This window comes from Corynebacterium lubricantis DSM 45231, assembly GCF_000379425.1.
Taxonomy (GTDB): domain Bacteria; phylum Actinomycetota; class Actinomycetes; order Mycobacteriales; family Mycobacteriaceae; genus Corynebacterium; species Corynebacterium lubricantis.
In genome coordinates, this window is record NZ_KB902191.1 from 1 (window position 1) to 42,282 (window position 42,282).

Annotated in this window: 59 protein-coding genes and 1 tRNA gene; 13 read left to right on the forward strand and 47 right to left on the reverse strand. The window is 55.6% G+C overall.

The genetic code is table 11. The features are described 5' to 3' along the window. Window positions 1-52: 52 nt before the first annotated feature. The 31 genes from A37O_RS0105410 to A37O_RS14785 all read right to left on the reverse strand — a co-directional run bounded on the left by A37O_RS0105410 (window position 53) and on the right by A37O_RS14785 (window position 16,099). On the reverse strand, window positions 53-1,045 hold the full coding sequence (locus A37O_RS0105410; protein ID WP_083912601.1) for a phage portal protein: 993 nt from the start codon (window positions 1,043-1,045) through the stop codon (window positions 53-55). A 54-nt stretch (window positions 1,046-1,099) separates the two neighbouring features. Continuing rightward, entirely contained in the window at window positions 1,100-2,605 is a 1,506-nt protein-coding gene (locus tag A37O_RS0105415) for a terminase large subunit domain-containing protein (RefSeq protein WP_018296480.1), read from the reverse strand. Continuing rightward, on the reverse strand, window positions 2,605-3,255 hold the full coding sequence (locus A37O_RS15810) for a hypothetical protein (protein ID WP_156802511.1): 651 nt from the start codon (window positions 3,253-3,255) through the stop codon (window positions 2,605-2,607). The genes A37O_RS0105415 and A37O_RS15810 overlap by 1 nt, the downstream gene beginning before the upstream one ends. Before the next feature lie 251 nt (window positions 3,256-3,506). After that, on the reverse strand, window positions 3,507-4,391 hold the full coding sequence (locus A37O_RS15815; protein ID WP_018296482.1) for an HNH endonuclease: 885 nt from the start codon (window positions 4,389-4,391) through the stop codon (window positions 3,507-3,509). Between the two features lie 1,088 nt (window positions 4,392-5,479). Beyond that, on the reverse strand, window positions 5,480-5,677 hold the full coding sequence (locus A37O_RS0105430; protein ID WP_018296483.1) for a hypothetical protein: 198 nt from the start codon (window positions 5,675-5,677) through the stop codon (window positions 5,480-5,482). 10 nt (window positions 5,678-5,687) lie between these two features. Beyond that, window positions 5,688-6,038, reverse strand: a complete 351-nt coding sequence (locus A37O_RS0105435) for a putative PDDEXK endonuclease (protein WP_018296484.1) — start codon at window positions 6,036-6,038, stop codon at window positions 5,688-5,690. Next, a complete protein-coding gene (locus A37O_RS0105440) occupies window positions 6,013-6,198 on the reverse strand; it encodes a hypothetical protein (RefSeq protein WP_018296485.1) in 186 nt (61 codons plus the stop codon). Before A37O_RS0105440 ends, A37O_RS0105435 begins: the two co-directional genes overlap by 26 nt. Continuing rightward, window positions 6,195-6,443: a hypothetical protein gene (locus tag A37O_RS0105445; RefSeq protein ID WP_018296486.1), complete on the reverse strand. Its 249-nt coding sequence runs from the start codon at window positions 6,441-6,443 to the stop codon at window positions 6,195-6,197. Before A37O_RS0105445 ends, A37O_RS0105440 begins: the two co-directional genes overlap by 4 nt. Before the next feature lie 110 nt (window positions 6,444-6,553). Further along, entirely contained in the window at window positions 6,554-6,724 is a 171-nt protein-coding gene (locus A37O_RS16415) for a hypothetical protein (protein ID WP_018296487.1), read from the reverse strand. Further along, on the reverse strand, window positions 6,724-7,536 hold the full coding sequence (locus tag A37O_RS0105455; RefSeq protein WP_018296488.1) for a hypothetical protein: 813 nt from the start codon (window positions 7,534-7,536) through the stop codon (window positions 6,724-6,726). Before A37O_RS0105455 ends, A37O_RS16415 begins: the two co-directional genes overlap by 1 nt. A 109-nt stretch (window positions 7,537-7,645) precedes the next feature. Next, window positions 7,646-7,810, reverse strand: a complete 165-nt coding sequence (locus A37O_RS16645; protein WP_018296489.1) for a hypothetical protein — start codon at window positions 7,808-7,810, stop codon at window positions 7,646-7,648. Next, on the reverse strand, window positions 7,807-8,292 hold the full coding sequence (locus A37O_RS0105465) for a hypothetical protein (protein WP_018296490.1): 486 nt from the start codon (window positions 8,290-8,292) through the stop codon (window positions 7,807-7,809). Before A37O_RS0105465 ends, A37O_RS16645 begins: the two co-directional genes overlap by 4 nt. Next, window positions 8,289-8,552 (reverse strand): hypothetical protein, encoded by a 264-nt coding sequence (locus tag A37O_RS0105470; protein ID WP_018296491.1) that lies wholly within the window; start codon window positions 8,550-8,552, stop codon window positions 8,289-8,291. Before A37O_RS0105470 ends, A37O_RS0105465 begins: the two co-directional genes overlap by 4 nt. Window positions 8,553-8,697: 145 nt before the next feature. Next, window positions 8,698-9,120, reverse strand: a complete 423-nt coding sequence (locus A37O_RS14775) for a single-stranded DNA-binding protein (RefSeq protein WP_018296492.1) — start codon at window positions 9,118-9,120, stop codon at window positions 8,698-8,700. Further along, complete coding sequence (locus A37O_RS0105480; protein ID WP_018296493.1) at window positions 9,121-10,026, reverse strand: recombinase RecT; 906 nt, start codon at window positions 10,024-10,026, stop codon at window positions 9,121-9,123. 12 nt (window positions 10,027-10,038) lie between these two features. Further along, window positions 10,039-10,323, reverse strand: a complete 285-nt coding sequence (locus tag A37O_RS0105485; RefSeq protein WP_018296494.1) for a hypothetical protein — start codon at window positions 10,321-10,323, stop codon at window positions 10,039-10,041. Beyond that, the gene (locus A37O_RS0105490; RefSeq protein ID WP_018296495.1) at window positions 10,320-10,535 is read right to left on the reverse strand and encodes a hypothetical protein; all 216 of its coding nucleotides are present in this window, start codon (window positions 10,533-10,535) and stop codon (window positions 10,320-10,322) included. Before A37O_RS0105490 ends, A37O_RS0105485 begins: the two co-directional genes overlap by 4 nt. Then, window positions 10,528-10,785, reverse strand: a complete 258-nt coding sequence (locus A37O_RS0105495; RefSeq protein ID WP_018296496.1) for a hypothetical protein — start codon at window positions 10,783-10,785, stop codon at window positions 10,528-10,530. Before A37O_RS0105495 ends, A37O_RS0105490 begins: the two co-directional genes overlap by 8 nt. Beyond that, window positions 10,775-11,044: a hypothetical protein gene (locus tag A37O_RS0105500; RefSeq protein WP_018296497.1), complete on the reverse strand. Its 270-nt coding sequence runs from the start codon at window positions 11,042-11,044 to the stop codon at window positions 10,775-10,777. The genes A37O_RS0105495 and A37O_RS0105500 overlap by 11 nt, the downstream gene beginning before the upstream one ends. Window positions 11,045-11,053: 9 nt before the next feature. Further along, window positions 11,054-12,031: a YqaJ viral recombinase family protein gene (locus A37O_RS15820; protein WP_018296498.1), complete on the reverse strand. Its 978-nt coding sequence runs from the start codon at window positions 12,029-12,031 to the stop codon at window positions 11,054-11,056. Further along, a complete protein-coding gene (locus A37O_RS0105510; protein ID WP_018296499.1) occupies window positions 12,024-12,206 on the reverse strand; it encodes a hypothetical protein in 183 nt (60 codons plus the stop codon). Before A37O_RS0105510 ends, A37O_RS15820 begins: the two co-directional genes overlap by 8 nt. After that, window positions 12,196-12,387: a hypothetical protein gene (locus A37O_RS0105515; RefSeq protein ID WP_018296500.1), complete on the reverse strand. Its 192-nt coding sequence runs from the start codon at window positions 12,385-12,387 to the stop codon at window positions 12,196-12,198. Before A37O_RS0105515 ends, A37O_RS0105510 begins: the two co-directional genes overlap by 11 nt. Further along, window positions 12,384-12,530, reverse strand: coding sequence for a hypothetical protein (locus tag A37O_RS16420; protein WP_018296501.1), 147 nt, complete (start codon window positions 12,528-12,530; stop codon window positions 12,384-12,386). The genes A37O_RS0105515 and A37O_RS16420 overlap by 4 nt, the downstream gene beginning before the upstream one ends. Further along, window positions 12,511-12,699 (reverse strand): hypothetical protein, encoded by a 189-nt coding sequence (locus A37O_RS0105525; RefSeq protein ID WP_018296502.1) that lies wholly within the window; start codon window positions 12,697-12,699, stop codon window positions 12,511-12,513. The genes A37O_RS16420 and A37O_RS0105525 overlap by 20 nt, the downstream gene beginning before the upstream one ends. Next, a complete protein-coding gene (locus tag A37O_RS0105530; RefSeq protein WP_018296503.1) occupies window positions 12,683-13,063 on the reverse strand; it encodes a hypothetical protein in 381 nt (126 codons plus the stop codon). The genes A37O_RS0105525 and A37O_RS0105530 overlap by 17 nt, the downstream gene beginning before the upstream one ends. Then, complete coding sequence (locus A37O_RS16425) at window positions 13,060-13,233, reverse strand: hypothetical protein (protein WP_018296504.1); 174 nt, start codon at window positions 13,231-13,233, stop codon at window positions 13,060-13,062. The genes A37O_RS0105530 and A37O_RS16425 overlap by 4 nt, the downstream gene beginning before the upstream one ends. Continuing rightward, window positions 13,230-13,412 (reverse strand): helix-turn-helix domain-containing protein, encoded by a 183-nt coding sequence (locus tag A37O_RS0105540; RefSeq protein WP_018296505.1) that lies wholly within the window; start codon window positions 13,410-13,412, stop codon window positions 13,230-13,232. Before A37O_RS0105540 ends, A37O_RS16425 begins: the two co-directional genes overlap by 4 nt. Then, on the reverse strand, window positions 13,409-13,585 hold the full coding sequence (locus A37O_RS16430) for a hypothetical protein (RefSeq protein ID WP_018296506.1): 177 nt from the start codon (window positions 13,583-13,585) through the stop codon (window positions 13,409-13,411). The genes A37O_RS0105540 and A37O_RS16430 overlap by 4 nt, the downstream gene beginning before the upstream one ends. A 603-nt stretch (window positions 13,586-14,188) precedes the next feature. After that, window positions 14,189-15,019, reverse strand: a complete 831-nt coding sequence (locus tag A37O_RS0105550; RefSeq protein ID WP_018296507.1) for a hypothetical protein — start codon at window positions 15,017-15,019, stop codon at window positions 14,189-14,191. A 13-nt stretch (window positions 15,020-15,032) separates the two neighbouring features. After that, window positions 15,033-15,893 (reverse strand): ParB N-terminal domain-containing protein, encoded by an 861-nt coding sequence (locus A37O_RS0105555; RefSeq protein ID WP_018296508.1) that lies wholly within the window; start codon window positions 15,891-15,893, stop codon window positions 15,033-15,035. A 2-nt stretch (window positions 15,894-15,895) separates the two neighbouring features. Next, the gene (locus A37O_RS14785) at window positions 15,896-16,099 is read right to left on the reverse strand and encodes a helix-turn-helix domain-containing protein (protein WP_156802513.1); all 204 of its coding nucleotides are present in this window, start codon (window positions 16,097-16,099) and stop codon (window positions 15,896-15,898) included. 195 nt (window positions 16,100-16,294) lie between these two features. Here A37O_RS14785 and A37O_RS16435 point away from each other — a divergent pair, with 195 nt between their 5' ends. From A37O_RS16435 to A37O_RS0105580, 4 genes are all read left to right on the forward strand, one after another. Then, a complete protein-coding gene (locus A37O_RS16435) occupies window positions 16,295-16,786 on the forward strand; it encodes a hypothetical protein (RefSeq protein WP_018296510.1) in 492 nt (163 codons plus the stop codon). After that, window positions 16,728-17,180 carry an ImmA/IrrE family metallo-endopeptidase gene (locus tag A37O_RS16885; RefSeq protein ID WP_156802515.1) on the forward strand — a complete coding sequence of 151 codons (453 nt, stop codon included), beginning with the start codon at window positions 16,728-16,730 and terminating at the stop codon, window positions 17,178-17,180. Before A37O_RS16435 ends, A37O_RS16885 begins: the two co-directional genes overlap by 59 nt. Continuing rightward, entirely contained in the window at window positions 17,158-17,640 is a 483-nt protein-coding gene (locus A37O_RS0105575) for a hypothetical protein (RefSeq protein WP_018296512.1), read from the forward strand. The genes A37O_RS16885 and A37O_RS0105575 overlap by 23 nt, the downstream gene beginning before the upstream one ends. Window positions 17,641-17,713: 73 nt before the next feature. Continuing rightward, window positions 17,714-18,862 carry a site-specific integrase gene (locus A37O_RS0105580; RefSeq protein ID WP_018296513.1) on the forward strand — a complete coding sequence of 383 codons (1,149 nt, stop codon included), beginning with the start codon at window positions 17,714-17,716 and terminating at the stop codon, window positions 18,860-18,862. 40 nt (window positions 18,863-18,902) lie between these two features. Here A37O_RS0105580 and A37O_RS0105585 read toward each other — a convergent pair. Continuing rightward, window positions 18,903-18,975: transfer RNA gene (locus A37O_RS0105585), tRNA-Val, on the reverse strand. A gap of 60 nt (window positions 18,976-19,035) precedes the next feature. After that, window positions 19,036-19,440: a DUF3052 domain-containing protein gene (locus A37O_RS0105590; protein WP_018296514.1), complete on the reverse strand. Its 405-nt coding sequence runs from the start codon at window positions 19,438-19,440 to the stop codon at window positions 19,036-19,038. 278 nt (window positions 19,441-19,718) lie between these two features. On the opposite strand from A37O_RS0105590, the gene aceE reads away from it, so the two are divergent. After that, window positions 19,719-22,448, forward strand: a complete 2,730-nt coding sequence (gene aceE / locus A37O_RS0105595) for a pyruvate dehydrogenase (acetyl-transferring), homodimeric type (RefSeq protein WP_018296515.1) — start codon at window positions 19,719-19,721, stop codon at window positions 22,446-22,448. Between the two features lie 159 nt (window positions 22,449-22,607). On the opposite strand, the gene A37O_RS16440 is transcribed toward aceE, so the two are convergent. Further along, the gene (locus tag A37O_RS16440; protein WP_018296516.1) at window positions 22,608-22,754 is read right to left on the reverse strand and encodes a hypothetical protein; all 147 of its coding nucleotides are present in this window, start codon (window positions 22,752-22,754) and stop codon (window positions 22,608-22,610) included. Between the two features lie 209 nt (window positions 22,755-22,963). On the opposite strand from A37O_RS16440, the gene A37O_RS0105605 reads away from it, so the two are divergent. Beyond that, complete coding sequence (locus A37O_RS0105605; protein WP_018296517.1) at window positions 22,964-23,575, forward strand: YdhK family protein; 612 nt, start codon at window positions 22,964-22,966, stop codon at window positions 23,573-23,575. Here A37O_RS0105605 and A37O_RS0105610 read toward each other — a convergent pair. Together A37O_RS0105610 and A37O_RS0105615 are read right to left on the reverse strand one after the other, a co-directional pair. Further along, the gene (locus A37O_RS0105610; RefSeq protein WP_018296518.1) at window positions 23,559-24,209 is read right to left on the reverse strand and encodes a M23 family metallopeptidase; all 651 of its coding nucleotides are present in this window, start codon (window positions 24,207-24,209) and stop codon (window positions 23,559-23,561) included. The two genes, A37O_RS0105605 and A37O_RS0105610, sit on opposite strands and share 17 nt — an antisense overlap. 2 nt (window positions 24,210-24,211) lie before the next feature. Beyond that, on the reverse strand, window positions 24,212-25,195 hold the full coding sequence (locus tag A37O_RS0105615; RefSeq protein WP_018296519.1) for an alpha/beta fold hydrolase: 984 nt from the start codon (window positions 25,193-25,195) through the stop codon (window positions 24,212-24,214). Between the two features lie 148 nt (window positions 25,196-25,343). Here A37O_RS0105615 and A37O_RS0105620 point away from each other — a divergent pair, with 148 nt between their 5' ends. The 3 genes from A37O_RS0105620 to A37O_RS0105630 are packed head-to-tail and all read left to right on the forward strand — an operon-like array spanning window position 25,344 to window position 28,011. Further along, entirely contained in the window at window positions 25,344-26,846 is a 1,503-nt protein-coding gene (locus tag A37O_RS0105620; protein ID WP_018296520.1) for a DASS family sodium-coupled anion symporter, read from the forward strand. A 33-nt stretch (window positions 26,847-26,879) separates the two neighbouring features. Then, entirely contained in the window at window positions 26,880-27,191 is a 312-nt protein-coding gene (locus A37O_RS15830; protein WP_018296521.1) for an acyl carrier protein, read from the forward strand. A gap of 49 nt (window positions 27,192-27,240) precedes the next feature. Beyond that, window positions 27,241-28,011 carry an HAD-IIA family hydrolase gene (locus A37O_RS0105630; RefSeq protein WP_018296522.1) on the forward strand — a complete coding sequence of 257 codons (771 nt, stop codon included), beginning with the start codon at window positions 27,241-27,243 and terminating at the stop codon, window positions 28,009-28,011. On the opposite strand, the gene A37O_RS0105635 is transcribed toward A37O_RS0105630, so the two are convergent. After that, window positions 28,012-29,007 carry a PLP-dependent cysteine synthase family protein gene (locus tag A37O_RS0105635; protein ID WP_018296523.1) on the reverse strand — a complete coding sequence of 332 codons (996 nt, stop codon included), beginning with the start codon at window positions 29,005-29,007 and terminating at the stop codon, window positions 28,012-28,014. 99 nt (window positions 29,008-29,106) lie between these two features. Between A37O_RS0105635 and A37O_RS0105640 the strand changes: the two genes are divergently transcribed. Beyond that, the gene (locus tag A37O_RS0105640) at window positions 29,107-29,706 is read left to right on the forward strand and encodes a GNAT family N-acetyltransferase (RefSeq protein ID WP_018296524.1); all 600 of its coding nucleotides are present in this window, start codon (window positions 29,107-29,109) and stop codon (window positions 29,704-29,706) included. Here A37O_RS0105640 and A37O_RS0105645 read toward each other — a convergent pair. From A37O_RS0105645 to A37O_RS0105680, 8 genes are all read right to left on the reverse strand, one after another. Further along, entirely contained in the window at window positions 29,703-30,050 is a 348-nt protein-coding gene (locus A37O_RS0105645) for a hypothetical protein (protein ID WP_018296525.1), read from the reverse strand. The genes A37O_RS0105640 and A37O_RS0105645 overlap by 4 nt on opposite strands. A 205-nt stretch (window positions 30,051-30,255) precedes the next feature. Next, window positions 30,256-31,218 (reverse strand): uridine-preferring nucleoside hydrolase UriH, encoded by a 963-nt coding sequence (gene uriH, locus A37O_RS0105650; protein WP_018296526.1) that lies wholly within the window; start codon window positions 31,216-31,218, stop codon window positions 30,256-30,258. Continuing rightward, window positions 31,211-32,674 carry a uridine transporter UriT gene (gene uriT / locus A37O_RS0105655; protein WP_018296527.1) on the reverse strand — a complete coding sequence of 488 codons (1,464 nt, stop codon included), beginning with the start codon at window positions 32,672-32,674 and terminating at the stop codon, window positions 31,211-31,213. The genes uriH and uriT overlap by 8 nt, the downstream gene beginning before the upstream one ends. An 88-nt stretch (window positions 32,675-32,762) precedes the next feature. Continuing rightward, window positions 32,763-33,590, reverse strand: a complete 828-nt coding sequence (locus tag A37O_RS0105660) for a serine hydrolase domain-containing protein (RefSeq protein WP_018296528.1) — start codon at window positions 33,588-33,590, stop codon at window positions 32,763-32,765. A gap of 11 nt (window positions 33,591-33,601) precedes the next feature. After that, entirely contained in the window at window positions 33,602-34,549 is a 948-nt protein-coding gene (locus A37O_RS0105665) for a trimeric intracellular cation channel family protein (protein WP_018296529.1), read from the reverse strand. 22 nt (window positions 34,550-34,571) lie between these two features. After that, entirely contained in the window at window positions 34,572-34,706 is a 135-nt protein-coding gene (locus A37O_RS16890; protein WP_281167719.1) for a hypothetical protein, read from the reverse strand. A 132-nt stretch (window positions 34,707-34,838) separates the two neighbouring features. Then, window positions 34,839-35,603, reverse strand: coding sequence for a CPBP family intramembrane glutamic endopeptidase (locus A37O_RS0105675; RefSeq protein ID WP_018296530.1), 765 nt, complete (start codon window positions 35,601-35,603; stop codon window positions 34,839-34,841). A gap of 86 nt (window positions 35,604-35,689) precedes the next feature. Further along, window positions 35,690-37,174, reverse strand: a complete 1,485-nt coding sequence (locus A37O_RS0105680; RefSeq protein ID WP_018296531.1) for a peptide MFS transporter — start codon at window positions 37,172-37,174, stop codon at window positions 35,690-35,692. A 66-nt stretch (window positions 37,175-37,240) separates the two neighbouring features. Between A37O_RS0105680 and A37O_RS0105685 the strand changes: the two genes are divergently transcribed. Then, entirely contained in the window at window positions 37,241-37,891 is a 651-nt protein-coding gene (locus A37O_RS0105685; protein WP_018296532.1) for a GNAT family N-acetyltransferase, read from the forward strand. Between the two features lie 6 nt (window positions 37,892-37,897). Here the strand turns inward: A37O_RS0105685 and A37O_RS0105690 are convergent, their stop codons facing one another. Next, complete coding sequence (locus A37O_RS0105690) at window positions 37,898-38,248, reverse strand: hypothetical protein (RefSeq protein ID WP_018296533.1); 351 nt, start codon at window positions 38,246-38,248, stop codon at window positions 37,898-37,900. Between the two features lie 891 nt (window positions 38,249-39,139). Here A37O_RS0105690 and A37O_RS16445 point away from each other — a divergent pair. Together A37O_RS16445 and A37O_RS0105705 are read left to right on the forward strand one after the other, a co-directional pair. Further along, window positions 39,140-39,538, forward strand: a complete 399-nt coding sequence (locus tag A37O_RS16445) for a hypothetical protein (RefSeq protein WP_156802514.1) — start codon at window positions 39,140-39,142, stop codon at window positions 39,536-39,538. A gap of 147 nt (window positions 39,539-39,685) precedes the next feature. Further along, on the forward strand, window positions 39,686-41,929 hold the full coding sequence (locus A37O_RS0105705; RefSeq protein ID WP_018296536.1) for a hypothetical protein: 2,244 nt from the start codon (window positions 39,686-39,688) through the stop codon (window positions 41,927-41,929). Between the two features lie 152 nt (window positions 41,930-42,081). Here A37O_RS0105705 and A37O_RS14795 read toward each other — a convergent pair. Continuing rightward, a partial coding sequence (locus A37O_RS14795; RefSeq protein WP_211208352.1) for a transposase occupies window positions 42,082-42,282 on the reverse strand: 201 nt, incomplete at its 5' end.

A 42,282-nucleotide genomic window follows, 5' to 3' on the forward strand; every position in this document is an offset into this window, starting at 1 on the left:
AGCTGAGTCGAAAGGTACCGCGGTGGTCTCCTTGCTGGTCGGCAGGGGGGGTTCACCAGGCGGTAGCTGTACACCACACTATTGGACGCAACCCCTCAATATCCGAACGCCAAGAATTAACAAACGGATCTAGCGCAGTCGCATCGAGAGTCCCAAACTTAGTATCCGGCGATTCACCCACCAGAATGTCATCCTGGCCCAGCTTCATCTTCAACCGTTCCGTAGCCTCACGGTCCAACTCGCCGGTAGGATCACCATCCTCGTCAAGTTCCTCAGGCATATCGAGTCCCGTTACAGTTTTGACCTTCCACGAGTTGTAGTGCTGGGCCAGCAGTCGGTCATACGAGGTCTTGTTGATCCGCTTCGCCGCAGGAATCAACGGAAGCACCTCACCGGAAACGTTGCCATCCAGGTCACGCTGATTGGCGAACTGAACCACGGGAACATAAGCCAGGCCAGTCTGGAAAGGCTCACCTACAGCCAAGCCTTCCATCTCCGTATCGCCATCCTGTTCCACCTTTGATAGTCGGTACTCCAAGCCTGGCACACGCAGAATGAAATACTGCTTCTTCCCCTGAGTCTTAACCACCTCCAGCGCAGCAGAAGGGTACGGGTCCTCAAGGTCCGCGAACTCCACAGCCATACGCCGCGGTGAAAGGAAACGCAGGCGAGTCTCACCACGATCCGCAGCAGACACCACACCATACGAATGCCCATACGACACCATCGAACGGTGATTAGCCACCTGGCGCGACTGCAAACCGTTCCGCATCCACAACCGCCACGCATCCTTAGATGGGCCATCGCTACCGGTAATCGAATCGACGTACATCGCTTGCACAACGTTGTCCACGACGAGTTTCAGCCACGGGGTACGGGATAATTTAGCCAACTGCCTGTGCTCCATAGTCGCCTTACGCGGCAACTGGAAACCAACATCAAGTTCGGGCTTGGTCCACGAATCCACCGCATCACAGTCACGGCCCTGGCGGTCTAGTTTTGCCTTTAACCGGTCAAATAGTTCTTTAATTTCGCTTGGATTCATGCTGGTAATTGTCACGCAACGTGGAACGGGACTAAACGGTTAAAGACAGAATCGCTATGCGACACGCCCCTTCCTCTTCTTCTGCTTCCCAACCGGTTCCATCGACAACCCAGCCAACGCCAAAGTCATCGCCCGCAAAGGCTCCACACGAACCTCCCCAAACTGCTTCCACGTCCACGCAGACTGCGACGTCCCCACCAAACGACGGCGAGCAGTATGCGCAGCATCATCAAGCAACGGATGCGACGAATGCAAAAACTGAGGGTCAGACACACCTTCATCCTCAAACACCAACCGGTCGAACAACTCCTCAGTCGCCCTCGTCAAATCCTTCGTAGAAGCCAACGACACCTCGATCCCAGCATTCGCCAATTGCATCGCCACCGACGCTGCACCAGAAAACGCATCCACAACAATCCCAGCCACAGGCTTATGCTTCTTCGCCACACGCTTAGCCTCATCCTGAATCCACGCAACACCATCGCGCGCCGCAACAATGTCACCAACAACCCTGCCATCCTTCAACAAAGCCACACCAGCCAAAAACGCCATATCACGATCAGGAGTCACCTCCAACGCCAACGAACGCTTCACAACCTTCGCCCCCACCAAAGCCTCAGGCGTAGCCAAACCACGAGCCCAACGATCAACCCCAATCGCAGCATCCGAAGAATTATCAGCCCACACACCCAAACGCTCACGCTGATAAGCCTCCTCAGGCATCACCCCAAGCTCAACTTCATTGATCCAATCCCACGACTGCGTATAGCCCAACGACGGATTAGAAGCCTGAACAGCCTCCACCGAATCCCACGACACCTGCTTCAAATCAGCAGACCACTCGAAATAAGCCAAATGCTTCTTATCACCCTGCATCGCCTGGTCCCGCACATTCTTCAACACCGTCGAGTAATCAAAACCAGTCGAAGAGGTATACCAAACCTGCGCATTCGGTCGCGCAGACAACACAGGAAGAAGATCCGCCACAAGCGTCTCAGACAAAGCAAAAGCCTCGTCCAAGATCACCAAATCACCCTGCAAACCACGACCAGAAGCATTAGCACGAGCCAAGAAATCAATCCTGCGCCCATCCTTCAAAATGATTGCCGTTTCCTTAGAATCAGGCATCGAACGCACCTGATCCATCAACTCAGGCACCCGCTCAATGATCTTCTTCAATTCCAAGTACTCGTTGTGCGCCGTCTTAAACAAGTGCGCAGTATGCACAATCTTCTCGGTGCCAAACACAAACAGATGCGCCAACTCGACAATCCGAGTAATGAAGTTCTTACCATTCTGGCGAGGAACCACCAGGCCAACCTGAAAGTTATTCCACTTCCCCGTCAACGGATTCTCGGAGCAAGCATTACGAGTAACAAGCTTCTGCCACGGAATCGGGTTCTCCCCAATTGCTTCCGCCAAGTCGATGACATCATCACCAGCGGTCCACTCCCACTCAGGAACATGCATGATGGGTGGAACCTGCTCACCCACAAACTCCGATTGGACCTCAAACTGCGAATCCGGCACCTGGTACCGGTTATCAACCTGAACCGCCACTAGGCTTCACCAGCCTGCTTACGCGCAGCCTCCAAACGCTCCTCACGCTTACGAGCCAACTGATCCATCACAGACTCCCCACCAGAACGCGCCGTAGCCTTCTCAATCACACCAATCTTGTTCAACAACGTTGCCAACGCAGCCTGAGTCTGCCTAGCCTCCGACAACATGTTGTTCACCACGACCTGGACCTGAACATCACCATCCTTGGACTCCTCAGGCTCCCCAAGCTCAAACCACAACGTCGAGTTCGCAGACAACGCAGCAGCCATCCGCTCTAAACGATCAGCTAAACGACAAGCCTCAGTCACCAACTCCCGCAACTGAGGAGTCAGCTCAAACTGCGAAGTCAATTCATCCCACAACCGCTTCCCACGAGAACGCAAATACGCAGGATAAGCAGAATCCCCCTTGTACTCCTCCTGCTTCGCCTCAACACGAGCACCACGCGCCTCGTCAGCCTTCGCCCGCTCCCCCCGAGACACACGAGTCTTTTCCCCCGAAGCCTTACGCTCCCGATACTCGCGCATGTACTCACGATTCGCATCGTTACAAGCCTCACAAGCACGCTCACCATGGCGCACATGCTGACGATAACCAGACATAGTGCCGCACTTCTGACGATCACGAGGAAGCTTCTTCATTGCCATGAAGGGCATCATCACACCAACCACCCACATGTAAACCAATGCGCGACATGGCCTATTTTCGCAGCAAAACGAGTGATTACAGGCGACTGTAAAACATTTCCCGGTTGGTAAACCGCTTAGCGGAAATCCGGTCGTGCGTGAACGTGGCTATACCGGGAGGTCCCCCGGAGAATCGGTCGACCGAGTCCCCCGCCACCCCTGGGGGCTACGCAATCATTGGCCATGCCAACTAATAGGATTGCGCAGGCTACCTAGCTCACCTTCTCTTCTTCAATCAAATTGTTTTTATGTTTTCTTATTTCTTCGAGAAACTCTTTTGTTAGTGGCCAAACATCACGCTTGAATGAATTGCATTCAGCACAAGCTGGTCGAAGATTGGAAGCAAGCAAACTTCCTCCTCGACTGATTGGCTTCACATGATCCCAAGTCAACGAACCTTCATCGACATGGCAACTACATATCCAACACGAATGCTTGAAGTAGATCAGTCGTTGCTTTAACTCCCATCCAGTAGCAGCACGACCGGCAGACCGTTGACCACGTTCAACGATGCGCCGCTTGGCGCGCTGGTACAGCGCACGTCCGTATTCAGGCGATCCAAGAACCTTAGAACGTTCGTAACGAAGCATGGCTTTCTTACGCCATCGGGATCGCTCTCTTTCGAGGTGGGCCTGTTCATGGGCAATTCCCTCTGGTGTTTGTAGCCACGCCTCCCTTTCTTTTCTGCGGGTGGCTAGTTGTTGTTCGCGCCGGGTTTTGTTCTCCTGGTCCCGTTGCTTGCGCCATGCTTGGCCTTCGGGTGTTTTCAGCCATGCTTTATGCTCTCGTTTGCGCTCTTCTTCTCGTTGGCGGTTGCGTTCTTCCCATTCTGGTTTCACTTCCCTCGTGCGGTTCTTCTTCTGCCAATTACGTTTTAGGCGTTCGTGTTGTTCCGGGTTTGCTTTGTATTCCTGGTAACGCTCGTTGTTCCTGGTGCGCTCGCGCTCGCGTTGCTTCTTGTTTTGCTCGGGGTTGTTCTTCCTCTTCTCGCGCATGTACGCCGCTTGCGCATCCTTGCACGGCTGGCAAGTTGGGGTTTTTTCTCGGATGTGTTTGTCATATCCTTGGCGCGTTCCGTGGTTGATGGTTTTTGGCATGAAAAATGCCCCTTACCTTTTCAGTAAGGGGGTCTCCTGTTCTTAGTTTTACCACTCTAGGAGTGTGGGTTTCTGATCTTTCTTCCTGCGCCCGTCGCCTCGTGAGCTGTTGCATTCTCGGTGCGCTGGCCTGGTTTCTCCGTACATGTCGCCACCTGCTGCGAGTGGTACGACGTGATCAAGGGTGAAGGCACGCGGGTGTGTGTATGGCAATTCCATCTCGATGTCGCCACCGCAAAGCCAACAGACTGCGAGAGAAGGGTCCCGTTCTAGTCGTTTGCGTTCGCGGGCTACTCGGTTCCACCAGCGGCGCTTATGTTCTCTTTTGGTTGGTTCCGCCATTATCCTGGCCCCACTGGGTTGGTTCCCTTCCTTTCGCCTGGCCATATTCCGAATACTGCTTTGAAGTAGTTGGAGGCGAGTCCTTTTGCTCGCGCCGGGCCTACGTGCTTTGTTAGGAGGGCAACGAGTGTTGTCCAGGGGTGTGCGTTGTTGGCCCATCGGGCTAGTCCTGGTCCACGAGTCCAGTACTCTTTCAACCTCCATGCGTTGCCGTCGCCTGGGTTTAAATCAGCCATAATCGCATCTTCTCCCTCTTAGGCTGCTGGTATGTCGAATAGCGACAGTTGCTTGGGTCGGCGCTGTTCGTCCAAATACAGTTGGTCTGCGCATGCTTCGGCGAGGGCTTCCCATGTTGCGGATCTGAGTACTGGCCAGGTTTCTTTCATGACGTGGTGGATGGTGTCTTTTGGGATGCCTAGTCGGCGGGCTAGGGCTCGGTCTTTTTCGCCTGGGTGTCGTGTTTTGTCGATTAGTTCGCGGGCGATGGTGATGGGGGTTTCTTTGGAGCGGGGGTTGTGGCCTTGTCCGAGGGTGCCGTTTTTGAATTGGTGGTTGTGGGTGTCGCAGAATCCTAGCCCTAATTGGTCTGGGTGGGATTGTGGGTTGGGGCATCCGAGTCTGGCGCAGCGTGGCACATTGTTCTCCGTGGTGTGGGGTGTATAGTGTGTGCTGGCAGTTCTCGGTCTGCTTCTTGTTTCCCCTTCGGTGTTTTCATGTGGCATCGGAGGGGATTTCTCTTTGCCTGTTTAGTTTAATGGTCTACCTGTTGTTGAGCGAGTCATCTCATTGAGTTTTTGTATTTGTTGGTGTAGCTGTTCCATCTCGGAGAAGTGTTTCTTTGCTCGTTCTGCCAGTTCGTCAATTGGTGCTGTGAAGGCATCTTCGTCTTTGCGGAACGTCCTTGCGTAGCGGATACGGAAGAGTTGTTCTACGTCGTTGTTCATTGTGGTTGCCTTATCGGAGTAGTTTTACGAGGTCTTGGAGTGTGAGGGTGACCCATTGTTGGGCTGGGTCTGCGCTGCCGTGGCGCTTGTGGATGATGATTCCGAGGTGAGCGCCGTAGTTGTCGGCTTCGGCCTGGGCTTCGCGTACCCATTGTGGGAGTGCCATCTTCGAGGTGTTTTTGCACTCGACGGCAATCAGGCGGTTCTTGGAGTCCCTTAGTGGCCCAATGTCTCCGCGGTCTTTCGCCCCGGTTTTCACTAGTCGGTCGATGGGCTGGTTGAGTTCGTCGCGGAGGTAGTCGGCTATTTGTCGCTCGAAGGTGGCCCCTGCTTTTTTAGCGCTTGATCTGCTGCGTGGCATTGGTTGTTTCCTGTAGTTCGTTGAGTTGGGTTGTCCATTTTGTGCGTGCATCTACGAGGGTTATGAGGTCGTCGGTGTTGGTGTCGCCTTGGGCGATGCGGTCGCAGATGTATTGCTCGATGGTGTGGATGGCTCCTAGTAGTTCGAGTTCGCGGTTCATAGGCCCATTGCCTCGTCTAGTTGGTAGTCGAGTTGTTTTTCTGTGATGTGCTCTTGGATGGCTAGTTTTGTGTCGGCGGGGAGGTAGTCGAGGGATTCGAGGTGGAAGTCGTCGGCTGGTTCGCCTGCGTCGTTGATGGCTTGGTTGATTTCTTGTTGGTTGTTGGGGTTGTTGAGCCAGGCGGTTGTGGTGATGGGGATGCGGATGGTTCCTGTGATTTCGTAGATGCCTGCTTCGTTGTCCATGGGGTTCCTTTCTGTGCCGTTTTGGGCGGTTGGGTTGTTGGTTGTGGGTGTTTGGTTGTTTTTGGGGTGAACTTCGGTCTGTGGCGATTCTGGTCGGCGTGTTGCCGTGGTTATGGATCGTTTACTGATTCCCATTCGCTGAGTGGGTAGCTGTTGGTGTGTTCGACGCTGCCGTGGTTGTTTCTGGCGGTCGCTTCTGCATGTGCTCGGTTGGTCGTTGGCGCGCGATACCAGGTGGTGCCGTGGTTCACCCAGGCAGCGCGGTAGTAGTTGGTGATCATTAGAAGTAGTTCTCTTGGTGGTTGCAGCGGGTGGCGATGGTGTTGCCGTGGTTGTCTTTGGTGGTTCGCATGCCTCGTTCGTCGCATTGGTTGCAGTTGGCGATGGCTTGTTTTCGTGCGGTGGCTTTCGCGGCCTGGTCTGCTTGTGCGTTGTCGTGGAACCATTCGCGTGCTCGTGCGCATCGGCGGCAGTTGGGTACTGCTTCGGGTTTGAGTCCGTCGTGGTCTGGGCAGCGGGGATCGTCGGGGGTTCCTCGCACCCATTCGGGTTGGGCCCGCGCGTCAGCGCCAGGGCCGGAATCGTTGGAGGATTCAGGGGTGGGGTCGTTGCGTTGTTTAGAGGTTTCTTCCTCCTGTACGACTACTGGATACGTCTCCCCCCTCCCCTGTTCCTCTGTTCCCCTATTCCCCTGTTCCAGTAGAGGAATTTCCGCGACCTGTGCCGGAGTTTCCGCACCCATGCGCGGAATTTCCGCGACTGGTTGGTTGTCCATAATTGGAACAAACCCGTTATCAATGGTCAGGGTAACTATTTTCCCCTGATCTTCCTTGGGATACTTAGACGTTTCGCGGAAGTCTTTCGACTGGTGTGAGCGAAAATTGTCGAGGGCGTAGTAATAACGTCCGTGAACCTCGTAGAAGGTGATTCCGTAGGCTTCCGCAGTGTTCCGCAACACTTCCGCAAAGTTCCGGAAAGTTCCGGCGGTATGCGCGGAATTTCCGCGACTGTCGCCGGAAGGTCCGCCACTGCCCATTTTTGGGAGCTTTGAAACGTCATCATTCGGGAAGCAAAAGGCTTCTAATTCCTTCAAATTTGCGGTTCCATGCCCGCTATCATCGGCCCAATTCCACAACGCGATATAGGTCAGCCTGGATGCTAATTCTGCTCTTGCGGTAGATGGTGAATCCCAAAACTCAGGCTTAATCGACCTGATCCTTGGCATCTTCTTTACCTCCTTCCAGTTCTAGGTTTCTGAGTAGTTGTATGAGCGCGTCCACTGTCTCTGTGGTGACGTGGGTGATTCCGTTGTCCCCCAGGTAGTTGCGCATCGCTTGGTGGGCCACGTCTAGTTGTTGTTTGGTCATGCTTGCTGTTCGGCCTGCTCTGGCTCTCCCCACCCGATTTCACGTTCTAGTCCCCGCTTCAGTTCGAGTAGTTCTCCCACTCGTTTCACGTTGGAATCCGAGAACTGGGCTTCCTGCTTTCTGCGAATCGAGGGGTGAACGTTTCCCCCGTAAGCGGCACGATCATTGCTGGGTGATCCGGTGCGCCGTTCAAGTTCTGCATCGACTCTTTTGAGCTGTTCCCGCCATTTATCAATGTGGCGGTTGTACCGTTCCTGACGCTTCTGCTTGATTGCTTCCCGCTTAGCTTTGGTTGTTGCGGTGGCCCGCTCTAGCCTGCGAGTCGCCACGGTGTTGTGAAGCTTGCACAAGTAGCCCTGGGCGCGCAATCTCCCGCACATGCGATTCTTTGACTCGATCCAGGCGGGGCAACGGTCGCCCCAGCGGTCTGGACCACCGATGGCTACCTGAGCAGCGAGGGCAATATCGTTGGCGTTACTCATTTGAAGATTGGCCCCCAACCTCCGAGAAGGTCCACAGCTTGCTTAACCTTCGACTGTGGTGACTTCACCCCGTTGTGGCTATGGAAGTTCAGTTCGGCATGGGCTTCTTTCAGGATTTTTGACACCGCGTTTGCGGTGTCTATCTGTTCGGAGGTGACGCTTTTCATGATTTCGAGTAGGTGGTGATCTAGTTGGTGAATCTGGTTGAGTTTGTGGATTTCTTGTTCGTATCCGAGCAGTCGGCCTAAGAGTTTTTTCATGGTGTTGTTCCTTTTCGTATGGTGTGGCAGTGCGCCTCGCGGCCAGTGCCACATAGAAAAAACGACCTAGACTTTTGCGCTTAGGTCGTTGTGTTCGGGGCAGTTACACTGCCTGGGATCGTGCTGGCACACCCAGCACCCAGGGTCAGAATGGGACATCTTCTTGTGCCCCGAATCCACCTGTGGATGGTGCGGTGCCCCATGCGTTGTTGTTTGGTTGCTGCTGGTGTTGCTGTGCTCGCGGTAGCGGCCTAGTCACTCTGTCCGCAAAGATTGTCCACGAGTCACGAGGCCCGTTATCTGACTGCCAGGTGAAGTGCTCAATCGTCCCGGTGATGTCTAGGTAGTCATTGGCGGTGACGCTTGCGGCCAGGTCTTGCGCCTCGAATCCGAACACGTTCACGGTCACGTACTTGGTGGGCCCGTATTCTCGTTGTCCTGCCCTGTCTTTGCGCGAGCTGGACCATAGGGCCACGAACTGTGCGTAGTCTTTCCCGGATGCAGACATTTTGAGTTGTACCCCGTCGCGCCCAACTTTGACGTTGTACAGGGTGATGGTGTCTGCCATTTACGCCTCCTGCTCTTTCAGTTCGTTCATGCGGGAGTTGGCTGCATCGCGGGCGCGCTCCATCTCAGGTGTGCCCTCACCTGCCGCTGGGATCGTCTGGTCTGGTTCGTACTGCTGGGCAACCTCCATGAGGATTAGACCAATCTCGTCACGGTCACGCCCATTGACGATGCGCTCCAAAAACCCATCCAACGGATCTACCTTCACCTCTTGCTGCGCCTGCTTCTGCTTTGCGATTGCTGCCTTAACCTCCGCATTCGCGCGCTCATTATGATCAGTACGCTTTGCTGTCATCTTGACGGGTTCATCTGAATCAAAGCGCTCTGAATCCAGATACACATCGGACATCTCGTCCGGGAATGCCTTACGGAATGCACCTGCTGCTGCGTTCTTACCCAGCATGAATAACGGTTTTCCTGCCCACATTGGTGTTGGGTCACCGCTCTTTCCGAATGTTTGCACTGATTCATCCCAGTAGACAACGTGGGAAAACTCTTGCCCGTCGCGGGTGACAGTCACCCTTGCGGCTTCTGGTTGTCCCCAGGATTTAGGCCAGTAGTCAGTCCACCCAGTCGGCTTTCCCTGGTTGTCTAGTCCTTGGTATTTCCAGTCACTTTCCGAGTAGGTGCTTCCCTTTGCGTCGGATATTCGGCGAGCACCGTTCCTGAGTCCAGCGATGCCCACCTGCAAGGTGTATGTTGCACCGTTCTTGCCACCTCGTTCGATCAGTGCGATCTGGCTCGGATTGTTCGGGTTGAGGCCCATTGATTGAGCTCGGGCAAAGAAAACGCGCAAGTGGTTTTCTGGGATGTGTTTGTAGCCCATTTGCTCAATCGTGGTGAGCTGATCGGGTGTGAACCGTGATTGTTCAACCTGGGGGTTATTTGTCTGTTGAATTTTGGTCATGGTTTGGTCTCCTTATGAGTAATGCCCCACCGGTTCGGTGGGGCAGGATGCTTGTTGGATTAGGTGGTCTGGGATGTGTAGGTCTCGTGCGCGGTCGATGCGCTCGGGAACATCCGGCAGGCTGTTCTTCACCCCGTAGGTGATGTGGCGCAGGCGTAGTCGCTGTGAACCACACAGTTCATCGCCTGGGAAGATGGTGTCGTGGTTGAGGTGGTGCACGTAGCCGTTCGGGGACCAGGTGCCGCACTTCCCACACACCAGCGCTGGGTCATGAACCGGGAACAGCGGGATTGTCACGCTTCTTCCCATTCCCCTACCGTGCGGCGCACGATTCGGTAGCCATCGGGGATGCCCTCTACCCACTTGTCGCCGTCCCAGTTGGCCTCGTCGCTGATTTGGTCGTATGCGCCCTGGTAATTGTCGTGGAAGATCACGCAGTCATGAGTGGGGTCCTCCATGTCCTCCCAGTCTTTGATAAAGAACTGCGCCTTGTACTCGTGGTTAGCCATCTTCTTCTCCCGTAATGAAGTCGTTCACGCGGCAATCACGGGTTGGTTCCACCGGCTCCCCTGTGGCGAACTTGATTAATCGCTCAAGCGCATCGCCCTGGCCTGCGTGGAAGTAGCCGCGCTTCCAGTCCTCACGGGCACCGGCATCATCCATGTGCCAACCTTGTTTTTCTTTCTCGCTTTCCGCCCAGTCCAATATTTCTTGAGGTGTTTTCAGCGGGTGCCAGGTGGCTTCTGATTTATTGCTCATTGGTGACGTTCCTTTCATGCTCGTGTGCGCGGTAGGTCAGTGACTCACCGATTCGCGCGAGGTATCCGGTCGTGAATGAAGTGTTGGCTTTGATGTTCGCGTTCTCCCCTGACACACCAATCAGCACGAGGTCTGGGGGAACAACACCTGCCTCCTTGTAGTTGTGGTCCCACCAGGCGATGCACGCTTGCAGGAAGTCGGTCAGTCCTTGCTGCGCAGAATCAAACCCGTGAACCTCAATCTCAGGTGTCTTACTCATGTTTTCTCCTTATTTCCAGATGTTTTTGAAGGTGTAGGTCGGTTCGCTGATGCCTGCTTCGTAAACGTCTGGGTATTTCTCTTTGAATTTCTTGGCATCGAACTTGGGGGTTTGTACGTCGGGGTGTTCGAGTAGGTGCCGGTAGGATTTCGGGAGGTTCTTTTGGGCAAACCTGCCGCTGTTCATGGACATGAATACTTTCCCGTCCACGGTCACTCTTCGGCCACCTGCGAGGTCTTGTAGTCGTTTCTTTTCCTCGTCCAGGCGCTGCTTCGCACCCTCGTACTCGCCCATCACAATGCGATAAGTAGTTGGCGAGGCTCCTTCTAGCGCTGAGAGCTCCACGTCATCATCGAATGATGGTTGATCTACCCAGTAGTGCAGGAGTTCCTTTGGTGGCTCAGGTGGTTCGGCCTCGCCGAGTGTTTCCACGAACTTCGCTACATGCTCCACAATCGTGTTCCACAAGTCTGGGTCCCACTCGACCTCGTAGATTTGCGGGACCGTGGAATGGAGCTGCGCCACCACAGATGCGGTGTGGATACCGCTGATGCCCATCTGGGCGATGGCTTGCACGTAGTAGTGGGTGGGTAACCCGTTCTCCCAGGTCAACCGCGAATCACTGGTTTTGCACTCGATGATATGCCGCTTACTCCCCCTAACCGCGCGCCTGTCAAGCGTTGCCTGGTTGGGGAACGGGAGATCAGTATCCGTATAGGCAACCTCGTCTTTGCCTGCCTTCCACCCTGGGTTTTTATGCAGCCACCAACGCACCAGGGATTCCTCGGCCAGGTGGCCCCATTCCAGGTGGTCCCCTTCCAACTGCTCAGGCTGCACCATTCCTGACATGATCATCCACAACTCGTATTCAGTCTCGAACGGATTCACACCCAGGATGGTTGGTATCTTCGAGGCGGTCACGATGCGCGCCCACTCAGGCGAACCAGGTGCCGCGAGCTCTGATTTATCGAGCACACGATTAGTCATGAAGTGTCACCTCGTCATATGGGTAGAGCTTTGTCGTGCCACGGATTTCCTCATGGGCAATTTGAATCTTCTCGCCGTAGGGTTGGATTTCACGAACGGTCAAGACTCTCTTACGCTGCGGGGACTCGTACTTATCGCCGATACGTAGAGAGGATGCGGAAATCTTAGGATTCATCTTCTTCGACCTCCTGGGTGATGGTGATGGGCTTTGTAGGGTCGATTCCTTGCAGCTCGGCTACGTCGGCTAGGACTTCCATTTCAATGATTCGTCGTGCAGGACGGAGAGCGTCGGGATTTGTGTAGTGGGAGTTCCAGCCTTCGCTGTCCCAGTTGATCTTGTGGATGCGCGCTTTCACATGATCACCGCCGAGTAGGCCATTCCAACGAGCAAGGCGGTGGTGAGTCCTCCCATGATGGTTACTGCGGTCATGATGGCCTTGACTGCGGTTGGGTTGAGTGCCCGGCGCGGGCGGTAGTTTCTAGGGTTGATTTGCGGCATAGTCTGCCTGCCTTTCTTGGTCGATGGTGTCGAGGACTCCCATAAGCGGGTCGGTAAGTTCGCCGTAGTTCTCGCCGTATTTGTCGATCCATGTACGGATCATGAGGGCTAGTGAGTCGCGGGCGTTCTCGCGCTGGAATGAAGTCATGCCGTTATGCTGCGGTGCCATTAAGCACCTCCTCCCTTGTGGGGATGTCATAAGGGATGCCACGGTCACGCAATGCGTTTACAACCGTTTCTCTTGTGATGCGGTTACCGTCCGCTACACGGTCGATGGCCCAAGCGTCGGTGTCCATTGGTTGGAAGGTGAGGAAGTCGGCCACGATCTCGTCACGGTTGACTCGAATGTTTTCGCGTAGTCGGCGCGCGATCTCGCCCAGGTCGATGGAACGCCACAGATAGGACCGGTGCCCCCGGGAATTGATTGCGTAATCGATCCCATCGAATAGGCCACGTTTCATGTACTGCGTAAACGTATTAGGTTTAATGCATAGTTCTTGGCAGACTTCCTTCGTGGTAAGCCATGCTTTCATTTCTTTCCTCCTATCGGATAAATGTTTTTCTCGTCCACCAGCAGGGTGTACTTCCCCGATGGGTGGCGCGTTACCAGTGCTGGCGAACGGTTGATTCGGTAGTAGATGCCATCCCCGAAGTCGATCACCCCAGTAACGTAGGTGCGAGGTTCATCAACTTTCGCTGTCATGCTGCTGCGCCAGTTTCTAGCCAGGCATCCAGGTGGGAGCGCTTAATCTTCCAGAACCTGCCCACCTTTGATGCCCGTAGCGACTTGCCGCGGCATGCGCGGTAGATTGTTTCCTTGTTGACTTGAACTTCTTGTGCTGCCTGCTCAGGGGACAGCCACGGATCTACAGGTGGTGTCATGCGTACGGGTAACTTCCTGGTGTCATCGGGGCCATCAGGAACACTGCACAAAGCAGAATCCACGAGGCCACCACGAATACGAATGCTTTAGAGATGATGGCCAGCGGATGCTCGCGCTGCTCTGGTTCGAGCACGCCCACCGCTTCGGCCAGGTCGGTCAGATCGTCATGCATATTCGCCTCCTTTGATATGCTGGCTGATATGCGTTTTTAGGTATGCGCAAAAGCCCCCACCTTCTATTTCTTTACTGAGTCCCAGAAGATGGGGGTCAAATTACGTTTAATGAGTGAGGGTGCCCTTGCCTCAGGGAATCCTCACGGCCCCTGGTTCCAACGCCCTGCATTGTTTGTCACCACGGATGCAGGTAAGTATGCGGCACCCACACCTAGGCATCCTTTCCCTCCCACCCCCGCAACAGGGTGAGGTTCCAACGTCCCCTGGGTTTTGTCAGGAACCATCGAACATTGATATTCGGTAGGGGTAAGTAATCAGATACCTCGTGCCCCGGTGCGGAATCGAACCACACGCGCAAATTTGGCTAACTGTCAGGAAAACCATCCCAATGGAGCTGCGCCCAACCAAGGCGGGACCAAGTATTAAATTAGTTCCGGCCAATAGATGCAAACAAATGCATTGCTCCCACGCCGGATGTATCAGTCCACTATCGAGTTTTCACACAACGCAATTCCGTCACACTGACGGAATAAATAGGCACACTTGGTGCCAGTGCCCGGCAGCGGAATCGAACCGCCGCTACACCATCGGGCTATAATGAGTTAGATTGGCTCCGGGAACTTCTCTGGGTTAGCTCCACCAGGTGTGTACCTAAGAAGCGATACACTTTCCCCAGCCCGGTATTTATTCCAAGCCTTGATGACTAGTGCTGCGATATATCCACTTCCCGCAGTTCCCTTAACCGAAGTTTTCAACCGGATCAATGACTCTCGAAGGGTCAGGATTGGGTCATTTCGCTGTAGCCCCTCGCCGGATTCAAGTTTTTCGAAAAATGCATCTGCGTCCAGTTGATCAATTTTTGAAAATTCGTAGTACAAAATTCCTGCGATTTTCGCGGTCAGGCCAGCTTTTCGCAGAGCCCTCGATTTCCCAACTAGGTCAACTAATGAAGGCTCCTCTTCCACGCGTGCAAGGACTTGCTTAGCTGTAACCGAGTAAGCCGTTGCGCCCTGGTACGTTGCCGCGCGTAATCCCCATCGTTCGGCTCGGATAATCCCGGTAGTGATGGATGCCAGGTCTGCAGTTTGCTTGTACCAATTGATTGCCAGTACGTCTGAGGGGCCACGTGACTTTCCGGTGTCCATGGTGTCCTGGGTCTCGACTGGCAGGCCGTAGACAACTAGCGTTTGGAAGGGGATGTTGTTTTCTGCACTGACTAGGCAGCGGTGCTGCCCGTCGAGCAGAGTGCCGTCGCGAGCGATTTTGATTGCTTCGCCGTTGAGTTCCCACTCCCCTGCGGACATTGCTTCGAGCACTTTGGAATAGTTTGCTTTGGAAACGTTGCGGTTGCGGGTGTTTTGTTCGAGTAATTTCCGCGCCATTTCCGGGGTTACCGTTACGAGGTCGGATTTGATAGTCTTAGAGATGAACATTTAAGGATTCTCCTTAGTTGAGTTGGTCAGCGAGTGCTTGTAGTTCGCTGATTGAGCGGTTGAGGTCGTGGCGGTGCAACGCTGCGACCTTTTCTTTATTTCGGGGAAAGTTGGGGTCGTTTTGGATGCGGTCGAATTTCGCCATGACGCGGTTAAGGTCAACGATTGCCGATGTGAACTGCTTTGTGATTGGTTCCGCGCGAGGTTTATCCGATTCCACGGGCTTCTCTGGCTCTACCGGTTCCGCTGGTTCTGGTTGGTTGGGTTCGTCCAGGTCTGCTTGTGGCAGCGCCGTAGCGCGAGGGGTAGACGGTTCTGTATTGAAATCTTCCGTCTGTCCAAAATTCGGAATTTCCGAATTTTGGACAGAGCGCATATCGGATACCGTGGTCTGACTTACCCCGAGTTCCCGCGCGATCTCACGACTGGAAGTAGATTCAGGGAACTTAGCGATTTCATCCGCTATTACTTCTTTGCGAGATGGAAGCCCCGAGTCTGCTTTGATCTGCTTCACCGTCTTGTCGCTAGCCCCAGTGGCCTTGGCAATCTCCGAATCGGAAGCCAATGGACGGCGCTTTGCGTACTCAACAACAAGTTCTTGACGCTGCTCGCGGCTAAGGTGCCTGCGCTTGAGATTGAGCACGAAAGCAAGGTTTACCTTTTCGCCTTCGTCCAAATCATCATGCGTAATCATGGGGCATGGGATGCCCAACTCGCTAGCGATCTTTGAGCGGTGATGCCCATCAATGACCACACCATCCTCATCGACATGGATTGGTTCGAGAACCCCGTTCGCTTTAATATCCTCGTAAAGCTCTTGATATTCATCCGAAGCCAACGGGGGCATCACCTGATAACGAACTGCATTACTCATGCCTAGGCCACCTTTTCGTAGGTCTCGTACATCATCTCTTCAATGGAGATGCCCGAAAGTCGGCGCAGCATCATTAGCGATGCAATGTCTGGCGCTGTTTTTCCACTGCGCCAGTTTCGTAATGTCGAGCCCGATTTATTGAGGTGACGCTGCCCTAGTTGCTCGTCAGACGTGCAGCCAGTTAATTGCTTAGCTTTATCAAGCACTCCCTCCTTTAGGCGGAATTGCATTTGATACCTCCGTGTGTTTTCTGCCCTGCCCGAACATACTTTGTTCGGCATGAACCTATTATGCACACATTGAACACTGGGCGCAACTCTTTTGCGTAGACATTTCATTTCCGCAGGTTAAATAGTGAACATATATTGCACACTTGCGTAGGATGATGTAGCGTTTCAATTATGAGACACAGCGAATGGCTCCAGAAAGCCTCCGGTGAAGCATCGCCAAGGGAGATCGATAAGGTCACCGGGATCAGCTTCCGCACCATCCACGATCAGGCGAAGCGGGAACACATCACCGCTGAAAACATCATCAAGATCGCAGAAGGTTACGGGCACAATCCAGTAACCGCATTGATCGACACTGGTTACCTGGAAGCTAAATGGGCTACAGCAACTGACCCAATTGCGGCACTGCAAGCAGTCAGTGAAGAAGCCCTAGCCGACGAGGTTTTACGCCGCATGAAGCATGGATTGGAAACCGACAATTTAACAACACCAGTTGATGAACTTGAAGCCCGTCGATCCAAAACCATCCCAAACTCCGACTTAAAAGCGGTTCCCAATGATCCAGAGGATGTACCGCACGTCGCAGACGAATCCCCAGACGAGGATGCGTTGCGGGCGCAAGAGGAAGGGGGAGATTGGTCTGACCCTGATCACATGTCCTAACCTCCACGCCTACGCCAGAGTCATCGGAGTGAATCTCACGAGACACACTGGCGGGGTAAAGGGGAAATATATTCACGCCACTCGCACAATCTCGACCAGGCGCAACATGAGCATCCAGCAGTATAAAAGCACGCTAGCGCACGAGTTGGGCCACGCCTACTACCAAGACGAACCAGCCATAAACGGGCACTTTCACGCAAGGCAAGAACGAAAAGCAGACGAGTTCGCCGCTAACCTTTTGCTCGACCACGACGATGTACAAAGTGCAATGGTCTGGAACAATAACCACCTCGGCGCAACAGCAATCGAACTGGAAGTAACAGTCCACATCCTTAAAACCTGGCTCAATATGGAAAGGAAAAACAGTAAACATGAGCTACCAAGAATGGGTTAAGAGCTTTCACCAAAAATTCGACCTCACAAGCCTTTACACTTTCAACACTGAGCTCTTGAACGTCCCTCAGAATGAATCGGAGAATGAACCAGGATTCCGTGTAGTGGTCGGCGAAGGCACCATCCGCCACGACAACTACGAAGAACGAATCATTGTTGAGAATGACTTCGGTGAACTCGGTGAACTGACAGGGGATATTTTTGGCCTAGGCTCTTTCTTCAAAGCAGTTGAAGAGCATAACGACATTGCCGATAAGCCGATCAATGTACAGGTTAGGACTATGGCATGGCAGAAGGACGGTGTGCACCATGCAGCCGTGGCATTAAAACCATTCGACAAGCTCGAAGATGCGGTACGCCGTCGCACCCGGGGCATTACCCGTGATCAGCAGATCAAGAAGAATATGTCCAAGCAGGAATATCAGGCATATCTTGATAAGAAGTTCGCACTTCGAGCATAAGAAAGGCCCTCACTGTCCCGTGAAAGTGCAGTGAGGGCCTTCATCCAACCTGAAAGGTATAGGCCATTCTATCATGGCTTCCATCAAAAAGTACAAGGCGGCACGCGCGAAAAATGGGTATGCCTGGCGCGTTCAATACCGCTCGCCAGATGGCAAGAATCGCACCAAGCAAGGCTTCAAAACGAAAGACGAAGCACAAGCCTGGGCAGATTCCAACGCCACAGCCACGCGCGATGGTTCATGGATAGACCCAGCGCTCGGCAAAGTAACCGTAGGTGACCTCGCTGCCACATGGAAGAAGTCATGGGCGCATCTCAAACCAGCGACCAAGAGCATCAATGAGTCAACTTGGCGGATGCACGTAGAACCAGAGTGGGGACACAGGCAGATCAAATCAATTCGTAAGTCTGAGGTTCAAGTGTGGCTCGGCGGGATTAAGAAGTTCACATCCGGTACCAACCCTGAACCCACCGAAGAACCTGCATCACCAACGACGGTGCGGAACTGCCACATGGTTCTCGCACAGATTCTTGACCTTGCTGTGGATGACCGGATGATTGCATCCAATCCAGCCAGGGGTGTGAAGCTTCCTGCCAAGGGTGCGCCTGTGAAGGCATATCTGACTGCTGATCAACTTTCCATGCTTGTCACCGAATGTGGCGATAAAGGCGACCTGGTGGCGCTCTTGGGCACTGCTGGGCTTCGCTACGGTGAGGCCACAGCGCTGAAAGTGGGTGACGTGGATTTCTTACGCAGGCGAGTCAGGGTAGAGCGTACAGTGCGCATCACCAAGGATGGACCTGTGTGGGGTGAACCTAAGACTGGTGAACGTCGAACGGTTGCGATTACGAAGTGGGTGGCTGGCTTGTTGGAGAAGCGGACCCGTGGCAAAGGTAAGGATGATCTTTTATGGACAGCGGGAAACGGTGGTCCACTCAGACCATTAGGCCACACGTCGGTCTTTGCTCATGCGGTGAAGCGATGCCAAGCGAAGGACAATGATTTCCCTAGTCTCACTCCTCATGGTTTACGCCATGTCGCGGCAGGGCTCATGGTGTCCACGGGAGCGAATGTGAAGATTGTGCAGAAGATGTTGGGGCATGCTTCGGCGGCGATGACATTGGATACTTACGCTGATCTATTCGATGCTGATTTGGATAGTGCCGCTGGGCGCATGGATGAACTTCTCACGGGTGTCGTGGAATTGTCGTGGAAAGAGTGAAAGCCACTCCCCGACTTCTCGGAAAGTGGCTCTGACCTTGTGCGCCAAGAGGGGATCGAACCCCCGACCTACTGGGTGTAAACCAGTTGCTCTTCCAGCTGAGCTATCGGCGCGCTGGGATAAACTTTAACACTGTGCGTGCAGGAATATCAAAACGCCTGCACAGACGGTGTTTAGCGCCCTCCAGGAACCAAGCAAGAACCCTGCCAGTCGCCGATCTTTTCGGCCTTAGTCTGCACGAGGCCTGCAAGCTGTGCGGACTCAGAGATCTCCCCGGGGTTGACTCCGTTGCCCTTATTGGCGGCAGGAGTCAGTAGCCAGATGCGACCTTCGTCGCCCAGGTTGCGACTCGCGTCTACCAGGGCATCCACAAGATCGTCGTCTTCTGAGCGGTACCACAAGAGAACTACATCGCAGAGTTCGTCCGTGTCTTCGTCGAGAAGTGCTTCTCCGATGATCTCTTCGATGGACTCGGAAACTTCAGAGTCGGCGTCTTCGTCCCAGCCGATCTCCTGGACGATCATATCGCCCTCAATTCCGAGCAATTTGCCGTAATCTTTGACACCCGGGGCGCCCACTGAAGTAGTCCTCCTTGAGAAAAGTTTCATTAACATCTCAAAGGATACAACTCGAGGCATGGGTTTTCTCCATTTGCCAACTTTTGGTTACCCTGCCTGCGCACCAAACAATTCCACGCGAGCCACCCCGGCACACCCAATTTAGGGGCCGAAAATTGCTCTCGGCGTGAACAATTGCAAAGGTACGTCACAAATGTGCGAAGAGTTACGCAAATGGGCAAAAGGACGTATTCTTGTGGAAAAGCATTTTCTTACTACTGAATTATGGAGGTCTGTTCATGGCTGATTCGAAGTCCCAGGACGCTGACTCTAACTTTCCGCTGATCCGCGACGGCGTTGCTTCGTATATGCACGACGCTGATCCGGAAGAGACCCGCGAGTGGATGGATTCACTCGATGGACTGCTGGATGAGTCGTCGCCTGAGCGTGCTCGTTACCTGATGCTGCGCCTGCTTGAGCGCGCATCGGCAAAGCGCGTACCACTGCCTTCACTGACTTCAACGGATTTCGTGAACACCATTCCAACCACCATCGAGCCTGAGTTCCCTGGCGATGAGGAAATCGAGAAGCGCTACCGTCGCTGGATGCGCTGGAACGCGGCCATCATGGTGCACCGCGCGCAGCGCCCAGGCATTGAGGTGGGTGGCCACATCTCCACCTACGCCGGCGCAGCCCCTCTCTACGAAGTCGGCTTCAACCACTTCTTCAAGGGCAAGGATGCCCCACAGGGCGGCGACCAGGTCTTCTTCCAGGGCCACGCCTCCCCCGGCATGTATGCCCGCGCGTACCTTGAGGGTCGCCTCGACGAGGACGATCTCGATGGCTTCCGCCAGCAGGTCTCCCGCCCGCAGGGTGGCCTTCCTTCTTACCCGCACCCACACGACATGCCTGAGTTCTGGGAGTTCCCAACCGTGTCCATGGGTATTGGCCCAATGAGTGCGATCTACCAGGCGCGCTTTAACAAATACTTGCAGGACCGTGGCATTAAAGAAACCGACCAGCAGCACGTCTGGGCATTCCTCGGCGACGGCGAAATGGACGAGCCGGAATCTCGCGGCCTGATTCAAATGGCGTCCCTGTACGACCTGGACAACCTGACCTTTGTAGTAAACTGTAACCTGCAGCGCCTCGACGGCCCTGTCCGCGGCAACGGCCAGATCATTCAGGAACTGGAGTCCTTCTTCACCGGTGCCGGTTGGGAAGTAATCAAGGTTGTCTGGGCTCGCGAGTGGGACGACCTGCTGGCCAAGGACGAAGACGGCGCGCTGGTGAACATCATGAACACCACGCTCGACGGTGACTACCAGACCTTCAAGGCAAACGATGGCGCCTACGTGCGCGAGCACTTCTTCGGCCGCGACGAGCGCACGCTCAAACTCGTCGAGGACATGTCCGACGAGGAAATCTGGGCTCTGCGTCGCGGTGGCCATGACTACCGCAAGGTATACGCTGCTTACGATCGTGCACTGAAGACCAAGGGCAAGCCAACCGTCATCCTCGCACTCACCGTCAAGGGTTACGGTCTGGGCCACAACTTCGAGGGCCGCAATGCGACCCACCAGATGAAGAAGCTCACCTTGGACGATCTCAAGTTGTTCCGCGACAAGCAGCAGATTCCTATCTCGGACGAGGAGCTGGAGAAGGATCCCTACCTGCCACCGTACTACCACCCGGGCAAGGACGCGGACGAGATCAAGTACCTGCAGGAGCGTCGCCAAGAGCTCGGCGGTTACCTGCCTGAGCGCCGCGAAAGCTACACCCCGCTCGAGGTCCCTGAGATGAGCTCGTTTAAGGCTCTGCTCAAGGATTCCGGCAAGCAGGAAGTGGCCACCACCATGGCCCTGGTGCGTACCTTCAAGTCGCTGATGCGCGACAAGGAGATTGGCAAGCGCGTTGTGCCAATCATCCCGGATGAGGCCCGTACTTTCGGCCTGGACTCGTGGTTCCCAACTCTGAAGATTTACAACCCACACGGCCAGAACTACGTGCCAGTGGACCACGACTTGATGCTGTCGTACCGCGAGGCAACCGATGGCCAGATCCTGCACGAGGGCATTAACGAGGATGGTTCTACCGCATCGTTTATCGCGGCGGCTACCTCTTATGCCACCCACGGCGAGCCAATGATCCCGATGTACATCTTCTACTCCATGTTCGGTTTCCAGCGCACGGGCGACGTGTTCTGGGCTGCGGGCGACCAGATGGCACGCGGTTTCGTCATTGGCGCTACCGCAGGTCGTACCACGCTCTTCGGCGAGGGTCTGCAGCACATGGACGGCCACTCCCCTGTCCTGGCGTCCACCAACCCGGCTGTTATCCAGTACGACCCTGCGTTTGCGTACGAGATCCCATACCTCATCCGCGAGGGCGTGGATCGCATGTACGGCCCTGGCCGCGGTGAAAACGTCATGTACTACCTCACCGTGTACAACCAGCCGACTCACCAGCCTGCTCCTCCGGAGAACCTGGATGAGGAAGGTCTGCACAAGGGCATCTACCTCTTCGACAAGGGCGCGGACAAGGAGAACACCGTTTCCCTGCTCGCTTCCGGTGTGGGTATGCAGTTCGCTCTCAAGGCGCAGCAGATCCTTCAGGATGAGTTCAACGTGGGCGCTGCGGTCTACTCCGTGACCTCCTGGGTTGAGCTGGCGCGCGATGGCGCGGCGAAGAACGTAGAGAAGCTGCGCAATCCTTCGTCGACACCTGAGGAGCCTTTTGCTACCAAGCAGTTGAAGCAGACCTCGGGCCCATACATTGCAACCTCGGACTTCACCTCTGATCTGCACGAGCAGATCCGCCCGTACGTCCCCGGTCGCTACATGGTGCTCGGCGCTGACGGCTTCGGTTTCTCCGATACCCGCGAGTCCGCTCGTCGCTTCTTCAACATCGACGCTGAGTCGATGGTTGTTGCCGCGCTGATCGGCCTAGCCGAGGAGGGCAAGATCGATATCTCCGTCGCAGACGAGGCAGCGAAGCGCTTCAAGCTCGACGATCCAACTTCGGTCTAAGGGCTCTTCGCTTTACGACGATTACCGCTCCCCCGGATTCTCCACTGCACTTCAGTGGAGGGTCTGGGGGTTTTGGTCTTACAGCATGTTTTTCACCAGATACGCCGCCTGCCGCAAGCTCAGATCCGAGTTCTCTCGACGAAGCTCGCGAATGGCATCTTACGAATTCTTGCGTGCATCGATCCCACGTCCGGCGAGGACCCTCGAAGCCCAATCCTGACCCGCTTGGAGCGGATCCGGGTACGCCTTCAATGTCTCACGCAGTGAATCTTCTGGCTTTCGCCAATCTCCAAAAATCTTCGACATTTTTAAAGCTCCTGATTTCCGCCCCAAAACCGATAATATTCCCCTAATATATAAGCGAGCCTAGAGACATTTCGCTTGACGACGATTACCCCTCCCCCGGTTTCTCCGACAACCTTCTTTGCCGACATACCCATATGGGGTATATGATTTCAGGATAGGTGATCTTATATTCTGATTGCCATCATGTCCGATAGATAAGAAGGATTCTGATGAAACGCACTAGTTCAGCCATCGCCGTCGCACTTTCTGCATCTCTCGTGTTGAGTGCGTGTGGCAACTCGTCGCAAAGCACCGATGCCAGCTCCGAGGCACCGTCGAGCACCACCACGAGCACGAGTGCCGCCGAAGACGCCCACAGCGGCCACGGTATGGAAGGTATGGAAGACATGGAGCACCCAGCCGACGGTGGTCCTGCTCCCGAGGGCATCGCAGAAGCCACCAGTCCGACGTACCCAGTTGGCACTCAAGTAGTCCTGCACACCGATCACATGGCGGGTATGGACGGCGCACCGGCCACCATCGTCGGGGCATTCGACACCACTACCTACTCAGTGAGCTACACGCCTACCGACGGTGGCGCTCCCATCACCGATCACAAATGGGTGGTCCACGAGGAGCTCGTCGATCCCGGTCAGGCTCCGCTGGCGGATGGCACCGAGGTCACCCTCGACGCCGATCACATGGCCGGCATGATGGGTGCAAAGGCAACCATCGATTCGTCCACGCAGGAAACCGTGTACATGGTTGATTACACCGCCGACGGCATGACCATGAAGAACCACAAGTGGGTCACCGAGAGCGAGATCAGCCCAGCCGAGTAGTGCCAGCGAAGAATTTCTCGTTCTCGCCTGGCATCCACGGCACGAGCCGATCTGCGGAATAGAAAGCCATCTCCACCGCATTCGCGTGCAACAGATCGGGAGAGTCCGTAACCTGAATATGCACGTGGGGCTGTGTGGAGTTTCCTGTGTTCCCGCATTTTCCTAGCACGTCTCCAACGGCGACGTGTTGTCCAACTGCAACCGCGACGGAGTCGTGCTGCAGGTGCATAAGGGAAACGTACTCGTCGTGAAGCGTCTTGATCATGACCATGTTGCCTGTGATCGCCCGGACACCGCCCTCGCGGAAACGCCTCTTTTGGCTGAGCATGTAGCCGACCAGGTGGAATTGCGAGCGCCGGGCCACGTGATCGTGTGCCTTTGAATACACCTGCTCGATAACTCCGTCGCAGGGCGCCACAATCTCACGGCCGAAGCCGGGAAATTTCTCGTTAGGTTCGGTGAAGAAGGTGGAGGCGAAACCCCAAGGTGCGAGCCTGTCGCGCGAGTCGAGCCCAATGAAGTCGATGGCGTAGCCACTCCCGCCGAGCCAAGTGCCATGGGAGGGGACCTTGCGTGCCGGGGAATTGCGCGCCAACCAGTTGCCGGTGAAGGGGAACTGGAGAAGTGTTGGCATGCCTACATGCTAGTGGCGCGGCGCACAAGGCGCTGGATTGCGGCGTTGACCACCTCGGGGGTTTCCAGCAGGAGCATGTGCCCGGCATGTGGGATAACTTGCAGGTAGGCCTCGGGCCAGATTTCGTTGAGACGGTCGGCCTGCGCCAGAGGTGTCACATCATCCTTGGCCCCGACCAGGATGTAGCCTGGCACCCCGCGCAGTGACGGCCCCGCTTGGAGTTCCTCGTGCTCCTGCAGGTCGTCAAAGTAGCCGACAAAGGTTTCCAGCGGAGTTTCGTGGATCATTGCGGCATGGAAATCCACAAGCTCCCAATCTGTGTCACGCTGGAACACCGCCACGGCAAGCCCCGGCGCGATGATTTTGGTGACTTCCTCACGGAATTTGTCGGCCTCCACAGGCGAGGTTTCCACCGCTTTATAGACGGCATCGGCGGTCGGGGTGGCCAGGATCTGGGGAACTCCCTGGTCGGCAAGCTCTTCCACCGAGGAGTTGATCATGACCAGCCCCGCCAGATTGAACTTGCCCGAATAGCGCCTACTTAAGCTCAGCGCCACCAGTCCGCCGAGCGAATGCCCCACAAGAATCACGGGCCCGGATACGTTGCGCGCCTGGATGACCGCCCAGACATCGTCGGCAGCTAAGTCAACGCTGCACAGCTCGGGTCGCACCGCCCCGGTCTGGCCGTGCCCGCGCAGATCCACAAGTACCTGGCGCACATCCATCTCCCGGAGTGCATCCACTTGCTGGTAGTAAGACTCCGCGGCGAGGGTAAATCCGTGGATATACACCACGGTCACGGGCGCTTCTGCAGATCCGACCTCGTAGTAGTGCACACCCACCCCGTCGTTGTCCACCACACCTTCCGCGTCCAGGTCGGTCAGGCCGGGTGTGCGCTCGGTAGAGTGCAACCGACCTCTAGCCAGTGCGAGGTGCCGGCGCCCACCAGGAGTCAGCGCGCGGGCGTAGTGTGCGGGGTTCTCCATGTGTCCATCCTAAACATGCCCCAGATTTCCCAAGCAGAGGCCCTAAAAAGTAGTACATGTCATAACCAGTTTCTCTTATATAACCCTCATCTATGCCCGAAATATGAAGAGTGAATTTGTTCGTACAGCGCACAAGGAGAACGGTCTCATGACACAGAAAGTCACACAGCAGGCCCCCGAGCAAACACCGAAGAAGGAGAATTCGAAGGCAGGCAAGGCCATCTCCTTTTTCGCAGCGTTTGTTGCCCTCGGCGTCGTCCTTGCTCTCCCCCTTGATTCGCTCGAGTGGCACGGCCAGATCGCGCTCGCGATGTTGGCGTTCGCCGTGATCATGTGGGTCACCGAGGCCGTCGTCTACCCGATTAGCTCGATCATGATCGTGGCACTCATCGCGCTGCTGCTCGGCTTCTCCCAAGACCCAGAGACCGGGGATATCGTCGGTACAGGCAAGGCGCTGGGTGTGGCCATGGAGGGCTTTTCGACGAGTTCCGTCGCCCTCGTTTTCGCAGCGCTCGTCCTCGCAGCATCCATGCAGGCCACGGGGCTGCACAAGCGTATCGCGCTTGTCGTGTTGATGTTCGCGGGTGAGAAGACCTCCAATATCGTCATCGGCGCGATCGTCATCTCCACGATCCTGGCGTTTTTCGTCCCTTCTGCTACCGCGCGCGCTGGCGCCGTCGTCCCGATTCTATTGGGCATGGTCGCCGCCTTCGGCCTGGCTACAAACTCGAAGCTCTCGGCCCTGCTGATCATCACCGCGGCACAAGCCGTCTCCATCTGTCACATCGGCATCAAAACAGCGGCCGCACAAAACCTCGTGGCGGTGGGATTCATCGAGGAGCAGATGGGCCAAACGGTGTCCTGGGGTCAATGGTTTCTCTGGGCCGCACCGTGGTCGCTGCTTATGTCCATCGCACTGTTTTTCATCATGCGCGCTGCCATCAAACCCGAAACGGAATCCATCGAGGGTGGCCGCGAGCTGATCAAGAAGCAAATCGAAGAACTCGGCCCGATGACCTCCGCCGAGATACGACTGGCCGTCATCGCGGTGGTCCTGCTTGGTTTCTGGGCCACCGAGGGAACGCTGCACGACATCAGCTCGGCCGTGTCCACCATCATCGCCGTGGGCTTCATGCTGGTTCCGAAGATCGGCGTAATCGATTGGAGAACAGCACAGCAAAAGGTCGACTGGGGCACACTCGTCGTCTTCGCCGTCGGTATCTCGCTGGGCACGTTCCTACTGGACACGGGTGCCGCCACCTGGCTCTCGGAGCAAACTTCCGGCGCGCTCGGCTTAAGCGGGATGCCCATCGTGGCCACCATCGCCATCGTGTCGCTGTTCAACATCCTGATCCACCTGGGATTCGCCTCGGCGACCTCGCTGGCTTCCGCTCTGATCCCAGTGTTCATCGCGCTGGCCACCACTCTTGATGTACCCAACGGCGGCATCGGCTTCGTGATCATCCAGCAGTTCGTGATCAGTTTCGGATTCCTCCTGCCTGTCTCCGCACCACAAAACATGTTGGCCTACGGCTCGGGTGCGTTTACCACCCGCCAGTTCCTAAAAACCGGCATTCCGCTGACCATCGTCGGCTATTTGCTGATCCTGCTCTTCTCCGCCACCTATTGGAATTGGCTCGGCCTTGTCTAAATCTTGCCGCGCGATTCCAGCTACCATGAACCCATGGAGCTCTCGCAACGCATCAACATCAACCTGCCTCAAGAGCAAGAAAGCAACGCTAAAGACGCGAAGGATCAGGCGCAACCCCACGACGTCGAGGGTCGCCTAGTTCAGCTCATCGCGGAGACCACTGGTATCGACGCGGAGAAGGTCACACCCTCCTCCACCACGGATTCCCTCGGCATTGATTCGCTGTCTAGGATCGAAATCGTTGTCCGCGCGGAGGAGACGTTTGGCGTGCGCATCGAGGCCAAAGACGCAGAGAGCTTTACGACGATTGGCGACTTGGCCACTTACCTCGCAGAGCACGAATAACTGGTGCACAATAGGCGGTGTGAACGCACCCATTTCTTATCTGACTGACATGGATGGTGTCCTCATCAAAGAGGGCGACATCATCCCCGGCGCCGATAAATTCATTGAGAGCCTGCGGAGCAATGACATCCGCTTTATGGTGCTCACGAACAACTCCATGTCCACCCAGCGCGACCTGTCTGCCCGTCTGGCTACGATGGGCCTCGATGTCCCGCCGGAGAGCATCTGGACCTCGGCGGCCGCCACCGGCAACTACCTCACCTCCCAGGCCAAAGCCTCGACTGCCTACGTCATCGGCGAAACAGGGCTGACCACCGCCCTGCACGAAAAGGGTTGGATCTTCACCGACAACAACCCGAATTTCGTCGTCCTGGGCGAGACGCGTACCTACTCTTTCGAGGCCATCACCACGGCCTGTAACCTGATCATCCAGGGTGCCCGCTTCATCTGCACCAACCCGGATGTCACCGCGCCGGGCCCACAGGGAGTTCTCCCTGCAACCGGCGCCGTAGCAGCCATGATCACCTCGGTGACCGGCAAGGAACCGTACTACATTGGCAAGCCCAACCCTGTGATGATGCGCTCCGCTCTGAATAATATCGGCGCACACTCGGAGCGCGCCGTCATGATCGGTGACCGCATGGACACCGACGTCAAGGCTGGCCTCGAGGCCGGAATGCGCACGATTTTGGTTCGCTCCGGCATCTCGGATGACGCGGAAATCGAGCGCTACCCTTACCGCCCCACTATGATCGTCGGCTCGGTGGCCGAGCTCGCCGAGAAGATCCTTGATCCTTTCGAGGACGGCCACTACAAGTAGTTAGCTGCGCTTGTACAGGTCAGTGGAGAGGTACTTGTACCCGTTGTCCGGGTAGATGACCACGATGTTCTTGCCCACGGCCTCTGGGCGCGCAGCGATTTGGATCGCGGCGTTCAGTGCGGCGGCAGCGGAGGTGCCCAGGAATAAGCCGTCAGTCTCGGCGGTCTCCTGGGCAGTTTTGTATGCGTCCTCGGCGGCGACGTCGATGATCTCGTCCATGATGAATCCGTTTTCGCGGTTGGAGCGGATCAAAGTGGGTACAAACTCTTCGGGCAAGTTACCCACGGGAAGTGTGCCGTCGATGATGTTGCCGGTGAAGTTTTCATTCTCAGGACGCGAGGTCTCTGCGCCCTGCACACCAACGACAGTGATCTCCGGGTTCTTTTCGCGCAGGTAACGCCCCGTACCCACGAGAGTTCCTGCGGTGCCAGCGGTGGCCACGATGTAGTCCACTTGTCCGTCGGTGTCTTCCCAGATTTCCGGGCCGGTGGTTTTGTAGTGGTATTCTTGGTTCGCCTCGTTGACGGTTTGCCCGGCGTAGTAGTAGCTCTGCTCCTCGGCGATGCGCTCCATGCCCGCGATCAGGTCGTCGAGGTTGAGGCCTTCTTGCTCGAAGTTGGCAATCTCTTCCACGTCGGTAAACGAGCGGGTGTCCAGCCCGTAGCCCTCGAAGATTTTTACGCGCTCTTCGCTGGTGCCCGGCTCCAAGTACGGGATAAATTTCAGTCCTTCGGCATGCCCGATGCCCACGAGCGATATGCCTGTGTTTCCACTGGTGACATCGATAAGCGTGCTCCCCTCCTCGATCGCGCCCTTGGCGCGAGCGTCCTCGATGAGCGCAACAGCGAGTCGATCCTTGCTGCTTCCGGTGGGGTTGAGGTATTCGAGCTTGCCAATGATGCGCGCGCCGAGGCCGTGCTTCTTTTGGTAATTGGTCAGCTCCACGAGAGGGGTGTTGCCAACGAGCTCGATGATGGACGAGTGAATCTTCGCCATTGGCGAAATGTCCTGTCTAAAATATTTGAACCGCTTAGTCTGTTTTATGACACTTTAACGCGCGCAGACCGTCCGGTCAATGGATTAGACTGATGCGTTATGACAGATACCCTGATCACAGTGGGGCTTGATTCCCCGGAAGCCGCGTCCTTGCTCGCCGCTCTCGATCACGAGTATTCCGAGCGCTACAAGGGCTACACCGGTTTTGGCGAAGACACGGAAGCCACCGACGATTTGGAGATTTTCCCGCCGGTGCTTTTCGAGGAGCCACTTGGCACCCTCCTACTCCTGCAGCGCAACGGCGAGACCATCGCAGCGGGCGGGTTTATCTACCTCGACGAGGAAACAGCCGAGGTCAAGCGGGTGTGGACATCGCCGGAGCATCGTCGTCAAGGGCTCTCGCGCCGCATCATGGAGGCCCTCGAGGAGGCCGCCGCAGCGCGTGGCTACCGCAAGATCTACCTCACCACGGGCCCGCGTCAGCCGGAGGCGGTGCGCTTGTACACCTCACTGGGTTACACGGCGCATTTCGATACCGAGGCAGACCCGGAGGACATCGTGCACTTGGCTTTCGAGAAGCGAATCAGCGACGCGCCTTACTTGGCCATTCCCGCCGAGCTGGAGGGCAAGGCGGCACAGCAGCGAGAGGTAGTAGAAGAGACTTATCAGAGGCGCTCCCGCCCCGAGACTAGGCTCTAGGCGCGCTCGACCGAGGCGTCGAAACCATGTGCGCACGCCAAGGACTCCAGCGCGTGGCCGAAGCGTTCGGTTTCGTCGCGGGATGCTGTAATGACCTCGCGGCAGCGCACGGCACGGGCACCGAAGGTGGTGCGATCGGGCTGCCACCTGGTGAACCACTGCATATCCCAGATGTCTGCACCCGGGAAGGGCTCTGATTCTGCTGGTGAGAGGTACTCCGCCATGAGCTCCTCGACGTGAGGGCGCAGCTGGACTGGCATGTTGGAGATAGTGAGGACACTCGCCACAGGCTGTGCGCAAACAGGCTGCCAAGTGACGGTGGGTGCGGCCAACGTTGTAGTCATGTGGGGATCCTTACTCAGTAAAATGGCACACCAGAATCGACATACAAACACATATGTCCGATGTGGTGTGAGACGAGTTCCGTCTTCCCCAACGGCCTCAAAAATCTCGTTGCGTCCCTGAAGGACACTCTCGATTCTCGCTTCACACCCCACCCACCGGCAACCCTAAAGTAATCCTTTATCCCCCATTTAATAAAGTTTCACTTTAGGGTTGAGGTTGATTTATTCCCTCACCAATACGCTTAATGGCGTCAGTTACCAGCGCCCAAAACTTCGGCGCATCCAGCTTCACGGCCACCTGAGTTGTGCAATCGTCAGGGGCTGGAGCTCGGAAGTCTGCCACGGTCATGCCCACGGTGAGATTACCCGCTAATTCCACATCTAGTGGGACCTTGCGCGTAGACACGATGGACGGGTCGATGATGTAGGCAACCGTGCAGGGATCGTGCACGGGTGGGTTTTCAAAGCCCTGCGCATCTTGGTAGTTCTTGCGGAACGCGCCGAACAGGCCCACGACAAAGTCGGCCACGTCGGTGCCCAAAGCCTTAATGCCGGCCTCCACCTCGGGAGTGGCCAGTGCCTGGTGTGTCAGGTCAAGGCCCACCATGGTCAGCGGCCACGGCTCGTTGAACACAATGTGGGCCGCTTCTGGGTCGATCTTGATATTGAACTCAGACACCGCCGACCAGTTGCCCACGTGGTAGCCACCACCCATGAGCACTACTTCCTTGACGCGCGGGACAATGCGCGGCTCCAGGCGCGCCGCCAGGGCGATATTTGTCAGCGGACCGGTAGGAACAATGGTCACGGTGCCGGGCTCTTCCCGCATGATTGTGTCGATGATGAATTGCACGCCACTACCCTGCTCAACCTCAACGGTTGGCTCGGGCAGCTCGTAGCCGTGAATTTCCATGCCGGTGTCACCATGGATGTCGCCCGCTACTTCGATGGGACGCACCAAAGGCCGCGTCGCACCTGCGTGCAAGGGGGTATCGGTGATGCCCGCAATAGTCATCACCTGGCGCGCGTTGAGGGTTACCTTCTCAAGAGTCTGGTTTCCGCCCACCGTGGTGATTCCCAACAGGTCAATCTCGGGGTTGCCGTGCGCGAGCAGGATGGCAACGGCATCGTCGTGGCCTGGGTCGCAGTCGAGGATGATCTTATGCATTGGTTGCTCCTTGGTTTAAGCCCTGCATTTCTTCCATGGCGGTCTTTGCTGCCAGGGTGTCGGAAATAGTCTCTGGTTTTGGAATCATGAACGAGGTGACAAATGCCAGCGCAAGCAAGATGGCGCCTGCGATCATACCCGCAGCGTAACCGCCCGCATTGTCCACGAAGATCGTGACCACCGCGAAGAGGATGGCAAACGAGATACCCGCGCCCAAGTTGAAGGCGCCAGCGTTCATGCCCGGGAGGTAGCCCTGGTTATCCGCTGGCGAGAGCACGATACCCATGCCGTTGAGCATGATATTCGCGGTGCCGGCNTACATGATGCCAACGAATACCGAGACGATGAGCAAGAGCACCGGGGTTGGGTTCTGCGTAACGAAGATGGCGAAAAGCACTCCGGCAAAGGAGCCCGCGATGCCGATCTGCAGAATGATCTTGTAGCCAAACTTCGCCGCCAAAACACCCGCGATCGGCCCGAAGGCAAGGCCAGCCAGTGCGTATGGAGTCAGCGTCCACCACGAGACCACCTCGGCCGAAAGCCCTGGCCCGTTGACCGAGTCCTGGGCCAGGTTGGGCACCAGACCGTTCATGATGGCGAACACGCCTGTCATGGTCAGCAGAGTGGTCAACAGCAGTGCCCACGTGCGCCGTTGCTTCATGTACTCAACGGTGACCAGTGGGTGCTTGACGCGTTTTTCCACATTCCAGAAGGCAATCACTCCGGCTATGCCAATGACCACAAGCAGCAGCACGAACCACCAGTTGGCGCCTTTAATCTTGCCTGCCTCGTTAAACGCGGTGAGCAGCGCACCGATGGCGATGGCCAGCGGGACAACGCCAGCCCAGTCCATCGGGTAGGTTTCGCGGGCGCGGGACTCCTTCGTGAACAGTTGCAGCGCAATCACCGCCGCCACGCAGAAGCCTGCCATGACCCAGAAGATGGAGCGGAACCCGAAGGTGCCTGCCAACCAGCCACCGGCCAGCGCGTCCACGCCACCGATGCCGCCGTTAACCGAGGTAAGAATGCCCAGGTACAGAGCGTATTGCTTTTCGTTGGCAACGTGTTGGCGCAACATGATCAGGGCCAGTGGCACGGTCGGGCCGGCCACTCCCTGGATCACGCGAGCCAGGAACAAGATGGTCACATTGGGGGCAAGGGCTGCCACGATACAGCCAATGCCGGTGACAATCATCATGCCCACCAGCACTTTCCTGCGACCTATTAAGTCACCCCAGCGAGGCAGGAACAGGGAGAACAGGGCCGCAGCCGTAAAGAATGCGGTCTGCGTCAGCCCGATCTGCGCCGAACTCGCATTGAGCTCGACCTCCATGGTGGCTAGTGCCGGAGAAAGCATCGACGCATTGAGTTGGAAGGCGAACACCGCAATAAGCAGCGCGAGTAGGATCGCCACCGCTTCCCGGGTTGGGGTGCGTCTCGCTTCTTGCACAGTCATTAGATAGGTCCTTTCAATCGAAGCGATTAACCTATCATTATCTTCCTCCCGAATTCACAGGTTAGCAATCAAACTTTAGCGAATTGACTTAATGGAGAAGATCCGCCACAATCGCCGTGTTCGTTTCCTCCCACAGCGGCTTGGCCCAGTCGCCGAAATCGCGATCCGTCAGTGTCACGCCCGCGGTGCCGGCGAGCTCGTGGTCGCTCCAGGAAGGCACCACCCACAGGTACGTGCCACTAATGCCAAAGTGGCCAACCGTCTCCGGAGGCATGTTGTCGCCGGTCCAGTGCGGGTGCTTCTCGCCCTTGATCTCAAAACCAAGGCCCCACGGATTCGGCTTTTGCATGCCGTAGCCCGGCACGGTACCAATCAACCCGGGGAACTGCACCGTAAATGCCTCGCGCACCGTGGATTCTGCAAGCAAGGTCGGGCGCAAAAGTTCCTCAGCAAACTTGGATAGATCGGCCACGGTCGAGCGCGCATCGTGGCCCGAGGAACCCCAGATCACGGTGTCATCCATACCCAGCGGCTCAAAAATGCCCAGCAAAGCGTAGTTACCAAAAGCCAGGCCGGTCTCCTGCTCGAGGATTTCCTGCAGCCATTCGAACCCGGCCGAGGAGTAAATGCGACGCTCCCCCGGCTTCTTCTGGATCTTGCTGCGCATCGCAGCCGACACACCCGAGGCATGCGAAATCAGGTGCCGCACGGTCGAACCCTCGGGGCCGGCAGGCTGATCCAGCTCAAACACGCTCTCTTCCACAGCCATCAAGAACGCATACGCAGAGAGCAGTTTGGTCACGCTCATCAGCTCAAACTCACGGTTGAGGTCACCGTAGGTAGCAGAATGCTTGCCGACGATTGCCGCCGCCGCGTTATCAACCGGCCAGGATCCGAAGTGCTTCGAAAGGTTCATGAGTGTTGATACTACTCATCGTCGTCTTCTTTGTTTTTGCGCCGTTTCGATTCAGGCCGCAAGGTCCACTGCTCATTGGTGTTGGTTTCTTCGGTGTCGTTGAGCAACACGTCGAGGGCATCTTGCACGTCTTGCGCGTCTTGGTCTGAGGACTGCGCCACGTCGTCACGCGAATCTTTTTCCTTCTTGCGCTCGAGCGCCTTTTCCATTTTCTCGTGGCGCCAACTGCGCAGAGTGGGTGGCTCGAGGCGGCGACCGACGGAGCGACCGCGATCCTCGGCCATTTTCATGAGGTCGCGGACCTGCGATGCCGTCATGTTCACGGGGGCGAAGTCTTGGCGGGCGGGGATGTACCAGCCTCGCCAATAGGAGAGCATGGCCAGTGCCACTGCGAGCAGCGGGGAGATGATCATGCCGGGCATGGGGTGACCGAAGTGGTCGAAGAGCCACATGGACACGGCCGCGACGAGTGCCGGGACGGCGTAGAGCTGTTGCGAGCTGAATACGCTGGGGACCTTGCCAATGGCGATGTCGCGGATCATGCCGCCGCCGCAGCCGGTGAGCACGCCCATGAACACGCACGAGAGGACCGGGAGGTTGTAATTCATTGCTTTGACGCAGCCGGTCACGGCCCAAGAACCCAGGATGATCGCGTCGCCGTGGAATTGAAAGATCTCCCAGGCTTTGCCTTTGAAGTCTGTAACCAGGGCGACCAATGCGCCGGCGAGGGCGAGGATGAGATATTCCGGATTGGCAATGGCGGCCACGGTGCCTTGGCCGATGAGCATGTCTCGAATCATGCCGCCGCCGAGGGCGGTGAGCAGGGAGAGGAACATAAAGCCAACGATGTCGAAGTTCTGCTTCCGCGCTATCGTTCCTCCGATGATGCCCATCAGGAATACTCCTGAGACATCTAAGAAGCGGTAGAGGGCTGCAATCTCTGGAGCTGCATTTTCCACGGGCTCCAGTGTAGAACACGGCTTAAGCGTGGGGCGGACGGATGCTTTCCAGCCAGGCCCATTGAGTGAGCTGATCAATCTCGCCGGTCTGCGAACTGACCAGCCCGGCAACGCCAAGGGCAGAGACTGCAATTATCGAAGAAATCTGATTTCGCATTGGCGCCCCTGCCCTGTTCGATCGTGTGTGATTGCCTACAAGTGAATATACAGGCAACACCCAGAATGCCCAATCACAAACTTTATCTTATTAGTCTGACCTTGTACAGCGGTAGAGACAAATACATGCCGCCTACATGCTCCAAGCCGCAGCGGCCGCAAGCGCGCCCACCGCATTGAGCGACCAGTGCAGGCCGATCGGCGCGAGCACCGACTTGGTATGGGCACGCAGCCAGGTGAATACCGCGCCCGCAGCCGAGGTGGCCACCACGGCCAGGCCCACCCCGACCCACTGGCCGAAGATGCCCGTGCCCAGCACGCTGGACAAACCCGAGTTCGAGGCGGTCAGGCCCAGGGAGGAAGAAATGTGCCACAAACCGAACAGCGTCGAGCCGGCGATCAGCGCCAACCGCGCCCCGCCGAGCCGATCAAGGGCACCGTGCAGGACACCGCGGAACGCCAGTTCCTCTGGCAGGACGGTCTGCAGGGGGATGAGCACCAGCGCCGCCAGCAGCGCAAAGCGCGCATTGGAGTAGGTCTCGTTGAGGAAGAACTCGCGGGTCACGGGAAGCAGGACACCGACGGCGACAACAGCCGTGACGACGAGCGCTGCCGCCCCGCCATAGCGCAAGCCCTTGCGCAGACTGGAGGAGGAAATACCCAGGTCTTTCCAGGTCAATCCCGCGAGCTTGGCCATGACCAGGAGGATCAGGGCGGAAACTGGGATGGTCCAGAACCACTGCCCTGCCAGCGTGAAGTGGGCCGAAATGTTAACGGCTACCAAGCTCGCAATCACCGCGGCGACAACTGTGATGTCTTTGACGGGGATGCCTTTTACGGCAATGCGGCTGAACACCTGACTTTGGGGTGGAAAAGTGCGGGCGGTAGCTAAGGTCATTGCGCTAGCGTAACCGGGCTACGCCCACCCGCCAATAGGACCAAGTATGAAGACAGGAAACTAACAGCGAAGTGCTAGCGCACTTTCTAGCGCACGTCGACGAGCATCTTCGCAATCCACTTGCGCAGCAGAACCAGCACAATGCCCACCACGATCGCAGCCACACCAATGATGACGAAGAACTGACGCTCAGCATCGGCCGAAGTTGGGTCGTAGTAGCCACCGAGGGTGCCCGAGAGCGCCGTGCCGGCGGAGACAGCCATGAGCCAGACCGCGAACATGCGCGACTCGAAGGCCTTTGGTGCGACCTTCGTGGCCAGCGAGTTGCCCACCGGGGAGAGCAAGAGCTCACCGATGGTGAACAGGAAGAGGATCCACACGATCACGTACAGCGGCGTGGAATTCTCTCCGCCACCCGCGTAAGGCAGGAAGAAGAACAGGGAGAGGCCGATGATCATGTTGGCCACGCCGAATTTCACAGCCGAGCTCCACTGGCGGTTGCCCAGCTTCGTCCACATGGCCGCGAAGATGCCCGAGAACAAGATGATGAAAATCGGGTTGAAGGACTGCACCTGGCCCGGGGTGAGTTCGAAGCCGAAGAGGCTGCGGTCAAGGCGCTGATCCGAGTACACAGCCAGAATGGTGAACTGGGACTGGAAGATGGCGAAGAAGGCAATACCGCCGATGAGCAGCGGAATGTAGCCCACGATGCGCGACTTCTCCACCGCGGAGGTGAGGTTGGAGTTGTACATCTGCAGCAGTAGCACCACGATGGCCAGCACCGCGATGATGGCGGTAATCGTCGAGAGCCATTCAACATGGATCGTGCCAGTAGCGATAAGTGCCACAACGATGCCGACAACCACAACGGCGCCAAGCGCCCACTTCCAGTATTCGGAGCGTGGCAGCGGGTTTGGAACCTTGTGGCCGGCTTCCTTAATAGTGGTCTTACGCATGGCCAGGTACTGAGCGAGGCCGAGCGCCATACCAATGGCGGCGATGCCGAAGCCCCAGTGGAAGCCACCCATGCCGAAGACCCAACCGGTGATCAGTGGGCCGAAGAGGCCACCGATGTTGACGCCCATGTAGAAGATGGAAAAGCCCGCGTCACGACGAGGGTCGTCGCGCGAGTACAGCTGCCCCAACACGACCTGAGCGGAGGTTTTCACGCCACCGGAGCCGAGCGCGATGCAGACAAGGCCGAGCGCAAGACCCGCGTATCCAGGAACAAGTGCGAGCAGAATGTGACCGAGCATGACAATCACGGCCGACCACATCAGGGTGCGCTCTGGGCCGAGGATGCGGTCGGAGACCCAGGAGGCCACCAGCGAACACATGTACACAAGGCCGCCGTAGGCACCCACGATGGAGAGTGCCTGCGCCTTATTCATACCCAGGCCGCCTTCGCTGACTGAGTAGTACAGGTAGAAGGCAAGGATGGACTGCATGCCGTAGAAGCTGAAACGCTCCCACAGTTCAACTCCGAAGAGGTTTGCTAGGCCCCAGGGCTGACCAAAGAACTTCCGTTCCTTCGGCTGCTCCTCCTGGGCTAGCGCATTTTGGTTAGTCATACTATAGGTTTACTCCTGGTTTTCCCGGGAACCTAACTGTGATCTGGGACCTACTAGGCTAGAACCATGCCCGACCACTCCGCGATCACTTATCGCCCGTACTCCCCCGCCGACGCCCCGGCAATCCGCACCCTGATCAACGATGCCTTCGGCGTCCGCCGCCGCTTCCAGGAGCCGGCACTTACCGCGCTGCTCAGCATGGACCTCGAGCAATCTCTTTACGATGCCACCTTCACCCGCGTTGCCACTCGCAACAACGAAGTCGTGGGCATCATCATCGGCAAAATCCAGGGCGAGGAAAAACTCGATGCCAGGCTCAAGCGCGCCGGCGCCATCGCCACAAACATCGCGCAGGCACTCCCCTACCTCTTCGCGCAGCGCACGGGCGTTCGCGACTGGTTCCGCGAGCAGCGTTCCTACGCCCGAGCCGCCAAAATGTCGCGCAACCGCAACACGCAGCTGAACAACGAGATCATCCTCTTCATCGTCGATTCCAGCACGCGCGGCCAGGGCGTGGGCAAGCGCCTCTTCAACGACTACCTCGCCGAACTGCGCCGCCACAAACTCAGCGACTTCTTCCTTTACACCGACTCCGAATGCACGTGGCAGTTCTACGAGGCCCGCGGCATGCGGCGCGTAGGGGTGTCCAGCTACGCATCACTTATCGACGATTCCCCGCGCGAAATCGAAAGCTACGTCTACGCCGGGTCTGTCTAGCCGGCTTTACTTACCGTTCAGCAGACCCGGAACGAAGCTGAGGCCCTCAAAAAGCTGATCAATCATGTTCAGCAGCGCGCTGAGCACCGGCAGGATCTTCAGCAGCAGCGGCGCGAACGGCCCCGCCTGGCTTGCCACAAGCTGCGAGCTCTGCTCCGTGGCCGGGTCCGTCGGCTTCGGAGTTGCAGTGGTCGTGGTAGCAGCACCGCTTTGCGACGACAGCGTGCCCGCACCCGAACTTGCCGTCTGCTCAGCGGCCGGCTGCGCAGTGGTGGTCTGTGCCTGCGCAATGCCTGCACCAGCAAATGTAAGAGAAACGGCCGTGGCAGAGGCTACGACGAGGCGGGCGATCTTCATTCCAGTTGTCCTAACAGTCAGGTTGTTTTTACACGTTGACTATCGCAGTTGTGACCGTTTTGTTACAAACAAAATGTGCATATTATTAATTGTTTAATGGTCGAGCTCAATACCCCGATCCATAAACTGAGGCTATTCTTTGCTCGGAGAAACGAATGTCATTATGCGGCGCTGTCACCAATCTCGACGCCGTTTTGCAGGGTTTTTGCATCGAGAAATCCACCCTCGGCCATTAATACAACGTTTCAATAGGATTGGGTTTGGATGTTTTGGAGAATTCGATTGTTAAAAGCAATACATCGTTCCAATGGTCTAAATTCCCGCCCTGCTTTCATCTCATCAGTCAGATAAATTTGTATCCATCAACTACTTACTCGCCCGATAAGATATGGCTTACGCTGATAATATAACCGCATGCGAATACGAGATACCTCAAAATGGGGAATTGGAAAGCTTTATCCAGATTTGGACCGGTTTCTGGGTGCCCCTGTATATGACGGATTGCATACGATTCAATTTGAAAATACTTTGGTTGATTTCGGAACGTTTAATCGGCATTCGCCAGTTACAGTTGTGACGTTCCAACCGAAAGTAAACGATAAGACCACTGTCCCAGCGGCGGTCGGGGTGGGATTCACCAAGAAAATTGGGGCGAACCTCGTGGCGCTTGCCGATCCCGGGATAGACACTGGGACAAACGTTGACATTGGGTGGTACTACGGGTCTAAGAAATTAGGTGATCTCCTAGCGATCTATGGCCCTGTAATCGAGCATTGCTTAGACGCCTTCGGATCACAACGTACGATCCTTTGGGGTAGTTCTGCGGGAGGCTACGGAGCGCTTCGATTCGGTACGAGGTTTCCAGGATCGCTTATATTCACCATAAATCCAGTGGTTTCTTTAACTCCATATTGGAAGTCTTTCGTCGACAATTACATTACAACGGCTCAAGAAGCCGACGATGACGAAAAGTTCGCCGTAGCCAGGAACTCAATGGTGACAGATATCGCGGACCTATATCCTTCTGGGTTGACTTCGTACTTGGCCATGTACCAAAACACTGGCGACCACAAGTTCCTGCCTGAGCAACATGGACCATTCATTGAACGTTTTAAGAATGACCCGAAGCTCTTCGAACGTCGACAATACGATGGCGAATGGCACTTGCCTATCCCACCAGCGACTCATTTTCCAATCCTCGAGCAGTTCATGAATATGGACGTGGATATTCCTACGGCGATCCAAAACGCAGGTTTCTATTCTCCTAATACTGCGCATCCCGTGGCCTGACTCCAAGCTCTTTCATCAGACCCAAATTCGCTAATCGCGCTACTTGAACTATAGAAATCCAGTTACAGAACTGACAATAAAACTTGTCAACTTATTCGCATTCATTCATCTCTACTTGAGGTTATACTTCGAAAGGTACAGCACAAATTGACGGAACAACTAGAATATGCGGAATACAAAACCCGATTCGAGGACTATATCGATAGCCCCGTCCGTATCGAATTTCCTCTGGCAAGTAACTCCAAACTTAATGCATTGATTCAATTCCGGGGGCAGGATCTTCCAGTCCTTTGCTTGCTACCATCTGCGCAGACCAAAAACCACCGAAAGAATCCGTACTTTTATCGAGAATCATGGATTGAAGACTTTCCCGAGTCCAACATCATCATAATTAGCGATCCGAGCTTAGACCTAGATGAGAATCTACTAGCGGGCTGGTTCATTCACCCGAAAGTCGATTTATCGAAGCTGGTCGCTTCAGCAATTGGGGAATTACTCGAGTTTTGGGGCGCAACCTCCGAAAATCTTCTTTTCTATGGCTCTGCGATGGGTGGTTTTATTGGGATTCAGCTTTCAACACTCATTGAGGGTTCCCACTGCATCGCGGAAGTACCCGAATTGGATGTCACCAGTTACCAATTTCCTGAGGCACTCGAAATTCTCGAAAAATCTATCCTCCAAGGTTCTTTTGTCCGACATCGACGAATCTACCCTGAGCAAGTATCCGTACTTGCTCGAATGAAGAAGGAGTCTCGAGTTCCGAATCTTTCTATTATCACCAATCAAGATGACCCGTACTTCAATGAAGTGATTTCGCTTGCCGTTGATTCGGGAAAACTTGAAAGTACCTCACGTGGGCATCTTAGAATTGATATTTCACCGCAATCCATTGGCCACAAGCCGCTACCGACGGATGAAACACAGGGAAAACTGAAGCTCTACTTAAATCAAATCCATTCCATTACTCACTTCGTTAAGCCACAGGAAGCACTACCTGAACTCCTCGCAGAAACTGAGACGAGTGTACCTGGTGAGATCAATGAACTATTGATACATGAGCTCACTGATCAAGAACGCGAATCATTCAATTCGATGTCATTTGCCGAACTTCGAAATCTAGCCACGGAACGGATCGCGTCTGTTGAATTGACTCGCGACGAGGCCGATAAAGCAAAGTATGTTTCGGCTTTAAAGTCTTTGCAAGGTGTCGCGGAAAAAGACCCAAGTCTCGACTGGCCATATCTCAGAGCAGCTGCCTTAGAAAAAGGGTGGAATCTATCATTTCGAGGTCGGATCTTAGACTTGGCAAATGCTGCTTGGAATCGAAATCGAACAATCGATGCGCTTGTTTATCAATGCAGAGGTATTTTGGCCGAAGTCAGTTTGGAAAATGCTGAAGTTAAATTCAGAACCCTCAAGAGCGAAATCTCAGACCAAGATCAGCTCACAATCGTCGAGATCTTCGAATCAATTCTTCATTACGAACAGGATAAGTACACTCTTTTTGAAGCCGATGTGCGTCGTATTCGGGAAGCTTTGAATCCCGAATTCGAAACGTATTTGCTGATTCCATTTTCTACAGTCGTGTTGGAAGAAGACACAATAACTGCCGCGGATACTCAAACGGCCGAAGAACTAGACAAAGTCTCCAAATCCATTGCCCCTGAGCAGGCCCTTAGCGGGGTCGACTACAACATTGTCGCATCCTGCGACTCTGTATATCTAGCCGCTTTCGGGAAGTTTCTAGTTGAGTCATTTGAGATCTCTTGTTCCGATGAAGCAAGACTGACTCTGATTGTATTAGGAAATGAAAATCACCTGAGAGAAACAACTCAATCACTTCGAGCCATCAGCCCGCGAGTTCAGTTTATTTTCTTGGACTTGACCGCTGAAGAGAATGTCGGCCCCACTTCCTCGCTGATTCGTTTCATTCCAGTCAACGAACTTTTGCGGAGTACTGGAAAGCCTGTGGTTGTAATGGATATAGATGCATTGATCACATCTGATTTTGGTCCTGAGTTCGACGCTTCTCATCGGACCGACATTGCGCTAAGACAATTGGGCGATCGAGTCGCACCATGGGAGAAGTACGCAGCAGGATTTGTAATTTTCTACCCTACTGAAGCCGGAAAATCTATTGCGGAAAACATAAATATTGCGGCTAGAAGCATTCTCCGACCTGGTAAGCCTCAATGGTGGATCGACCAGAGCGCCTTGGAATATGGAATTCGTTCGTGGACTATGAAAAATAGTGCAAAGCCGGTGATCACAAACTTGATTAAGGACTCAGAGAGAAACTTATTCCTACCTACAGGTCCAAGGACAACGAAGGTAAAGCTACTTGAGCGAGAAATTGCGAAACTAAAAGCTTCCTATATTGAATCAACCTAATTTGCTCTGGAACAGGGGCTATCCTGGTTCTCGATTCAGCCTAGTCGTACATTTCAAATGATCCAAGAAAAGTCCAGGTCAAGTCCTTTTGAGTGGTGTATCCGCCAGCGGTTGACTCAGCGATGAACTGACCGCTGACGGAACAGGATTCCTTACGCCACCAGAGCCTCCTGACCGTCACCGACAACGACGCCGACGCCGTCAGCTGCCCGGGCCTTCGCCAGCATCTCCGCCGTCGAGGACAGCATCGCCAGAGGCATGTACCGACGCTGCTGCATCCAGTCCTCATGCTGCTCAGCCAGCACTGCCCCGACCAACCGGACCACCGAATCACGGTCAGGGAAGATCCCCAC

Bases quoted from the DNA above. Each gene is read 5' to 3' on its own strand.
- A37O_RS0105410 (WP_083912601.1), bottom strand. From the start codon at position 1,045: ATGAATCCAAGCGAAATTAAAGAACTATTTGACCGGTTAAAGGCAAAA.
- A37O_RS15810 (WP_156802511.1), bottom strand. From the start codon at position 3,255: ATGGCAATGAAGAAGCTTCCTCGTGATCGTCAGAAGTGCGGCACTATG.
- A37O_RS15815 (WP_018296482.1), bottom strand. From the start codon at position 4,391: ATGCCAAAAACCATCAACCACGGAACGCGCCAAGGATATGACAAACAC.
- A37O_RS0105430 (WP_018296483.1), bottom strand. From the start codon at position 5,677: ATGAACAACGACGTAGAACAACTCTTCCGTATCCGCTACGCAAGGACG.
- A37O_RS0105435 (WP_018296484.1), bottom strand. From the start codon at position 6,038: ATGCCACGCAGCAGATCAAGCGCTAAAAAAGCAGGGGCCACCTTCGAG.
- A37O_RS0105440 (WP_018296485.1), bottom strand. From the start codon at position 6,198: ATGAACCGCGAACTCGAACTACTAGGAGCCATCCACACCATCGAGCAA.
- A37O_RS0105445 (WP_018296486.1), bottom strand. From the start codon at position 6,443: ATGGACAACGAAGCAGGCATCTACGAAATCACAGGAACCATCCGCATC.
- A37O_RS16415 (WP_018296487.1), bottom strand. From the start codon at position 6,724: ATGATCACCAACTACTACCGCGCTGCCTGGGTGAACCACGGCACCACC.
- A37O_RS16645 (WP_018296489.1), bottom strand. From the start codon at position 7,810: ATGACCAAACAACAACTAGACGTGGCCCACCAAGCGATGCGCAACTAC.
- A37O_RS0105465 (WP_018296490.1), bottom strand. From the start codon at position 8,292: ATGAGTAACGCCAACGATATTGCCCTCGCTGCTCAGGTAGCCATCGGT.
- A37O_RS0105470 (WP_018296491.1), bottom strand. From the start codon at position 8,552: ATGAAAAAACTCTTAGGCCGACTGCTCGGATACGAACAAGAAATCCAC.
- A37O_RS14775 (WP_018296492.1), bottom strand. From the start codon at position 9,120: ATGGCAGACACCATCACCCTGTACAACGTCAAAGTTGGGCGCGACGGG.
- A37O_RS0105480 (WP_018296493.1), bottom strand. From the start codon at position 10,026: ATGACCAAAATTCAACAGACAAATAACCCCCAGGTTGAACAATCACGG.
- A37O_RS0105490 (WP_018296495.1), bottom strand. From the start codon at position 10,535: ATGGCTAACCACGAGTACAAGGCGCAGTTCTTTATCAAAGACTGGGAG.
- A37O_RS0105495 (WP_018296496.1), bottom strand. From the start codon at position 10,785: ATGAGCAATAAATCAGAAGCCACCTGGCACCCGCTGAAAACACCTCAA.
- A37O_RS0105500 (WP_018296497.1), bottom strand. From the start codon at position 11,044: ATGAGTAAGACACCTGAGATTGAGGTTCACGGGTTTGATTCTGCGCAG.
- A37O_RS15820 (WP_018296498.1), bottom strand. From the start codon at position 12,031: ATGACTAATCGTGTGCTCGATAAATCAGAGCTCGCGGCACCTGGTTCG.
- A37O_RS0105510 (WP_018296499.1), bottom strand. From the start codon at position 12,206: ATGAATCCTAAGATTTCCGCATCCTCTCTACGTATCGGCGATAAGTAC.
- A37O_RS16420 (WP_018296501.1), bottom strand. From the start codon at position 12,530: ATGCCGCAAATCAACCCTAGAAACTACCGCCCGCGCCGGGCACTCAAC.
- A37O_RS0105525 (WP_018296502.1), bottom strand. From the start codon at position 12,699: ATGGCACCGCAGCATAACGGCATGACTTCATTCCAGCGCGAGAACGCC.
- A37O_RS0105530 (WP_018296503.1), bottom strand. From the start codon at position 13,063: ATGAAAGCATGGCTTACCACGAAGGAAGTCTGCCAAGAACTATGCATT.
- A37O_RS16425 (WP_018296504.1), bottom strand. From the start codon at position 13,233: ATGACAGCGAAAGTTGATGAACCTCGCACCTACGTTACTGGGGTGATC.
- A37O_RS0105540 (WP_018296505.1), bottom strand. From the start codon at position 13,412: ATGACACCACCTGTAGATCCGTGGCTGTCCCCTGAGCAGGCAGCACAA.
- A37O_RS16430 (WP_018296506.1), bottom strand. From the start codon at position 13,585: ATGCATGACGATCTGACCGACCTGGCCGAAGCGGTGGGCGTGCTCGAA.
- A37O_RS0105550 (WP_018296507.1), bottom strand. From the start codon at position 15,019: ATGTTCATCTCTAAGACTATCAAATCCGACCTCGTAACGGTAACCCCG.
- A37O_RS0105555 (WP_018296508.1), bottom strand. From the start codon at position 15,893: ATGAGTAATGCAGTTCGTTATCAGGTGATGCCCCCGTTGGCTTCGGAT.
- A37O_RS16435 (WP_018296510.1), top strand. From the start codon at position 16,295: ATGAGACACAGCGAATGGCTCCAGAAAGCCTCCGGTGAAGCATCGCCA.
- A37O_RS16885 (WP_156802515.1), top strand. From the start codon at position 16,728: ATGCGTTGCGGGCGCAAGAGGAAGGGGGAGATTGGTCTGACCCTGATC.
- A37O_RS0105575 (WP_018296512.1), top strand. From the start codon at position 17,158: ATGAGCTACCAAGAATGGGTTAAGAGCTTTCACCAAAAATTCGACCTC.
- A37O_RS0105580 (WP_018296513.1), top strand. From the start codon at position 17,714: ATGGCTTCCATCAAAAAGTACAAGGCGGCACGCGCGAAAAATGGGTAT.
- aceE (WP_018296515.1), top strand. From the start codon at position 19,719: ATGGCTGATTCGAAGTCCCAGGACGCTGACTCTAACTTTCCGCTGATC.
- A37O_RS16440 (WP_018296516.1), bottom strand. From the start codon at position 22,754: ATGTCGAAGATTTTTGGAGATTGGCGAAAGCCAGAAGATTCACTGCGT.
- A37O_RS0105605 (WP_018296517.1), top strand. From the start codon at position 22,964: ATGAAACGCACTAGTTCAGCCATCGCCGTCGCACTTTCTGCATCTCTC.
- A37O_RS0105610 (WP_018296518.1), bottom strand. From the start codon at position 24,209: ATGCCAACACTTCTCCAGTTCCCCTTCACCGGCAACTGGTTGGCGCGC.
- A37O_RS0105615 (WP_018296519.1), bottom strand. From the start codon at position 25,195: ATGGAGAACCCCGCACACTACGCCCGCGCGCTGACTCCTGGTGGGCGC.
- A37O_RS0105620 (WP_018296520.1), top strand. From the start codon at position 25,344: ATGACACAGAAAGTCACACAGCAGGCCCCCGAGCAAACACCGAAGAAG.
- A37O_RS15830 (WP_018296521.1), top strand. From the start codon at position 26,880: ATGGAGCTCTCGCAACGCATCAACATCAACCTGCCTCAAGAGCAAGAA.
- A37O_RS0105630 (WP_018296522.1), top strand. From the start codon at position 27,241: ATGGATGGTGTCCTCATCAAAGAGGGCGACATCATCCCCGGCGCCGAT.
- A37O_RS0105635 (WP_018296523.1), bottom strand. From the start codon at position 29,007: ATGGCGAAGATTCACTCGTCCATCATCGAGCTCGTTGGCAACACCCCT.
- A37O_RS0105640 (WP_018296524.1), top strand. From the start codon at position 29,107: ATGACAGATACCCTGATCACAGTGGGGCTTGATTCCCCGGAAGCCGCG.
- A37O_RS0105645 (WP_018296525.1), bottom strand. From the start codon at position 30,050: ATGACTACAACGTTGGCCGCACCCACCGTCACTTGGCAGCCTGTTTGC.
- uriH (WP_018296526.1), bottom strand. From the start codon at position 31,218: ATGCATAAGATCATCCTCGACTGCGACCCAGGCCACGACGATGCCGTT.
- A37O_RS0105660 (WP_018296528.1), bottom strand. From the start codon at position 33,590: ATGAACCTTTCGAAGCACTTCGGATCCTGGCCGGTTGATAACGCGGCG.
- A37O_RS16890 (WP_281167719.1), bottom strand. From the start codon at position 34,706: ATGCGAAATCAGATTTCTTCGATAATTGCAGTCTCTGCCCTTGGCGTT.
- A37O_RS0105675 (WP_018296530.1), bottom strand. From the start codon at position 35,603: ATGACCTTAGCTACCGCCCGCACTTTTCCACCCCAAAGTCAGGTGTTC.
- A37O_RS0105680 (WP_018296531.1), bottom strand. From the start codon at position 37,174: ATGACTAACCAAAATGCGCTAGCCCAGGAGGAGCAGCCGAAGGAACGG.
- A37O_RS0105685 (WP_018296532.1), top strand. From the start codon at position 37,241: ATGCCCGACCACTCCGCGATCACTTATCGCCCGTACTCCCCCGCCGAC.
- A37O_RS0105690 (WP_018296533.1), bottom strand. From the start codon at position 38,248: ATGAAGATCGCCCGCCTCGTCGTAGCCTCTGCCACGGCCGTTTCTCTT.